The organism is Piscibacillus salipiscarius JCM 13188 (assembly GCF_001311865.1).
GTDB lineage: Bacteria > Bacillota > Bacilli > Bacillales > Alkalibacillaceae > Piscibacillus > Piscibacillus salipiscarius.
The window spans coordinates 1-47,474 of sequence record NZ_BBCD01000023.1; the positions used below are offsets into that span (position 1 = coordinate 1).

49 protein-coding genes, 16 pseudogenes and 1 riboswitch are annotated in these 47,474 nt (G+C 38.2%); of the genes and pseudogenes, 23 read left to right on the forward strand and 42 right to left on the reverse strand.

The features are described 5' to 3' along the window. Nucleotides 1–37 precede the first annotated feature (37 nt). From JCM13188_RS19420 to JCM13188_RS13765, 5 genes are all read right to left on the reverse strand, one after another. Nucleotides 38–154 (reverse strand): DinB family protein, encoded by a 117-nt coding sequence (locus JCM13188_RS19420; protein ID WP_279401879.1) that lies wholly within the window; start codon nt 152–154, stop codon nt 38–40. Beyond that, the gene (locus JCM13188_RS13750) at nt 151–486 is read right to left on the reverse strand and encodes a DinB family protein (RefSeq protein ID WP_279401880.1); all 336 of its coding nucleotides are present in this window, start codon (nt 484–486) and stop codon (nt 151–153) included. The genes JCM13188_RS19420 and JCM13188_RS13750 overlap by 4 nt, the downstream gene beginning before the upstream one ends. Nucleotides 487–501: 15 nt before the next feature. Beyond that, nucleotides 502–1,152: an SDR family oxidoreductase gene (locus JCM13188_RS13755; RefSeq protein ID WP_054754625.1), complete on the reverse strand. Its 651-nt coding sequence runs from the start codon at nt 1,150–1,152 to the stop codon at nt 502–504. Between the two features lie 76 nt (nt 1,153–1,228). Beyond that, nucleotides 1,229–1,903: a DUF1129 family protein gene (locus JCM13188_RS13760; RefSeq protein WP_054754626.1), complete on the reverse strand. Its 675-nt coding sequence runs from the start codon at nt 1,901–1,903 to the stop codon at nt 1,229–1,231. Further along, complete coding sequence (locus tag JCM13188_RS13765; protein ID WP_054754627.1) at nt 1,872–2,228, reverse strand: PadR family transcriptional regulator; 357 nt, start codon at nt 2,226–2,228, stop codon at nt 1,872–1,874. Before JCM13188_RS13765 ends, JCM13188_RS13760 begins: the two co-directional genes overlap by 32 nt. 212 nt (nt 2,229–2,440) lie before the next feature. Between JCM13188_RS13765 and JCM13188_RS13770 the strand changes: the two are divergent. The 4 genes and pseudogenes from JCM13188_RS13770 (at nt 2,441) to JCM13188_RS13785 (ending at nt 5,649) form a co-directional block, all read left to right on the forward strand. After that, nucleotides 2,441–3,654: pseudogene (locus JCM13188_RS13770) on the forward strand (MFS transporter). A 108-nt stretch (nt 3,655–3,762) separates the two neighbouring features. Next, nucleotides 3,763–4,245 carry a PH domain-containing protein gene (locus JCM13188_RS13775; RefSeq protein WP_054754628.1) on the forward strand — a complete coding sequence of 161 codons (483 nt, stop codon included), beginning with the start codon at nt 3,763–3,765 and terminating at the stop codon, nt 4,243–4,245. Continuing rightward, the gene (locus JCM13188_RS13780) at nt 4,238–5,029 is read left to right on the forward strand and encodes a PH domain-containing protein (protein WP_279401881.1); all 792 of its coding nucleotides are present in this window, start codon (nt 4,238–4,240) and stop codon (nt 5,027–5,029) included. Before JCM13188_RS13775 ends, JCM13188_RS13780 begins: the two co-directional genes overlap by 8 nt. Continuing rightward, the gene (locus tag JCM13188_RS13785; protein ID WP_054754630.1) at nt 5,026–5,649 is read left to right on the forward strand and encodes a PH domain-containing protein; all 624 of its coding nucleotides are present in this window, start codon (nt 5,026–5,028) and stop codon (nt 5,647–5,649) included. The genes JCM13188_RS13780 and JCM13188_RS13785 overlap by 4 nt, the downstream gene beginning before the upstream one ends. A gap of 36 nt (nt 5,650–5,685) precedes the next feature. Here the strand turns inward: JCM13188_RS13785 and trhO are convergent, their stop codons facing one another. From trhO to JCM13188_RS13815, 6 genes and pseudogenes are all read right to left on the reverse strand, one after another. Next, nucleotides 5,686–6,663 carry an oxygen-dependent tRNA uridine(34) hydroxylase TrhO gene (gene trhO, locus JCM13188_RS13790; protein WP_054754631.1) on the reverse strand — a complete coding sequence of 326 codons (978 nt, stop codon included), beginning with the start codon at nt 6,661–6,663 and terminating at the stop codon, nt 5,686–5,688. A gap of 148 nt (nt 6,664–6,811) precedes the next feature. After that, a complete protein-coding gene (locus JCM13188_RS13795) occupies nt 6,812–7,318 on the reverse strand; it encodes a hypothetical protein (protein WP_054754632.1) in 507 nt (168 codons plus the stop codon). A gap of 153 nt (nt 7,319–7,471) precedes the next feature. Beyond that, complete coding sequence (locus JCM13188_RS13800) at nt 7,472–8,398, reverse strand: homoserine dehydrogenase (protein ID WP_279401882.1); 927 nt, start codon at nt 8,396–8,398, stop codon at nt 7,472–7,474. Between the two features lie 57 nt (nt 8,399–8,455). After that, a pseudogene (locus JCM13188_RS13805) lies at nt 8,456–9,774 on the reverse strand (O-acetylhomoserine aminocarboxypropyltransferase/cysteine synthase family protein). Nucleotides 9,775–9,865: 91 nt separating this feature from the next. After that, a complete protein-coding gene (locus JCM13188_RS13810; protein ID WP_279401883.1) occupies nt 9,866–10,834 on the reverse strand; it encodes a homoserine O-acetyltransferase family protein in 969 nt (322 codons plus the stop codon). A 95-nt stretch (nt 10,835–10,929) separates the two neighbouring features. Continuing rightward, nucleotides 10,930–11,038: riboswitch (SAM riboswitch) on the reverse strand. Nucleotides 11,039–11,154: 116 nt separating this feature from the next. Continuing rightward, on the reverse strand, nt 11,155–12,006 hold the full coding sequence (locus tag JCM13188_RS13815) for an MBL fold metallo-hydrolase (RefSeq protein WP_054754634.1): 852 nt from the start codon (nt 12,004–12,006) through the stop codon (nt 11,155–11,157). 106 nt (nt 12,007–12,112) lie between these two features. On the opposite strand from JCM13188_RS13815, the gene JCM13188_RS13820 reads away from it, so the two are divergent. Next, entirely contained in the window at nt 12,113–12,439 is a 327-nt protein-coding gene (locus JCM13188_RS13820; RefSeq protein ID WP_279401884.1) for a VOC family protein, read from the forward strand. A gap of 701 nt (nt 12,440–13,140) precedes the next feature. After that, complete coding sequence (locus JCM13188_RS13825; protein WP_054754635.1) at nt 13,141–13,377, forward strand: DUF362 domain-containing protein; 237 nt, start codon at nt 13,141–13,143, stop codon at nt 13,375–13,377. A gap of 153 nt (nt 13,378–13,530) precedes the next feature. On the opposite strand, the gene JCM13188_RS13830 is transcribed toward JCM13188_RS13825, so the two are convergent. The 3 genes and pseudogenes from JCM13188_RS13830 to JCM13188_RS13840 all read right to left on the reverse strand — a co-directional run bounded on the left by JCM13188_RS13830 (nt 13,531) and on the right by JCM13188_RS13840 (nt 16,289). Continuing rightward, entirely contained in the window at nt 13,531–14,262 is a 732-nt protein-coding gene (locus tag JCM13188_RS13830; RefSeq protein ID WP_054754636.1) for a hypothetical protein, read from the reverse strand. 2 nt (nt 14,263–14,264) lie between these two features. Continuing rightward, a complete protein-coding gene (locus JCM13188_RS13835) occupies nt 14,265–15,083 on the reverse strand; it encodes a putative RNA methyltransferase (RefSeq protein ID WP_279401885.1) in 819 nt (272 codons plus the stop codon). A 13-nt stretch (nt 15,084–15,096) separates the two neighbouring features. After that, nucleotides 15,097–16,289, reverse strand: a pseudogene (locus JCM13188_RS13840) (CynX/NimT family MFS transporter). Nucleotides 16,290–16,446: 157 nt separating this feature from the next. Here JCM13188_RS13840 and JCM13188_RS13845 point away from each other — a divergent pair. Together JCM13188_RS13845 and JCM13188_RS13850 are read left to right on the forward strand one after the other, a co-directional pair. Then, nucleotides 16,447–16,889, forward strand: a pseudogene (locus JCM13188_RS13845) (VOC family protein). Next, nucleotides 16,873–17,266, forward strand: a pseudogene (locus JCM13188_RS13850) (secondary thiamine-phosphate synthase enzyme YjbQ). Before JCM13188_RS13845 ends, JCM13188_RS13850 begins: the two co-directional pseudogenes overlap by 17 nt. A gap of 29 nt (nt 17,267–17,295) precedes the next feature. Here JCM13188_RS13850 and JCM13188_RS13855 read toward each other — a convergent pair. Continuing rightward, nucleotides 17,296–18,105, reverse strand: coding sequence for a hypothetical protein (locus tag JCM13188_RS13855; protein WP_054754637.1), 810 nt, complete (start codon nt 18,103–18,105; stop codon nt 17,296–17,298). A gap of 114 nt (nt 18,106–18,219) precedes the next feature. On the opposite strand from JCM13188_RS13855, the gene JCM13188_RS13860 reads away from it, so the two are divergent. Beyond that, nucleotides 18,220–18,426: a DUF2164 domain-containing protein gene (locus JCM13188_RS13860; RefSeq protein WP_054754638.1), complete on the forward strand. Its 207-nt coding sequence runs from the start codon at nt 18,220–18,222 to the stop codon at nt 18,424–18,426. 22 nt (nt 18,427–18,448) lie between these two features. Here the strand turns inward: JCM13188_RS13860 and JCM13188_RS13865 are convergent, their stop codons facing one another. The 3 genes from JCM13188_RS13865 to JCM13188_RS13875 all read right to left on the reverse strand — a co-directional run bounded on the left by JCM13188_RS13865 (nt 18,449) and on the right by JCM13188_RS13875 (nt 19,659). After that, on the reverse strand, nt 18,449–18,781 hold the full coding sequence (locus JCM13188_RS13865) for a YckD family protein (protein WP_054754639.1): 333 nt from the start codon (nt 18,779–18,781) through the stop codon (nt 18,449–18,451). 110 nt (nt 18,782–18,891) lie between these two features. Beyond that, entirely contained in the window at nt 18,892–19,179 is a 288-nt protein-coding gene (locus JCM13188_RS13870) for a hypothetical protein (RefSeq protein ID WP_054754640.1), read from the reverse strand. A 102-nt stretch (nt 19,180–19,281) separates the two neighbouring features. Then, entirely contained in the window at nt 19,282–19,659 is a 378-nt protein-coding gene (locus tag JCM13188_RS13875) for an HI0074 family nucleotidyltransferase substrate-binding subunit (protein WP_054754641.1), read from the reverse strand. A 106-nt stretch (nt 19,660–19,765) separates the two neighbouring features. On the opposite strand from JCM13188_RS13875, the gene JCM13188_RS13880 reads away from it, so the two are divergent. From JCM13188_RS13880 to JCM13188_RS13890, 3 genes and pseudogenes are all read left to right on the forward strand, one after another. Beyond that, nucleotides 19,766–20,080 (forward strand): DinB family protein, encoded by a 315-nt coding sequence (locus JCM13188_RS13880; protein ID WP_369405057.1) that lies wholly within the window; start codon nt 19,766–19,768, stop codon nt 20,078–20,080. Between the two features lie 168 nt (nt 20,081–20,248). After that, nucleotides 20,249–21,474: pseudogene (locus tag JCM13188_RS13885) on the forward strand (MFS transporter). A gap of 101 nt (nt 21,475–21,575) precedes the next feature. Continuing rightward, nucleotides 21,576–21,857, forward strand: a complete 282-nt coding sequence (locus tag JCM13188_RS13890; RefSeq protein WP_500796499.1) for a four-helix bundle copper-binding protein — start codon at nt 21,576–21,578, stop codon at nt 21,855–21,857. A 36-nt stretch (nt 21,858–21,893) separates the two neighbouring features. Here the strand turns inward: JCM13188_RS13890 and JCM13188_RS19425 are convergent. Next, a pseudogene (locus tag JCM13188_RS19425) lies at nt 21,894–22,100 on the reverse strand (YozQ family protein); the annotation flags it as partial. 22 nt (nt 22,101–22,122) lie between these two features. Then, nucleotides 22,123–22,260: a hypothetical protein gene (locus JCM13188_RS19430; RefSeq protein ID WP_279401886.1), complete on the reverse strand. Its 138-nt coding sequence runs from the start codon at nt 22,258–22,260 to the stop codon at nt 22,123–22,125. A gap of 152 nt (nt 22,261–22,412) precedes the next feature. Between JCM13188_RS19430 and JCM13188_RS13895 the strand changes: the two are divergent. After that, nucleotides 22,413–23,467, forward strand: a pseudogene (locus JCM13188_RS13895) (LLM class flavin-dependent oxidoreductase). A gap of 12 nt (nt 23,468–23,479) precedes the next feature. Next, on the forward strand, nt 23,480–24,046 hold the full coding sequence (locus JCM13188_RS13900; RefSeq protein WP_054754643.1) for an NADPH-dependent FMN reductase: 567 nt from the start codon (nt 23,480–23,482) through the stop codon (nt 24,044–24,046). A 161-nt stretch (nt 24,047–24,207) separates the two neighbouring features. On the opposite strand, the pseudogene JCM13188_RS13905 reads toward JCM13188_RS13900, so the two are convergent. After that, nucleotides 24,208–24,408: pseudogene (locus JCM13188_RS13905) on the reverse strand (YczO family protein); the annotation flags it as partial. A 138-nt stretch (nt 24,409–24,546) separates the two neighbouring features. On the opposite strand from JCM13188_RS13905, the gene JCM13188_RS13910 reads away from it, so the two are divergent. Beyond that, on the forward strand, nt 24,547–24,747 hold the full coding sequence (locus JCM13188_RS13910; protein WP_054754645.1) for a hypothetical protein: 201 nt from the start codon (nt 24,547–24,549) through the stop codon (nt 24,745–24,747). Between the two features lies 1 nt (nt 24,748). Here the strand turns inward: JCM13188_RS13910 and JCM13188_RS13915 are convergent, their stop codons facing one another. After that, entirely contained in the window at nt 24,749–25,300 is a 552-nt protein-coding gene (locus tag JCM13188_RS13915) for a hypothetical protein (RefSeq protein WP_054754646.1), read from the reverse strand. A 100-nt stretch (nt 25,301–25,400) separates the two neighbouring features. Here JCM13188_RS13915 and JCM13188_RS13920 point away from each other — a divergent pair. Continuing rightward, nucleotides 25,401–26,313, forward strand: a pseudogene (locus tag JCM13188_RS13920) (phosphatidate cytidylyltransferase). A 20-nt stretch (nt 26,314–26,333) separates the two neighbouring features. Here the strand turns inward: JCM13188_RS13920 and JCM13188_RS13925 are convergent. Next, entirely contained in the window at nt 26,334–26,618 is a 285-nt protein-coding gene (locus JCM13188_RS13925) for a DUF6958 family protein (protein ID WP_054754647.1), read from the reverse strand. 135 nt (nt 26,619–26,753) lie between these two features. On the opposite strand from JCM13188_RS13925, the gene JCM13188_RS19435 reads away from it, so the two are divergent. Together JCM13188_RS19435 and JCM13188_RS19440 are read left to right on the forward strand one after the other, a co-directional pair. Beyond that, nucleotides 26,754–27,545 carry an N-acetylmuramoyl-L-alanine amidase gene (locus JCM13188_RS19435; protein WP_279401887.1) on the forward strand — a complete coding sequence of 264 codons (792 nt, stop codon included), beginning with the start codon at nt 26,754–26,756 and terminating at the stop codon, nt 27,543–27,545. A gap of 83 nt (nt 27,546–27,628) precedes the next feature. Beyond that, on the forward strand, nt 27,629–28,108 hold the full coding sequence (locus JCM13188_RS19440) for a glucosaminidase domain-containing protein (protein ID WP_279401888.1): 480 nt from the start codon (nt 27,629–27,631) through the stop codon (nt 28,106–28,108). Between the two features lie 44 nt (nt 28,109–28,152). Here the strand turns inward: JCM13188_RS19440 and JCM13188_RS13935 are convergent, their stop codons facing one another. The 3 genes from JCM13188_RS13935 to JCM13188_RS13945 are packed head-to-tail and all read right to left on the reverse strand — an operon-like array spanning nt 28,153 to nt 30,987. After that, nucleotides 28,153–29,574 (reverse strand): LysM peptidoglycan-binding domain-containing protein, encoded by a 1,422-nt coding sequence (locus JCM13188_RS13935; RefSeq protein WP_054754648.1) that lies wholly within the window; start codon nt 29,572–29,574, stop codon nt 28,153–28,155. Nucleotides 29,575–29,631: 57 nt separating this feature from the next. After that, the gene (locus JCM13188_RS13940) at nt 29,632–30,228 is read right to left on the reverse strand and encodes a TetR/AcrR family transcriptional regulator (protein ID WP_054754649.1); all 597 of its coding nucleotides are present in this window, start codon (nt 30,226–30,228) and stop codon (nt 29,632–29,634) included. Nucleotides 30,229–30,234: 6 nt separating this feature from the next. Beyond that, on the reverse strand, nt 30,235–30,987 hold the full coding sequence (locus JCM13188_RS13945; protein ID WP_054754650.1) for an alpha/beta fold hydrolase: 753 nt from the start codon (nt 30,985–30,987) through the stop codon (nt 30,235–30,237). 160 nt (nt 30,988–31,147) lie between these two features. Here JCM13188_RS13945 and JCM13188_RS13950 point away from each other — a divergent pair, with 160 nt between their 5' ends. Then, nucleotides 31,148–31,360, forward strand: coding sequence for a helix-turn-helix transcriptional regulator (locus tag JCM13188_RS13950; protein WP_054754651.1), 213 nt, complete (start codon nt 31,148–31,150; stop codon nt 31,358–31,360). Between the two features lies 1 nt (nt 31,361). Continuing rightward, nucleotides 31,362–31,760: a hypothetical protein gene (locus JCM13188_RS13955; protein WP_054754652.1), complete on the forward strand. Its 399-nt coding sequence runs from the start codon at nt 31,362–31,364 to the stop codon at nt 31,758–31,760. A gap of 85 nt (nt 31,761–31,845) precedes the next feature. Here the strand turns inward: JCM13188_RS13955 and JCM13188_RS13960 are convergent, their stop codons facing one another. Genes JCM13188_RS13960 through JCM13188_RS19450 form a run of 3 tightly spaced genes read right to left on the reverse strand, consistent with a single transcriptional unit; the run spans nt 31,846 to nt 33,487 of the window. Continuing rightward, nucleotides 31,846–32,241 carry a VOC family protein gene (locus tag JCM13188_RS13960; RefSeq protein WP_054754653.1) on the reverse strand — a complete coding sequence of 132 codons (396 nt, stop codon included), beginning with the start codon at nt 32,239–32,241 and terminating at the stop codon, nt 31,846–31,848. Between the two features lie 33 nt (nt 32,242–32,274). Beyond that, nucleotides 32,275–33,057, reverse strand: coding sequence for an MFS transporter (locus JCM13188_RS19445; RefSeq protein ID WP_279401889.1), 783 nt, complete (start codon nt 33,055–33,057; stop codon nt 32,275–32,277). A gap of 34 nt (nt 33,058–33,091) precedes the next feature. Further along, nucleotides 33,092–33,487 (reverse strand): MFS transporter, encoded by a 396-nt coding sequence (locus JCM13188_RS19450; protein WP_279401890.1) that lies wholly within the window; start codon nt 33,485–33,487, stop codon nt 33,092–33,094. Nucleotides 33,488–33,839: 352 nt separating this feature from the next. On the opposite strand from JCM13188_RS19450, the pseudogene JCM13188_RS13970 reads away from it, so the two are divergent. Continuing rightward, nucleotides 33,840–35,187: pseudogene (locus tag JCM13188_RS13970) on the forward strand (alkaline phosphatase). Between the two features lie 55 nt (nt 35,188–35,242). Here JCM13188_RS13970 and JCM13188_RS21335 read toward each other — a convergent pair. After that, nucleotides 35,243–36,052: a Na+/H+ antiporter NhaC family protein gene (locus JCM13188_RS21335; protein WP_369405059.1), complete on the reverse strand. Its 810-nt coding sequence runs from the start codon at nt 36,050–36,052 to the stop codon at nt 35,243–35,245. Next, on the reverse strand, nt 36,052–36,642 hold the full coding sequence (locus JCM13188_RS21340; RefSeq protein ID WP_369405060.1) for a hypothetical protein: 591 nt from the start codon (nt 36,640–36,642) through the stop codon (nt 36,052–36,054). The genes JCM13188_RS21335 and JCM13188_RS21340 overlap by 1 nt, the downstream gene beginning before the upstream one ends. A 135-nt stretch (nt 36,643–36,777) precedes the next feature. On the opposite strand from JCM13188_RS21340, the gene JCM13188_RS19455 reads away from it, so the two are divergent. Together JCM13188_RS19455 and JCM13188_RS19460 are read left to right on the forward strand one after the other, a co-directional pair. Beyond that, entirely contained in the window at nt 36,778–37,263 is a 486-nt protein-coding gene (locus JCM13188_RS19455) for a glycine zipper domain-containing protein (protein WP_279401891.1), read from the forward strand. Nucleotides 37,264–37,279: 16 nt separating this feature from the next. Further along, nucleotides 37,280–37,795, forward strand: a pseudogene (locus JCM13188_RS19460) (CueP family metal-binding protein). A gap of 44 nt (nt 37,796–37,839) precedes the next feature. On the opposite strand, the gene JCM13188_RS13995 reads toward JCM13188_RS19460, so the two are convergent. The 11 genes and pseudogenes from JCM13188_RS13995 to rocF form a co-directional block, all read right to left on the reverse strand. After that, complete coding sequence (locus JCM13188_RS13995) at nt 37,840–38,019, reverse strand: hypothetical protein (protein ID WP_054754654.1); 180 nt, start codon at nt 38,017–38,019, stop codon at nt 37,840–37,842. Nucleotides 38,020–38,131: 112 nt separating this feature from the next. Further along, nucleotides 38,132–38,866: pseudogene (locus tag JCM13188_RS14000) on the reverse strand (DUF899 family protein). A gap of 375 nt (nt 38,867–39,241) precedes the next feature. Next, entirely contained in the window at nt 39,242–41,044 is a 1,803-nt protein-coding gene (glmS, locus tag JCM13188_RS14005; RefSeq protein ID WP_054754655.1) for a glutamine--fructose-6-phosphate transaminase (isomerizing), read from the reverse strand. Nucleotides 41,045–41,463: 419 nt separating this feature from the next. Continuing rightward, nucleotides 41,464–42,805: pseudogene (gene glmM, locus JCM13188_RS14010) on the reverse strand (phosphoglucosamine mutase). Between the two features lie 41 nt (nt 42,806–42,846). After that, entirely contained in the window at nt 42,847–43,548 is a 702-nt protein-coding gene (locus tag JCM13188_RS14015) for a CdaR family protein (protein ID WP_054754656.1), read from the reverse strand. Next, a complete protein-coding gene (locus JCM13188_RS14020) occupies nt 43,526–44,086 on the reverse strand; it encodes a CdaR family protein (RefSeq protein WP_054754657.1) in 561 nt (186 codons plus the stop codon). The genes JCM13188_RS14015 and JCM13188_RS14020 overlap by 23 nt, the downstream gene beginning before the upstream one ends. Next, nucleotides 44,079–44,890, reverse strand: a pseudogene (gene cdaA, locus JCM13188_RS14025) (diadenylate cyclase CdaA). The gene JCM13188_RS14020 and the pseudogene cdaA overlap by 8 nt, the downstream one beginning before the upstream one ends. Before the next feature lie 121 nt (nt 44,891–45,011). Next, the gene (locus JCM13188_RS14030; RefSeq protein WP_054754658.1) at nt 45,012–45,455 is read right to left on the reverse strand and encodes a polymer-forming cytoskeletal protein; all 444 of its coding nucleotides are present in this window, start codon (nt 45,453–45,455) and stop codon (nt 45,012–45,014) included. A gap of 59 nt (nt 45,456–45,514) precedes the next feature. Next, nucleotides 45,515–45,655 (reverse strand): anti-sigma factor family protein, encoded by a 141-nt coding sequence (locus JCM13188_RS19465; RefSeq protein WP_279401892.1) that lies wholly within the window; start codon nt 45,653–45,655, stop codon nt 45,515–45,517. A 6-nt stretch (nt 45,656–45,661) separates the two neighbouring features. Further along, on the reverse strand, nt 45,662–46,234 hold the full coding sequence (gene sigW / locus JCM13188_RS14035) for an RNA polymerase sigma factor SigW (RefSeq protein ID WP_054754659.1): 573 nt from the start codon (nt 46,232–46,234) through the stop codon (nt 45,662–45,664). A gap of 206 nt (nt 46,235–46,440) precedes the next feature. Continuing rightward, a pseudogene (gene rocF / locus JCM13188_RS14040) lies at nt 46,441–47,344 on the reverse strand (arginase). Between the last annotated feature and the right edge of the window lie 130 nt (nt 47,345–47,474).

The following is a 47,474-nucleotide window of genomic DNA, read 5'->3' on the forward strand; positions in this document are numbered from 1 at the left end:
TATTGACACCCTTCTTACAGGGTGTGCACATTTTTTTTTAAAAAAATGGAACGTCCTTAACTCCAACCATTCTAGCATAGATGAACAGCTGACCTTTATGATGAATCTCATGTTCGTACATGCCTTGAAGGTAATTAAATTTAGTCCCCTTCATTTGCGGCAGCTCAGCCTCGTTTGTTGATCGAGTTCTTCATCTGTCATTTCTTGAATCTTTTTCTTTGTACTCTCAGTTAACTCTTTAACTTTCTCTCGCACCTCATCCATCGTATCGAACTTAGGCATATCAGGCGCTTCCATCTTTTCCGTTTTTACCATATTGGCAAACATATCACCTGCTAAAGCGACATGAAGTGCTAATGTCCCAAGAGACATCCCTCCATCCCACGGTTTATAGTGAACATGCTCATCATCAATTTTCTCAAGAAGTGCCTCAAGTTTTTCCCGATGATTTAACCAATCGTTTAAAAAACTCTCTACTTTAGACATAATTAAACCTCCCGATTACAGTGTACTTAATGCTTTTTCAACAGAGTATTCCCCTGAAAGTAAATCAAACCCACGATTGAACGTTTTTTTTTCTTCATTTAGAGAAGCTACTAGTACACGAGCAACATCTTCACGTGGGATCGTAGCACGTTCAGGTAGATTTTCAGCAACGCGTACCTTACCTGTCCCCTCTTCGTTAAGCAATCCACCTGGACGAACAATAGTATGATTAAGTGAACTTTCAACTAAAGCTTTGTCAGCATAGTGTTTTGCGACATAGTAGTGGCGAATTTTCTCATTCCAATTTTCACGATTGTGAGCTTGAAGCGCACTGACCATTAAGAAGCGTTCAACACCTGCTTTTTCAGCAGCTTCAACCATTTTAATAGCGCCATCTAAATCAATGAGTAATGTTTTATCGGCACCTGTTTTGCCACCTGAACCTGCTGCAAATATGACAGCGTCACAGCCATCAGCAGCTTGCGCTAACTGATCAACAGGTCCTTCTAAGTCAGCCAGTACTGCTTCGATACCTTTATCTTTAAATTCGTTAAGCTGATCTTCCTTACGTACCATCGCTCTAACATGATGGTCGTTATGTTCTTGTAGCATCTCTGTTGTTTGTTTTCCAATTTGCCCATTTGCTCCGACAACTAATACTTTCATTTAATCAGCTCCTTTTATTAAATTAGAACCTACTTAAAAGTATTTCATAAAACTATTTTCTTATCAAAAGAGATGATTAGCGGCGTTTATTGATTATATATCCAATTATTGCAAATCCTACACCAATTATGATTTTTATATAAGCTGGCACTTGGTAGGTATAGCCAAAATCAGGCATAAAATAATATATTACGAAAAAAGACCCCGAGGTCATAACCCCGATCATCCACGTTACTAAAAATTCAACTACTGAATTAAGATTCTTTATGGAGGACCACTTTAGATATTGCAAAATCAACACTAAAAATAATAGAGAAAAAATAATCGATAAAACAAGGTTGACGCTTTCAGTACCTAAGTAATAGGTCTTATACAAAGAGCCAAAGTTAAATAAATGATAAGCAATCGTATCAAATAACCCTGATGCTCCTAAAGCCGTTGCAAGAAAGAAAAATATTCCCATGAACATAAGTGAGAGTTGATTTTTAGTTAACATCTTGGGTAATTCACAAATTATTTCATCAGCAAAGGCTTTTTTATCATGCCCGAAGATATCCTCAGCCGTTTTTCCTTCTTCTTGTGCAATTAATAAATGGTCTAACATTTCCGATAGTACCTCTTCTGTTTCCTCCTCAGATTTATCGTAAGCAAGTCTTATATAAACCAGCATATCCTCATAATAATCTTTATTCTCTTTTGTTAAGTGTTTTCTTTTTTGATTATTTTCTTCGATTAATTGTTTTGTGTTCATTTCCTCTCCCCTTTCTTAAAATGTGATCAACCGGCTTTTTAATCCACTCCCAATTATGTCTAAACTCTTCAAGTGACTTTTGACCATCTTCTGTTAAATAATAATACTTTCTATTCGGACCACTTGGCGATTTCTCCATTTGACCTCTAATTAATTTTTCCTTTTGAAGCCTTAATAAAATTGGGTATATGGAGCCTTCACTCACCTCTAGGTCAAAGTCCTGTAGTTTAACTGATAACTCATATCCATAAACAGGCTGTTTTTCTATAATCGCCAGAATACACCCCTCTAAAATCCCTTTTAATAATTGACTTCTTATCGCCATCTTTTCACCTACCTTGCATAACCATATAGTTTACCAAGCTAAGTACCTTGTAAAACCAAATAGTAAATCTAAAAATAACTATCTTGTTATACAAAGTAGTTGAGTTTATTTTAAATAAAATTTTTTTTATTTGGCAAGTTTTTTTCGAAATAAATGACTTTTTTTGAAATCATCTTTACAATAGTATTGGATTGTTTAAAAGGAGTTGCACTATGAGTCAAACACACATTGGAATTAAACAGAATATCATTCAATTTACATTATTAGTTTTTATTAATTTATTTGTTGGTTTTATGGTGGGGCTTGAACGAACGGTCCTTCCGATTATTGGTGAAGAGCATTTCGGATTAGCCTCAGCTAGTGCAGCGTTATCATTTATCGTGAGCTTCGGTTTTCCAAAGCAGCGATGAACTTTTTCGCTGGTGGCCTCGCTGATCGTTTGGTCGCCGTGAGGTTTTACTAGTTGGTGGGGAATTGGCCTTTTGGTTCCGATTTTAGTGATCGTTGCTCACGCCTGGTGGGTAATCGTCGTTGCGAATATTTTACTTGGTATTAACCAAGGCCTTACATGGTCTATGACGCTAAATATGAAAATTGACTTAGCACGAGGAAATCAACGGGGAATCGCTGTTGGATTCAACGAGTTTGCAGGCTATATTGGTGTCGGGTTAATGGCCGGAATTTCGGGTTATGTAGCATCACAGACTTCAATTCGCCCAGAACCGTTTTATCTTGGTATTGGAATTGTCGTGATTGGTTTTATCTTATCTTTATTTGCAAAAGATACTGAAAGACATATTGAGGCGCAGTCCGACAGCCATGATGGTGAAGAAAAAGAAGATTTCGATGCCAAAGAAGTTTTTAAGAAAACAACTTGGAAGGATCGCGAACTTTCAACATTAAGCTTTGCTGGGTTATCGACTAACTTAAAGGACGGAATGGCATGGGGACTGTTCCCTGTCTTCTTAACTGCTGGTGGCCTTACAGTTGGGCAAGTTGGAACCGTCGTTGCTGTTTACCCTGCTGCATGGGGTTTCTTTCAGCTGTTCACGGGAATTTGGAGCGACAAAATTGGTCGTAAGGGGTTAATAGTAAGCGGGATGATCAATCAAGCCTTAGCATTATGGATGTTTTATTAGTGGATACGTACGCTCTTTGGCTTACAGCAGCTGTGATTTTAGGAATCGGAACCGCGATGGTTTACCCAACAATTATTGCAGCCGTTGGTGACGCTTCTCACCCTAAATGGCGAGCGACCTCACTTGGGTATTATCGCTTCTGGCGAGATAGTGGGTATGCGTTTGGCGCCCTGTTTGCTGGTTTATTTACGGATTTACTAGATGTTGATTGGGCGATTGGGTTAGTTGCCCTCCTCCCACTTTTAGCTGGCCTTAGGGCTATCCGCATGAAAGAAACGATGAAATAGGCGTTAGCACTTGGAGATTTTCCAAGTGCTTTTTTAATTCAATCATTAATAATTGGTATTTTCTGTTACAATTAAAGAAGTGAATTTTTTACATAAAGGACGATGTTTATGAGACGACCACCTAATCAGCGCATAGCTGATGAAGCAATTAGTGCATGGAGACTCACGGCAATTATTTTTTCACTTATCCCAGTTGCATTGAGTATTGGGGCTTGGTATGTATACTATGAGTTCAGCTTTTTATCATTATGGATTCCTATTCTAATAACGGTACTAACGATTATAGATTTAATTTTATCTCCATTTGTGTTTCCTAAGATTCGCTGGCGCAGGTGGAGATATGAAGTGTTGAATGAGGAAATTTTCATACAGCACGGAGTCCTCATCGTGACGCAGACATTAATCCCGATGGTTCACGTACAGCACGTTGATACCAAGCAAGGCCCAATTCTATCAAAATATAAACTTGCGACTTTAACTATTACCACAGCTGCCACAACTCATGAAATTCCTGCTTTACGAGAAAGCGAGGCTGCTGAATTAAGAGATTTAATTTCAGAGTTAGCAAGGGTTGAACAAGATGATGTCTAATCCAAAGCGCCTAAACCCTCTTGCTATTCTATTCAATGTTTTTAAGCTTTTTAAACAAGCATCATACTTTATTATAACTTTTGCGGTGGTTGTGCTAAGCGATGGATATCTAAATTACGTGTTACTAGGTTTATTAGGTCTAGTCGTTTTATTTATTGTGTTAGGTGCATTATCCTGGTTACGTTTTACATACGAAGTCTCACCTGAGCAAATACATATTAAACATGGGATTTTCATACGGAAAGATCGTTACATATCAAGAAATAGAATCCAGTCGATCGATCTAACTCAAGGCATCTTTCACCGGCCATTTGGATTAACGAAGGTTGATCTAGAAACAGCTGGTAGTGATAAAAATGTCGATGCTAACCTTAGTGCTGTTACATATGACGAAGGCCTTCGCATTCAGGAGATGTTAAAAGGAAATTTTGATGAGGGTAATAATCAAGTTGAAGAGACACATGATTACTTTAAACGAACTGCAAATCAAAAAGATTTATGGATAGCAGGAGCAACATCTGGTAGCATTGGTGTTATTTTAGGGTTGTTTGGGGCAGCATTTAGTCAAATTGAAAACATTATTCCTGATACATTCTATGACGCAACAACTCGCTGGTTACTCGCTCAGGCTATCGAGTCATTAATTGTGATTGCACTAGTTATTGTGATTTTTCTATGGCTCATCGGAATATTAGGTTCGCTGATTAAGTATGGCGACTTCCAGATCACCCGTTATGAACATGAACTATTCATCACTCGCGGTTTACTTGAGAAAAACAGATGACAATCCCGCTTAAACGAATACAAGCTATTGGGATTGAAGAAAGCATCATCCGGCAGCCTTTTGGTTTTGCAACCATTTATGTCGTCATTGCAGGTGGTGAAATCGGTAAAACAGCGGAAGCTCATACTTTATTATTTCCGATTATAAGGAAAAAGAAAATTGACAGTTTTCTAGAAAATATTTTGCCTGAATATAATGCTCTTCCTAAACAGTTTAATTCGATTCCGAAACGTGCGATTGGTTATTATTTAATCCGAGCCGTGGCAATCCCGATTTTGCTATTAGTGGTTACATTGATCTTTTTCCAAAACTGGTGGATGATTGCAGCTATTTTGGTTGCCATAAGTTTATGGATGGGATGGATGAGATATCGAGATGCAGGCTATCAAATCAATGATCAGTACTTGTCGGTTCGTTTTAGGATATTAAGTAAAGAGACGGTGTTAATTCCCAAAAGGCGCATTCAATCAGTAGAATGGATCCACCATTTTCTGCATCGCAAACAAGGATTAGCTCAACTCAAAGTGTCTATTTTAAGCAAACAATCTGGTCGTCATTTATGGGTTAAAGAATTGGATGAGAAAGAACACAATAAGATTATTAAATGGCTTGAAAATTAAAAATCCACACGTTTTAGCGTGTGGATTTTCCTATATTTAAGCTTCTTGTTTTTGTTCAGAATAATATTCTTCTATTTTGTCTAAACGCTCTTGAACTTCTTCTTCTGATAAGTCGTGTTCTTCAATATATAGATTGCGATCAGCTGTGCGGCATTCATGTGTACAACCGCGCATGAAGAAGTGTTCATTCTCTTCAGAGCATAGAATTTGTTTGTTACACACTGGGTTCGCGCAGTTCACATAACGCTCACAAGGTTCACCTGTGAAGTAGTCACGACCAACCACAACGTGTTCTTTCTGGTTAACCGGAACGCTGATACGCTCATCGAACACGTACATCTGACCGTCCCAAAGCTCACCTTGAACTTCTGGGTCTTTACCGTAAGTGGCAATACCGCCATGAAGTTGGTTAACATTCTCAAAGCCTTCTTTTTTCAACCAGCCAGAGAATTTCTCGCAGCGAATACCACCTGTACAGTAAGTTAAAATTTGTTTACCTTCCAGCATGTCTTTATTTTCTTTAACCCAATCAGGAAGTTCTTTGAACGTCTTAATGTCCGGGCGAATCGCACCACGGAAATGACCTAAGTCATACTCGTAGTCATTACGCGCATCTAACACAATCGTGTTCTCATCTTCTAGTAATTTCTTGAACTCTTTAGGCTCAAGATAGTTGCCCGTCAGTTCATTCGGATCAATATCATCTTCCAAACGAAGGCTCACAATCTCCGAACGATGACGCACATGCATCTTCTTAAACGCATGTCCATCCGCTTCATCGATTTTAAACTCAATATCCTTGAAGCGCGGATCGCTACGAAGCTCTTCCATATAATTGTCTGTTTGTTCGACGGTACCAGACACCGTACCATTAATACCTTCTTCCGCGATTAAGATACGTCCTTTAAGACCTAAATCCTTGCAGAATTTCAGATGATCTTTCGTCAACTCTTCTGGATTGTCAATGTGAACGTACTTATAATACAGTAATACGCGATAAGTTTTATCTCCCATAAATAAAACCACCTCATAATTAATTTTCTTACGTATAAGTACGTAGAATGGATTTTTCCAACCATAAATTTTACAACAGAATGGGTGATTTTGCAATTGGGAAATGCTGTTTAAGGTGGGTAAAACCCGTCTGAGGACAGGAATTGGTCTAATAACCTTCTGAAGAGTCGGATCCTTTTATCAATTTTTTGCCCCAAGTTGAACCGTACTTTATCATTGTATAAATCATTAAACCAGCTATTAAAATCGCGCCACCATCTGTGATAGCACTTGGTAAAATTCCCCATAAACCATATTCATTTAAAGCGGCCACCCACATGGATGATGGAATCATAATAAACCCCAAACCTTGTGTGAAATTAACTACAAGTATAATCCACCATAATAATGTCGATTGACTTTTAAAAGCTAATATTCCTAGAGCATTCCCGACTATATATACACACCCTACTATTCTAAAACCACTTGTAAAGCTAGCAGCCTCCTCTTCTGAATTTGAAGCCCCTGCCATTTGCATCATAGTTTCAATTAAAGGTGTATTAATTATTACAAAATTATGTAGAGCGGTTCCGATTGTAAAAATTATAGAACATATCGCAATTGTAACCTGCAGCCTTTTAGTTGTCCGTGTATTTACATATCTATTATTCTTCATCATATCCCTCCTATAAATGAGACGTGATATATCAAGAATTGTTACAACAGAAAATTCTTAAAAAGCTCTTTCTAACCACCATCATACTTCTCCCCCTTCTAGGTTAATTGAAATATAGAAATACAAAATAAAAAAGCGTCCGCGGACGCTTTTTCACCGACTTACTGCAGCCTTTTTAATGGACTGAAAAATTGAGACAAGATCCTCAATCATGATGCTTGCTGTTGGGTACTTACCTGCTCCTGGCCCTTGAAAAACTAAGTCTCCTGTTAAATCACCTGTCACCACAATCGCGTTATCGACTCCTTCTATGGCATACAACTTGTGTGATTCACCTACAGAAACTGGCCGGACTTCAGCCTCGACCTGCCCTTGATCATCAACTACAAGACTGCCAACATGCTTGATGCGCTCACCACGAACCGATGCTTGACTGATGTCAGCAGGAGTTATGTCACTAATCCCAGAGCATCGCACTAGATCCCAGTCAATTTTCCTTCCAGTTAATAACTCTAATAAAATCACAACCTTAAACAGCACATCAAATCCCTCAACATCATTTGCCGGGTCAGCTTCTGCATATCCTAAACGTTGAGCCTGCAGCAATGCCTCTTCTAATGACACCTGATCTTCTCGCATTTTCGTCAAAATATAATTCATCGTTCCGTTCAAAATCGCTTCAACCTTCACAACTTGATTGAATCTAAGTAATTGCTTAAGAGCTCCAATAATCGGTACGCCGCCCGCAACAGTCGCTTCAAAGCACACCTTTACTCCCCTCTTTTCAGCTAGCTGCCTCAATTCAAAGCCTTTATTTGCAAAAAGCTCCTTGTTCGCCGTCACGACATAAAGTCCAGCTTCAATCGCCCTTCTCAAATACGTATAACCAGGCTCTACATTAACTATGGCTTCGATCACTACATCCAATTCAGGCAATCTTAAAATCTCACTGAAGTCATCAGTAACTAGAACGTCATCATGAATTGTTCGGCTTTTCCCAACATCTTTAACCAAAACTGCATCCACGCGAACTGGTCCCCCAAGAAGTTGCTCAAGCAGATCTTGCTTGGTCTCTATCAACTCATAAACGCACTACCCACCGTTCCAAACCCAAAATAGCGACTTTAATCGGACGCATCACGCCTTCACGAATTCCTTATTAGATGTTTCACCAGTCGCAATCTCAATCGCCTGTTCGAGGTCACCCAACAAATCATCGATATGCTCAATTCCAACAGATAAACGGATAAGATCTTCAGTTACACCAGTTGATTTAATTTCTTCTTCACTTAATTGTTGGTGAGTTGTGCTCGCAGGATGGATAATTAAGCTTTTCGCATCGCCGACATTTGCTAAGTGTGACCATAACTCTACGTTATTGATGACCTCTGCTCCTGCTTCGCGGCCTCCTTTAATGCCAAACACCACGACTGAACCTGCACCTTTAGGGAGATATTTATTCACGAGTTCAGAAGAATGGTGGCTTTCTTGCTCAGGATATAACACCCAGTCAACACCAGGGTGTGCTTCTAAATACTCGACTACCATACGTGTATTGGCGACATGCTCCTTTAAACGAACATGCAATGTCTCAATCCCAAGTGCAATTTGAAAAGCATTATAAGGACTTAGTGCTGCACCAGTATCACGCAGTAACTGAACACGTGCTTTTGTAATAAAAGCCGCTTCAGGTAAGGCCTCAGCATACACAATTCCGTTATAGCTCGGGTCTGGCTGAGTAAATCCTGGGAATTTATCTGTGTTCCAGTCAAATTTACCGCCATCAACTATAATTCCACCTAGGGTCGTGCCATTACCTCCAAGCCATTTCGTCGCTGAGTGAACGACAATGTCTGCTCCAAAATCAAACGGGCGACATAAATATGGCGTCGCAAATGTATTATCGACAATTAACGGCACTCCAGCTTCATGTGCAATCTCAGCCACTCTTTCAATATCCAAAACCGTAAGTCCTGGATTTCCGATTGTTTCTGCAAAATAGCCTTCGTCTTAGGTGTGATCGCTTCTTTAAAATTCTCAGGGTCTTTCGGGTCCACAAAATGCGTTTTAATCCCATGCTTCGGTAACGTCGTTGAAAACAAATTATAAGTACCACCATATAATGTTGACGCCGAAACAATTTCGTCGCCCACTTCTGCGATGTTAAAAATAGCTGTTGAGATCGCTGCCATCCCGCTTGATAGTGCCAATGCACCCACACCGCCTTCAAGCTGAGCTACACGTTCCTCCAAAGCTCCTACCGTCGGATTTCCAATACGCGTGTAAATAAAACCTTGCTCTTTTAACGCAAACAAATCAGCCGCATGGTCGGTATTATTAAATTGATAAGAGTTCGTTTGATAAATAGGCAGCGCTCTTGAACCCGTCGCTGGGTCTGCCTCTAACCCTCCGTGAATGCTCACTGTTTCTAATCGATATTTTTTCTCCTCAGTCATTTACAATCGCTCCTTTTTTGTATTTAAACGGCTTTTGCCATCAATGATGATAATTTGTCTTGAACAAATGGTCCCCACTTTTCAAATTCAACTAAAACCCATCGTGACCAAACATCGTATCTACTTCACAGAATTCAGCATAACCCCCAGCATCTTCAATATCCATGACAAACCTTTTTAACTCATCTGGCGGGTAAAGTAAGTCATTTGAAAAGCCTAACGCAAAGACTGGAACGTCATAGCGTTGTATCGCATTTTGATAACTACCTCGGCCTCTTGTAATATCATGACTGTTCATGACGTCGAGTAATCTCAAATAACTATAAGGGTTAAATTTCTTTGCTAATTTTTCCCCTTGATGGTCTAAGTAAGATTCAACATCAAACTCACCTTCTACCTGACTTCTCGCAAACCTTTTACTAAATAATTCATTTGATCGATATGTCACCATTCCGACCATTCTCGCCAAGCTCAAACCATTTTCAGGTTGGCTGCTATTCTTAAGGTCATATTTGATAGCTTGCTTAGCAATGTGATTAAACGCAATCGCATAGTCGCTAAACGTTGGGGTGACCGCAATTGGAAATATCGCATCCATAAAATCTGGGTACATAAGTCCCCATTCTAATACTTGCATACCACCAAGCGAGCCGCCGATTACAGCCTTTAAGTGATCAATGCCTAACATGTTAAGCGCAACAAATTGAACTTCTACTAAATTTCTTACCGTTAATGATGGAAAATTATTTTGGTATGGTTCACCATCTGCTCCTACGGAACCTGGCCCAGTAGAACCATCGCATCCGCCTAACACATTAAATGCTATGACCTGATAATAACGAGTATCAATATATCCGCCTTCATGAATTAACCCTCTCCACCATCCAGGCTTCGAATCTGTACCCACCGCAAATTGATTACCGGTTAATGCGTGGCAAACTAGAATAGTTGGTGCATTTTCAGGACCACTTCTTTCATAAGCAAGCTCAACCTCACGAAACTGCTCACCATTTTCTAAACTAAAGTTCGGAATAGTTACCGTTCCTGTTTGATACCTCATAACCATCCCTCCTTCCAAACCTTTTTAAGAAACTAAAAAAGCCTCCCTGCTTTGAGCAGAGAGGCCAGAATATACGACATCTAATATAATGGTCCCTCTCATCTATCAAAGCACACTGCTTTGCAGGAATTAGCACCTTTCAAACCGCTGTTTGAAGGTTGCCGGGCGTCATCGGGCCAGTCCCTCAGCCACTCTGGATAAGAGTTTTAAAAATTATTAAATTTTGAATTAATTGATATCTTAGCACGGTCCTATCAAGCTGTCAATATAAATTATTATGTTAAAAGAATATTCCGTTAAGTTATTTTTATTCCTATATTTTAATGAAAATCAGGATCAATATATTTCCCATAATCGGGAACGGCGATTTGATCAAAGTTACGCACGAGTTGATTAAGTTTGTCTGTCAATTCTTGACCGTATACCGGAACACCATGCCCCGTGACTGCAATGGTTGGGTGCAGCTTAGATAATTTAATGATAGATTCTTTAGCGGCCTTCCAGTCTGTTGTTAAATAACGCGGCGGACCACTAAACTCTTGCTCTTGCATCATAACATCGAATAAATTTTCCTGTTTCACCGTCACGAACGCATCACCCACAATTAAAGCACCATCTTCATCCCTAAAAAAGGACACATGACCTGGTGAATGGCCTGGCGTATGAATCCAACTGAACCCGTCCATATAAGGGACTGTGCCATTCTTCGGAAGTGGCTCAACATGTTTACCCAGATTGACAGGTTCATTCGGGAAAAAAGGTGACATTTTCGCTACTAACCCGCCTTCAACTGAAGCATCTGGTTCAGGGTAACTCTTCTGCCCAGTTAGGTATGGTATCTCAAGTGGATGAGCATAGACTGGAACCTCCCACTTTTCAATCAGCTCAATAATAGCTCCTACATGGTCAAAATGTCCGTGAGTAAGAATGATCGCATTTGGCTTAGCGCCTTCTCCGTATCTCTTTTCAACAATTTGAATAATATCATCTGAAGAATTCGGCATCCCCGCATCGACTAATACAAATGAATCTTTACTACCCACAATAGCGATATTCACGATTTGAATTGTATGGCAGTATAAATCCGGAAGTAACTCCACTCCCTTTCCGCTACCAATTGATGTTGCAGGAATAAACTTATAATCAGAACCATAATTCATCTCACGATCCATCACATCAACCTCCTTAAATATTAGTATGAACGATATTTAATGAACTATGAAAAGAGGAAAAATTGACTAATGGTCGAATACTATTCTATGAAAGGAGAGATTAGGCATGATTAAAACCCCGATCAAAAATAAAGTGAATGTTGTGTTTATCCCTGTTGAAGATGTCGTAAAAGCCCAAGAGTGGTATTCTAAGTACCTTGGTTTAAGTGAGGGTGAATTTCATCAAGGTCACCTATTTGTTGCAGAAATGGAGGGAACTGGTGTGATCCTTGACTCTATGCCAGCGTGGCGTGAAGAGGGTGAAGCCTTACCAATTCTAAAAGCACCTGTTATTCAATTCGCAACAGATGATATTCATGAATCGTATGAATTTATGAAAGAGAATGGTATTGAACTAGTCACAGATGTTCAATTTGACCATTTTTGTTTTTAAAGATTTAGACGGCAACTTGTTGATGGTTTGTCAGGATTAATTAGAGAGGCAGCATTTTCACTCGAAAATGCTGTTTTTTAATTTTCTAGGACACTGTTATAAACGTAAGTTTTCTTTCTATGAACGGTTTTTCCCTTTCCATAAACGTAACTTTCTTTCCTATGAACGGTTCTCTGCTTACTATGAACGTAACTTGGGATTCTATAAACGTAGCTCCTAGATCTATGAACGGATTTCTTCCTTCTATGAACGTAACTTCCCTTTTTATAAATAAATTACAAGAGGACTTAGATTCCTAAGCCCTCTTGCATAGCAGTGAATGTTAAATCAGTTGAAGGAATCTTTTTCTCTTTTTACAACCGACTAAATGTTTAGAGGGACCATTTTAATTTACGAAAATGAGAGGGATTCACGTACTTGCCGTCTTGGAGGAGGACGACTGCAGAACCAGGGAAGTGATAGCTCATTTGAATTCACCCGTTACCTCACATCATAGTGCCCATATAGGGTGATTGGTGAGGATTAGCTGTATCTAACAATTCTATTTACTGCTTGTTTTATCATATTAATTTTTATAGAAACGAACAGTGCACTTGTCAGGTAGTTAATAAAAATGTACGAATTACCATAGTTCAATCTTTTGACAACCCCCAATCGTAATGATTATCGTTATAATTGAAGGTATAAAAGGAGGAACTATTATGGCATTCGTCATTACAAGTCCTTGCCAAACAGAAAAAGCAGCAGAGTGCGTGGAAGTATGTCCCGTAGACTGCATTGAAGAAGGTAAGGATCAATTTTACATAGACCCTGATGTATGTATTAACTGCGGCGCGTGCGTGTCTGCATGCCCAGTCGCAGCCATCGTCGAAGACTTTGACCTTATGCCAGGGGAAGAAAAATATTTAAAAGAAGCTGAAGAATTTTTCAAAAGCTAAAGAGGCTGGGATAAAACATGTCTTAACCTAGAAGAAGACGAATATTTGGGTAAAGTACTCCTAATATTCGTCTTTATTTTTTTAGCTAACTCAAAATAACACTAATACTCATTTGTTTTCTGTCCCACCTATTTGTTAAAGAGTTTTAAACAATTAAATTGAAAAAAACTTTGTTAACGATATTTTTCGCCCATTCAGGTGCCATTCATTGTATTGATCTAATACTAACCTTGCATCTCCATTGTGCCTATCTACCAATTGTTTTACAGCTAAAAAACTTCGCCAATAATCATACATTATACTCGTTAAACTGCCCTCATATGATTTAGCACCAAAATCATCTAATGAGTGCCCTCCATATTGATCTGAGAAAACTTCTACTAACTTGCCTTCAATATTTACAAACTGATCAAATTCTTCTTCTGAAAACAAAAATTTACGAGGTAAGTACTCACACATACCCTCCTCAAACCAAATACTATCATCACGTTCATCATCAAATTCATCAGGAAATAAATCAATATGGTGAGTTAATTCATGTGCTAGTATGGCTAAAACATGCTTTTCAGATATTGTTTTATAATAACGACGAACCTCTGGTAAATTCTTATCTTTTAATTGATCTAGGAATAGACGTTTCCATTCCTCCAAATCAGGAGCAAAGTAAATTATATCCCTATTGGTATATGCAGGAATCGGAATTTGTGAAAATGTTTCTGTCGCAAGTTCAGTTGTTGTCCAGACAATTGCTTTCGGTAACTCTTTTAAATGATATTCTGCTTCTAATTTAAATTGATAAGGCTTAAGTAAATCCTTCATTCTCTGAGTCATTTTCTCATACTTCTCATAATCACTAACACGTTCATAGGCATAAACTTGTTTCACATTTACCCTCCTCTACCAACTAAAATATCTACATCCACTGTCACTTCTTTTAATTCAAGGTCTACTCGTTCATTTAAATTCCAAGTTAAAGGTGTCATCTTTAATAAAAACGGAACTAATTCAGCAGAAATAGGTGCTTGATAAGTAAGTCTCTCTTCTTGGATATCACATAAGCTCTCTTTGAACCGCTTCTTTGTCTCTTCATTGCTATATTCCTCATTGTTGTAAAAAGCTTCGCGTAACTCTTTTAAATATCCACTGTTCGGAAAAACTTTTATTACGAACCCATCATCTGATAACAAGCGTTTAAACTCACCATAATTAGCTGGAGATAAAATATTAAGCACGACATCAAAACTAGAATCTTTAAATGGCACTTGAGCTAAATCTCCGACACACCAGATCGCATCAAGATGATATTTCGAAGCCGTCATCACACCCTCTTTGGCAATATCAAGCCCTGCTCGAATCATATCGTGGTTAACTAGCTCCGTGATCTTTGCCAAATGTGAGCCCTCTCCGCAGCCTAAATCGATTACCGATTGACGCTGCCCAATCAATTCAGAGATCTTATCATGCAATGGCTTGTACACACCGTGCTGAATGAATTGATAACGAGCTTCGAACAGATCCTTATCATACTTCGTGTGAACAGGCTGCGTCATCATGTTGATGTAGCCTTTCTTTGCAATATCGAAAGAATGATTTTGTTTACACACAATATGGTTGTCATCAACTACCATTGAAGCAGCGCAAATCGGACAGCTAAATAACTGCTCACTATTTTTCATGTAAGATTTAAAACGATCGACTTTCTTCACTTAAAACACTCCATTATGTCTCTTCTGCGGTTACATAGCGGTCTCTTCCTGCTCCAAGTCCAGCTAAGAACATTGCTGTCGCTATTAAAATAAACAGGATTAAAGATGGTGTCCATGAACTAAACACGTCAAAAATGACCCCCACCGTAAATGGGCCAACTGCCGCTAACAAATAACCAATTGATTGCGCCATACCGGATAAATTGGCTGCCTGCTTAGCATCTCTCGCTCGCAGGCTCAATAAGGCTAGAGATAATGCGATACTTGCACCTTGAGACGCTCCTGCAAACAGAATGCTTACGGATAGAACAGCAATATGATTTCCAAATAATAATAACGTAAGACCTAAAATATATGATAGACTTAAGACAATGATTATGCCCCTTTGATTTGGGTACCGATCGGCTAGATATGGCGCCAAAAATGCAGTCGGTAATCCTGCAATTTGCATAATCGACACCATCCAGCCCGCAATCGATATATCTATTCCACGACTAACGAGAATCTCTGGAAGCCATGCAATTAGGCAATAAAATAAGAACGACTGTAGCCCCATAAACAGTGTTACTTGCCAAGCAACCTTTGATTTTAATAACGAATCTTTCGCAGGGTTCGGTTTAACCACTTCATCTGCCTGACCCTTTTTACGTAGTTGGGGGATCCATGCTAGAAGAGCGATAATAGTAAATATACCCCAAAACAATAGCCCGTTCTTCCAGCCTAAATCTAATCCATGGGCTAATGGCACACTAATACCAGAACCTAAGCTAGCCATAAAGTTCATCGACAATGTGTATGCCCCCGTAATGAGCCCTACCCTCACAAATGTATTTTTGACAATACCAGGCAAAAGAACATTACAAATCGCAATACCAGCACCGACTAATAACGTTCCGAAAAATAAAAACCAATGACAGTAGTGGGTCTAATCGTAATTCCAATTCCTAATAATATGAGTCCCATAAAAACGGTCCATTCATTTCCAAAACGCTGAGCAATTTTTGGAGCTAGAGGTGATAATAACGCGAAAGCAAGCAGAGGAACCGTTGTAAGCAGCCCTGCTGCTCCGTTAGACATACCTGTATCCATACGTATATCACTAATCACAGGGCCGACTGCGGTAATAGATGGCCTTAAATTAAATGCTACCAATACAATTCCTGCAATTAAGATCACATACCTTAACTTATTGTGGTTTAGTCCCATAGATTTCTCCTCGTTCTTATTTCTCTTTTAATAAGTTTATCATAACTACTTCATATTGATTTTATTGAAAATGCTTGTTAATTATTCGATGCTAATTCTTGAGTTCACATCAAAACTATTGTTACATTAAATTAAATCCTTATTAGGAGTGTGCTTTATGGAAAAAACATTGGATCATATAGGCGTTGCTGTTAGACATTTAGATGATTCGATTGAGTTTTATACCAAAGTCCTTGGTGCTGAACTAATCGACCGTTACCGAAGTGAGAAAGTCGGAGTTGAAAGTGAAATTGCTGTGATGAATGTTAACGGGACAACAACTGAACTTTTATCTCCGACCAATAATACAACGTCACCTATTGCTCGGTTCATTAAACAAAAGGGAAAGGTGTTCACCACATCGCTTATCGTGTAAACCACTTAGACCAAGCCATTGAAGAACTAAACAAACAAGGAATTAGAGTGATGGAAGAAACGCGGCGCATAAACAAGCACGGAAGACGACTTATTTATTTAAACCCTGCTGATACAGGCGGGACAATTATCGAATATTGTGATTATCCAAATCTAAGAGGTGAAAATGATGCTAAAGAAAATTAATCTAAAAACCGACAAGCATGACCAAATGATTGACGTGACACACGAGGTTGAGCAGTTTGTTAAAGAACAAGGTGTCAAAGATGGTGCTGTTATCGTGTATTGTGCTCACACCACTGGAGGTATCACGATTAACGAAAACGCTGATCCCGATGTAAAAACGGACATGTTAAGACGTTTGATGAAGTTTATCCTTGGAATCACAAGCTAGACCTTCATATGGAAGGCAATACAGCTGCGCATATGAAAGCTAGCACAGTTGGCGCTTCTCAGCATGTTATTGTTGAAAATGGCGAGCTCATTCTCGGAACCTGGCAAGGCATTTATTTTGTGAGTTTGACGGACCGCGCAACAGACATTTCTATGTAAAAATAATATAAAACGCTTGGGGGGAACTTCCCCCAAGCGCTTATTTTAACTCGTAGTTTGTTAGTTCTCTGGCGAGTTTCAATGCTCCCTCGCGGTTTTGAGCAGGAGCTGCAATGACCTGGCCATCGTCACTTGTCCAGGATTCATCAGGAGAATACGTAATGACGATCTCCTCAAAATTATCTTTTACAAAAATCTCCCCTACAAGTCCGATATCTGACCCATAATAGAATAAGGTTCCGGACTCTTCTCCGCTGTTTCGGTAATCAATTAGAGCCTCAGCTTCTTTCTCAGGAATTTTAGTTTCAGTGCCCTGTATATTAAAATAGCCTTCATATACAGCGCCACCAAACAATGTTTGTTTTAATTCCCCATCGAGTTCAATTCGTACGTCTTCTGACTGATCATTGCCTAACTGTAAATGAATACCTTCTAATGTTTGATTAAAATCTTTTGGTTGTGTATACCAAATTGTAAACGCAGTAAACCCGATCAGTAAGACGGCACCGCCAATTAAAGCACCTCTTGCCACCACTTTACCTTCTCGAAAGTCAATCTCCTTTTCCTTTTCCTGCAGTTTACTTTCAACCGCCATATTGAAAAGGTAATTTAAAATAACAGCCATGATTGTTAAAATAAGAAACTTGCGCCACAACGTGCTAAATGTATAAGGATCGAAATGACTGAGAAGTAGAAATGTCGCCGTTGTCATCACGAGCAACATTAAACTTGTTCTGTCAAACTGCTTCCATTTCGATATGTATTTAATGCCCGTCATGATTAAAACAAGCACGACAGCTAATAAAAATACACTTGATAAATCTGAAACTGATAGCCTTAAAAAGCTCACACAAACACCTACTTCGTTAAAGTTTCATTCTCATCATAGCATATCATGATATACTACAAAAAGGAAGAAGTAGGAGGGTATCAATGTTTAATATAAACCCGAAATAAACGGCGTATGATTGAACAAATTCAAACTTATTTTTATGAAGAACGTGGAGATGAAATTGGTGAAATCGCGGCAGAAAGTTTTCTCGAATTTATGACGGAGGAGTTAGGGCCACACTTTTATAATAAAGGCATTGAAGATGCAAAAAACTTAGTTGAACAAAAAGTGATGAATATAGATGAAGACCTACTAGCATTAGAACGCCCAATTAAATAAAAGCCAACAGGGTAGTTGGCTTTTATTCTTCATTATGGCCTTCACGATCATCTTTTTTCTCATGCTTTTGATCCCAATTCGGTACAAAACCATTCGCTTCTAGTTTTTCATAATGCTTCACTAAGTAACTGATGACATGATCTCCTTTTTCTTTTGAAATTACACCAAAGTCAACGTATTTTTGTATAATCTCCTTCTCTTTTTCTAATACTTCATTTTGTAGAGACGCCATCTCTTCCTGCTGCTCTTCCGTTAACTCAGACTTTTCAACTGGATCGGGTTCAGCTGATACAACACCAAATACTCCAATAGCTATTACCGCAACAGTCAAAACACTAAACCAAAGTTTCTTCATGTTAACAACTTCCTTTCATGTAAGGTATCATTCGTTAACATGTTCAATATTGTCTTATTTATCCATTACAATTACATGACAAAAGCAGGGAACGAGTCCCTGCCTTTATATTAATGAATTTGTGGTTGTTGGTTTTGCTTTTGCTGTTGCCCCTGTTGTGCTTGCTGCGCTAATGCTCCCATAGGGTTTTGCTGATTTTGCGTTTGTTTTTGTTGCTGAGCTGCTCCGCCCTGTTGTTTTTGACCCATTTGACCTTGTTGATTCATCATATTCGTTAGCATTGGTAAAAAGCTCTGCAATTGACCACCGCGACCGGTCATCATGCTATAAGCTGCAGCTCCAATTCCAATTGATGCAATCATCGGAAGCCATTCTATATTCTTCATGCGCATTTGCATTGACTTACACCCCTTTTCATATACATGATCATTATTAGTTTGGTTCTAAAAGGGATGAGTATGTTTAACAATTGCTTCCACTATACTAAAGCCTTCAGGTTTTCATAAAACGTTTAAGTCAGGTAAATAAATATGATCAATATCATTAACTAATTCATTTGCCAATTCATCATTATGAATAAAAATAGTTAAATTCCTACGGTTCTGCGCCTTAAACCATACCCGTTCATTTTCAATTAAGCCAAGTTTAGCCATCTCTTTGATCGACTCCCTCGGTGTTTCTACGGCAACTTCTTTAGCTTCTAAATACGAATAGATCACTTTATTCGCATGCTCCATAGCCATTTCAAAAAAATGTATGTACCCCGCGATCTCAAGTTCACTATCTAACATCTCTTGACTATGCTCGTTCAGACGGTTAAACACTTTTTCATAGTTCTCAAAAAATTGCTTCCACCGTATTTCTTTACTGTCTTCCATAGGAAAAGCTCCTTATTATAAGTCTTCTATCTATATTAAAACAAAGATTAAAGGATTCGTCATATATTTGTCGAAATATATAACAAATATAATTCGGAGGTTTACCATGCTAAAACGACATAAAGTATTGTTTAATCAGCTTAAATCTTATAGAGAAGAGTTGTTGTCACTCGTGAGTGATGTCTCAGAAAAAGAGGCTGACATCACCCCAAAAGGTTTTAACAACAGCATTCGCTGGAATTTAGGGCATGTTTACTTAGACCAATACATGTGGATTAAAGTGTTGACGAAAGACAATCTATATCCTGATCATTACAACGGTTGGTTTGGATTCGGGACAAGCCCGAATGATTTTAGCGCTGAGACCCCATCTTTTTCACATTTAAAACAACTATTAAGCGAGCAAACTCAAAAATTATAGACCTCTATGGTAACCGTCTAGAAGAAAAAATTTCCACCAACCGAAATGGGAATGTTTACAATTGAACAGGCCTTGATCAGAACTATTTTTCATGAAGGCATGCACATTCAAGCTATTAATGATTTGAAAAAATTTATTCGTTATTAACAATATTGGGAAGTGCTAGAAATGAAGCCACTATTAAAAAACCGTTCTTTCACATCTATTTGGTTTGGCAATGGTATATCAGAACTTGGTGGACAATTCGGGACGTTCTGCATGTCCATCTTGGTGTATCGCCTTACAGAATCCACATTGGCTTTAGGTAGCATATGGATTTTATATTATTTATCATCCTTAACGTTACAGCTTATCATTGGGCCTTACATTGATAGGTGGAGTCGGAAATGGATTATGGTCCTCACCCAGTGGTCAAGGGGACTTATTTTCATCTTTCCGCTAATTGTTTTATCTACGGGGCACCTAGAAGTGTGGCACTTATATCTGGTTCAATTCATCATTGGAATCATTACCCCTCTATATATACCTGCGAATCAAGCAATCACTCCAACGATTGTATCTAGAGAACAACTACAAACTGCAAATGGCTATTTAGAAAGTACCATTAGAGTCATGACGGTTGTGGCACCCATAACTGCCGGGTTAGTTGTTCAATACTTGAGTGCTGAAATCACATTGGCAATGGTTAGTACTTTGTTATTTTTAAGCGGATTTCTTATTTTGCGCGTTCAAGAAAAAAGAGGTCCTCGAGATATTCGCAAACCATGGATTCAAGAGTTTATAGAAGGTACTTCATACTTTTTCAGACAAAAATCATTTTATGGCTAAATATTTTCTTAGCATTTGTTCAATTTGGTGTTGGCGTCACCATTGTTATTACGATCCCTTATATTACAGATGTTCTCGCTGGTAATGAGCTTCATTACGGGTTATTTTTAGCCGGATTTCCACTAGGATATGTAATTGGGGCATTATTAATTAACTATTTCAAAATAAATAGCAGAAGACTCATGATGCTTGGTGCCTTATTTGTCGGAGGCTTAACGTTTATTGCACTTGGGTTCAACCATAGTATTTGGTTTGCGATTTTCACTGAAAGTATTGGCGGAATAATGATTGCTATTTTTAGCATACATAACATCACCTTATTACAACTAGCCGTCCCGGACCGACTTATGGGAAAGGTGGGATCTGTGCGTATGTTAATTGTCCGAGGAGCTGTATTGTTAGGGCTGTTTATAGGTGGAATTTTGAGCGAATTATATGGCATCAGACCAATGTACTTTATGATTGGTGGGATTATTTGTGCTACCTCTTTCTTTGGTATTTCACTTCCGTACTTTAAGTTTATAGATGAAAAAATAACGGAAGACCAATCGCCTCTTAATGTTTAATTAAAATTAAGAGTGGCAATATATCTATAAAACCTTTTAAGGAGGATTTTAGATGAGCCACGAAAAATATGCTGATGTCATTAACGTTTTTACATGAATGTATGGAGGCATGTAACCATTGTTACACAGCCTGCCTACAGGAACCTGACTTAGAACATATGATTGAATGTGTAAGATTAGACCGAGAATGTGCTGATATTTGTTCAAACTTTGAACAAGCCTTAACATTAGATACGAAATTCGTTAAGGAATACGCACAATTATGTGCAGCTGTATGCCGTGCGTGTGGTGATGAATGTGCTAAACATGATCATGACCACTGCCAGAAGTGTGCAGACGCATGTCATAGATGTGCTCAAGAATGTGAGAAACTAGCATCATAACAGTAAAGCTCCAGTGGGTTCCCACTGGAGCTTAATTTAATCTTCTCTACCTTGTGCTCGATCAATCGTACCTTCATGATACCCATCCGAGACTTGTTCATGTGTTTCTGCTAACCCTTGTTCTATTTGGGTTTCACCTTCATAGTCCGAAGGCTCATAATTCTTCTCAGCAACTTTATTCTCTTCCTGCTTCTTTTTCTTATGTGACATGCTTAACCTCCATTCACCTTTTCCCTTAGTATGAACAGAAATTAAGAATTAACACTTAAGCGGACTTTTTCGTGTCATATTCTAAATGGGTTTCCCAATAATAAATTTGAGGCAATCTATAATAAATCCAGTATTCTTTAAGGACCATACCACCAACAAATGTGACCATTTGCCAATCAATATTCCTGAGCATCGCACCCTCTCCTTTGTAAGAATTTATGTTGGAAAGAGGTTGTACTATTCGCTTTTAAGTCGTTCAGATTAACTTAAACAACAGATTGAGTTATCATAAATTATGATACAAAGAAAGTTAAAACAAAAACTTGAAAGGTTTGGTTTTTACATATGAAACAATATCGCATAGACCCTAGTAATGGTCTTGAGTTTGGATTGTATACATTGGGCGATCACTTACCTAATCCACAAACGGGTGAACGAATTTCTGCACAACAGCGAATTCACGAAATCATTGAGTTAGCTCAACTGGCTGAACAAGCCGGGCTCGACTTTTTTAGTGTCGGTGAGAGCCACCAGGATTTCTTCACGACCCAGGCGCACACAGTCGTGTTATCGGCAATTGCTCAGGCTACTGAAAAATCAAAATCTCTAGTTCGTCAACTATCATTAGTACTCTTGATCCTGTCCGCGCGTATGAAGACTTTGCAACGCTTGACCTTATTTCAAAAGGCCGTGCTGAGATTGTGGCTGGGCGAGCGTCACGTGTAGGGAACTTTGAGCTTTTAGGGTACAGCTTAAGAGACTATGAAGATTTGTTTGAGGAAAAATTTGACCTACTAGTAAACATAAATGAAAACGAAGTCGTTAATTGGGAAGGAAAGTATCGTGCTCCGCTTCGTAATGCACGCGTGCTTCCTCGACCACAAGACGGCTCGATGCCAATTTGGCGTGCAGTAGGGGGTACACCTGCAAGCGCAAGGAAAGCAGGTTATGCGGGCGTACCGATGTACTTAGCTCATTTAGGAGGTCCAGCAACAATTTTTAAACGTTCAATTGACGCATATCGAGACGCATTAGAATCAAGTGGTTATAACCCTGCTGAGTTTCCAGTATCGACGGCTGGTTTTTTCTATACTGCTGAAACAACGCAGCAAGCTCAACGCGAGACGTACCCTCACATTAATGAAGGCATGAAACGTACAAACGGCCAAGGCTTCCCTAAACAGCATTTCGCTCAAGGCGCAGACCCACGCGATGTCATGAATATTGGTAGCCCACAAGAAGTCATTGAAAAAATTCTTTACCAACATGAACTCTTCGGCCATCAACGCTATATCGCACAGATGGATTTTGGTGGGGTGACGTTCGATAAACTAAAGCGTAACATTGATACGATCGGATCTGAGGTACTACCAGCCATTCGTAAGTACACGAAGAAGTAAGGAGGATTATAGATGAAGATTGTAGCTCTATCAGGCTCTATTGTCGGGTCAAAAACCCGAACAGCCATGGATTATACGGTTAAATTGTTAAGTGAAAAGTATCCTAGTCATAAGGTGACGTTGATTGACCTGGCTGATTATGACATTCAGTTTAGTGACGGACGTAACTATCTCGAGTATGAAGGTGATACAGGTTACGTCACAAAAACGATCATGGAAGCAGATGCGATTATCATAGGAACGCCCATTTTCCAAGCATCAATACCTGCAACTCTGAAAAATATCTTTGACCTACTACCCGTTAATGCGTTCCGTGACAAAGTCGTCAGCATGCTCGCAACGGCCGGATCTTCTAAGCATTTTTTGATATTAGAAAATCAACTAAAGCCGATTCTTGGTTATATGAAAGCTCAAATCGTTCAGTCCTACGTTTTTATTGAGCAGGAAGATTTTCAGCGAAAAGAAATTGTGAATCATGATGTCCTATTCCGCATCGAGCGTCTAGTTGATGACACAGTAGTGTTAACCGAAACCTACCAACGCATCCGAGAAGAAGAAGATGCTAAATACGATTTTTAAAAAGGAAAGGCTTTTGCGCTTAGACGCAAAGCCTTCTTTTATTATATCTAACCTATTTTTGAAATTATCTACCCCAGTTTCAAATATATCTACCGTGAAATTTGTCGACGGGGTAAAAAACTCGTTTTTATCTACCGTTTTTCTGAGTTTATCTAACCCAATTATTTTTCCTTAGGATTGCGGTATTTCTTCTCAGTTTGGGATGTGCTTTGGCTGTTCTTCTTGTCTTTCGTATTCTTCTCTTCTATTTCTAAGTCTTTTAGTGGAATCTCGTCGGTCAGCTGCTGATCTTTGAACTTGTGCAGTTCACTACGTTCTTCTTCATAGGCGCTCTGTCGCTTGTTATCCACTGTGTCTTTCTTTTTTAAGTCCTTTTGTTTTTATCGCTCATAGCATCACCACCTAAATTAAGACTTTTAACTTGTTTACCTGAATTGACTATAATTAAACATACTAAAATATGATATAATAGCTTAAATACCATTATTGGGAGGTCTGAAATGAAAGAAAATGTGACTCTGGCTTGGATTGCTATTTGGTTTGCGACTGTTGGGCAGTTATTATTCTTTGTTGGGCTATCCATTTACACTGGTGAGTGGGGTTATGCTATTTGGAGTTTCTGGGTAGCGGTTGTAATTGGGATCCCTACATCCATCAACACCTGGAAGGCACATATAAGGACGAAAAAGGAGCAAGGTTAATTTAACCATTGCTCCTTTTCACAGGTTCAAATTCAAACAACTTCCCTTCATAGATCAGATCTAGACGGTCGCTTTTGCGAAAATCCTCTGGTGTTACCATGGCCGGAAGCTTATCCCAAAGGTTTATACTTGACCGCTTTAATACTTCCGCTACAAACTGCGAACAAAAATACGAATTGCTAAATTCAATCGGTTCCTTAATTGACACGCCAACCACACCTAGGAAGTTATATAAAAACTTATCGTTCTTCCTGATAAACACATTTAAAATCCGTTTCATCTTTTCAATTTCGCGATCAGTCACACTTAATTTATAAATCACACAGGTCGTCTCAGGGTAATAACTATACGTCCCCGTTAACACATCTTCTTTGACAAAACCGCCATGAAGTGGGTTTCTAGGATTCTTGCGCCCAAAGCTATACATTTCTTTAAGCTCCGAATCAAACGCGATGGATGCGTGATTGTAAGGGGCTCTGGTATAGGATTTTATTAGATTCGTGAATAACGTCCCCGTATCTGATAGCACAATATACACCTGTTGCTCACTCATCGTATCCCTCTTTCAAAATATTATAAAAAATTCTTACTTTTCATTATATACGATATACTGTAAGATGAATGCAGCTTTTAAGAATAGAGGTGAACCTCTTATGACTGAAACCGTATGGACCTTATCAATTTTGTTAATCGCCCTACTCTCAGCGTCCACAGCTTTATATTTTGTCAAAAAGAAGCAAGCGCACAAAGATTTCACAGCGATTCAAGCACGAGTCAAAACTTGGTGGGGAATGCTTGTGGTTTTTAGTTTTGCAACATTATTCAATCCAATCGTTTCTCTAATCTCAATTATGATTTTATGTTTATTTGCCTTAAGAGAGTACTTTTCGATGATGAAAACTAGAAAATCTGATCGCCGTTTGTTCTTATGGACTTACCTTGTTATCCCGCTTCAATTTTATTGGATTTATATCGGTTGGTATGGCATGTTTATCGTCTTTATTCCTGTTTATGTATTCTTATTTCTACCATTACCACGGATTCTCGGTAAAGGGACATTGGGATTCTTACAATCAGTGAGCTTCACTCAATGGGGTCTGATGTTAATGGTGTTCGGCCTTAGCCATTTAGCTTATTACCCAATTGCTTCACCTGAACTTGGACCCAATCTTGTTTTATTCCTCATTATTCTTACCCAGATTAATGATGTGGTTCAGTATATCGTTTCCATTTACTTAGGTAAACGCAAGGTCGTCCCTACGGCTCATCCCTACATTACGTGGGAAGGATTCTTGGCATCAATAACCATTACGACCATTGTGTCCTATTATTTATACCCTTACTTAACCACGTTTGATTTGACCTCGGGATTTTATCTGGCGTCATCATTGGGATTGCTGGATTTTTAGGTGGCGTGACAATCTCATTTTTAAAACGTGATTTACTCATAGCAGATCACGAAAACAAGAGTCCCTCAAGGACAAATATCTTAGCCGTGTTGATAGTCTAACCTATACGTCCCCTGTCTTTTTCCATGTTGTCAGATACTTTTTTGACTTTATGTAGAATCAGGTAGCAGCCACATGCTACCTGTTTATTTTTAACCTCTGCGGGCTTTTTGAATCGATTCTCTTAATGAGACCTCTAGCTTCTAAATCCAATTTGACAGCCGTGCAGTACCAAGAAGGTGACCCATCAAAACTATCTTTTACAGCAGTCAATACTTCTTTTGATAACTCTTTAAACGTAATTCCTTCATGTTTTTCTATAACTGACAAAATGACATCTTTAATTTGATTGTACTTCTCTTTGTCGATGGATTGCATATGTTTGTCTGAATTCGGGTGTTGTAACTTAATTCTATTACCCATATCATCACCTCTAGGTTTATTTTACCAGATTCTATTCTATTTATTTCACTAAAAATACTATAAAGGTCCACTTCAAAAATAAGAGATTTCATATAATATTATGGTAACAAAACTTAATTAATAAGGAGGGATGATATGAAATTGTATTTAGATCCTGGTCATGGTGGCACCGATTCTGGGGCAACAGGTTACGGTTTACTTGAGAAAAATGTGAACCTTGATATCGCAAGACGAATTCAAAATCTGTTAACTCATAACTTTGAAAATGTAGATATTTTGATGAGCCGAAACAGTGATGAAACTAAATCACTTAATGCGCGCTCGAATGAGGCCAATGCTTGGGGAGCTGATTTCTATCTATCCATTCACTGTAATGCCTATAACGGAAACGCCCAAGGTTATGAAGATTACATTCACAGCAGTCTTTCCGATTCATCCCAAACTGCTCAGTATCGTGATATCATTCATGAAGAGATTATTCAATTGAATAGATTAGTTAACCGAGGTAAAAAGAAAGCAAATTTCCACGTTCTTAGGGAAACTACCATGCATGCCATGCTGACGGAAAATGGGTTCATTGACCACCCAGAAGACAACAAACTTATAGCGGACGAGAATTGGCGTCAAGATGTTGCCCAAGGACACGTCAACGGACTAGCAAAAGCCTTTAACTTAAAACGAAAAGAACAAGACTCAGGTGAAACAATATACAAAGTCATTGCAGGTGCTTTTCAGACACGCGACAATGCCGAAAACCGCGTGGAATACCTTCAAAACCAAGGGATTGACTCTTTTATCACAACAGTTACAATATCAGGAACAACTTGGTATCGCGTTCAAGCAGGCGCCTTTTCTATTAGGGAAAATGCCGAAGCTCGCTTAGAAGAAGTAAAAAAAATGCTGGTATTCAAGATGCTTACATCTTAACAGAAGGTGAAGTCGATCAAACTCCAAAAGAAAAACCATCCGGTTACTCCATTCAAGGAAATACCTTTCTATCTCCTGAACTAATGCAACGTTTCGTAAAGGAAATCAATCAAGATGCTCCAAACCTTGCTAACTACTATCTCAACTTAGGTAAAAAATATAATATCCGCGGGGACATTGCTTTTGCCCAGGCTATTCATGAAACAGATTACTTTAGGTTTACCGGCGTCGTGAAGCCTGATCAAAATAACTACGCTGGAATTGGTGCAACTGGACCAGATAATCCTGGAGCAAGCTTTGACTCCCCTGAACAAGGCGTCAGAGCTCACATTCAGCACTTGTATGCCTATGCTTCTACCAAACCTTTACCAAAAGGCGAAAAACTAGTCGATCCACGATTCGATTTAGTCACAAGAGGAAGCGCTCCAACTTGGATTGGTCTGAACGGTAAATGGGCAGTTCCTGGTGACAATTATGGCCAGATGATTTTAACGATTTATCAGAAAATGATAGACTTCTCGGTCAATGAGCTTAATCAGATTAGAAATAAGTTATCGAAATAGATATGTAAAAGCTGAGAATTAAAAAAAGTTCTCAGCTTTTTCTATTAAGTGCTAGACCAATTTAAAGAAGTTATACTACCTCTAACATTAAATAACTGAATCGGATTCATTGTATTCAGGTCTACATACCACATCGAATTAGCGAAACTTTCTTCTGTACAACCTGCTAAGTAGATTAGACTTTGAGCATTCGGTGACCATCTTATAGGGGTAGAAAAACAATTAGAAGTAGATTTTATTAAATCATTTCCTCCTCTGCTCCCCACGGTTTTAATTTGTGAATAATAACCTTGTTCGTCATCGAAAGCAGTAGCACTATAAGCAAGTTGCGATGAATCTGGCGACCACACAGGATTATAATCTTTTGCCAGTGGTCCACCTGAAATACCAAATATATTGCCTGTGTCTAATTCGAGCGTATGAATAATGGATATACTTGCACCTGGTGAAGTAAATAAAGCCAATGTTCCATTCGGAGATAATCTTAAAAAGTTTACTGGGGCCTGTTGATTTGTAAACTGAACTTCATTACTGCCATCTATATTAATTTTATACATTTGTCTCATTCCGCCTGCATCCAATGCTGAGAATAAAAGCTCTTCACCATTCGGATACCATTGAACGTCTCTAGGTAGCTGATTATTAATCATTTTTGCCTGATGACTTAACGTGTTATATAAAACAATTTGATTACCTTTTGTATAAGCAATTGTATGATGATCATTAGACCAATCTATTGTTAAAACATCATCTTGACTTAATTGATCAATCTGCGATAATTGTCCATTTAATAGATTTAGCACGAACACAACATAATTGAGTCCAATAAATGCTATTTTCATGCCGTCTGGAGACCAAGAAGGGACTGTGAAGGTATCTGCCAATTGATTGGTTAATCCTTGATGCGTTCCATTAGCTGGATGGTATAGCCACAAATCATAGGAACCTCCATGGTTAGAATTATATGCAATTAACCCTCCCCCTCCAGGAGGTGCATAGGGAACGACTAATTGCATCCCTGGAAAAATTGTTGTATTTGCTAATTGATTGACTACTTGTAATAAAGGGAAATTAATCGACTGATTTGTCCTAACATTATATCTTCTAGCAATCTGATACAATGTATCTCCAGGTTGAACAGTGTAATACGGGAGTCCTGGCGGGATTATTAAGCGTTGTTCTGGAAAAATGGTATAAGGTGGCCGTAGTTGATTAAGGTTGATAACAGATTGCGGATCCACCCCATACATTTGAGATATACTATAAATGGTGTTTCCACTTCTGACACGATGTGAAAGAAATGGCTTTGGAATCGAAAGCTGCTGACCAATTATTAAATTATTTATGTTTGCGATATTATTCGCAGATGATAACTGACCAATTGTAAGGCCAAAACGTCTCGCTAACCGGGATAAGGTATCTCCTCTTTTGACCGTATAAAAATGTTGAACAGGGGCATTAATCATATTCACTCCTCCCTGCCAACACTATATTCTCTTGACCTACCAGGTATTCGTTAAAACTTATTTAAGATGAGTATCACAAAACTCACTCACGACCTGTTCTTTTATTTCTTCAATGGGAAATTGATTCGGGTAAGTTGAAATCATTAACATAACCCCTTGAAGTGTTGATGAAAAGTATAAGGATCGTTTCTTAGGTTCATCAACACCTAACTCTTCAAAAATTTGACATTGAATCTCAAATTGTCTTGCATTCTCTTCAATAAGTATCTGACTATATTTAATTAATACTTCATCTTCTATGGGTTGTGTTTGTAGATGCAAATAAAATCGAAAAACTTGCGGTTCTTTATAGACATTGTGAATAGCATGCTCAATAATATATTTTAGTTGTTTATCCGGATTTTTAAGTGTTCTAGCACCTTCTATAACCTCAGCTACATTTTGAATTCGCATGTTTACCATGGTCGCAATTAGTTCTTCTTTGCCTTTGTAATAATTGTATAACAAGCCCTTAGAAATTCCTGCTTCATTAGCAACCGCACTAATTGAAGTTGCATGATACCCTTGCCTAATAAATAACTCCATTGCAGTTTGAATTATTTTCTCTTTTGTTTTATTACGTATACGCTCATTTTCTTCTTGGTTTCTGGGCATTAACAATCATTCCTTAATAAAGTTAGTGATTTGTTCATAAAGTTCTGAAGGATGAGTAAGAGTTACCATATGATCTGCATTTATTATCTCATAATTACAAACATCTGAGGCTACATCGAAGCAATTTAAAACACGATGATTATCTTTAAAATCGACACCTCCTATTAAAAGTAAGGTCTTTACGGTTAAGTTGGTTAACCTTTTATTAGCAGGAGGCGCAGGCCAAATCATCTCAAAAGCGGGCCATTGTAATACTCGTTCAAAGTATTTCCGGTGCATTTCAACCATAAAATCACGATGTTCACCAGCCATGACCACCTTATACAGGGATCCCTTTAATGATAAATCAACCATTTTGTTAATATCTGGCGCAGCTTGATTAATGTTATCTAGATATTTCTTAAATTCATGAGAATACTCAAACCCTGACAGCGAAGGCGCAATTAATATTAGATTCTCAACACGTTCAGGGTACATTAACGCAAACTCTGTCGCAATTTGTCCACCAATTGAATGACCAACTAGTGATACTTGAGGTTCTTCTAAATAATCAAGAAGCTTTAGCAAATCATCTACATAATCGACCTGACTTGTAGTGGGCGATGGCGAATTTCCAACTCCTCGCGCATCAAATGTAATAACTTTAAAGTGTTTGACTAATAAAGGCACTAAATACGACCATTCCCGCATATCAACTCCTCCACTATGAAGCAGAACAATTACAGGACCTTTTCCCCTAGTCTCATAATGCAAATCCATGGGCAACCCTCCAAAAAGAATTTATAACTTCATTTTACATTGAATGACCGTTTAGTCAATAGAAAAACAAAAAATAAAATGTAAAACATATTTGACATTTTTCTATTTTAAAATACAATGAAAATGTCAAATATATTTTACAAAGAGTAGGCGGTATTTAATGAAAAATAATATTAGAGGATTACGTAAAGCCATGAAAATATCTCAAGAAGAATTAGCTAAACGATCAAATGTTTCACGTCAAACCATTAATGCTATAGAGAATAATAAATACGATCCAACTTTAAACCTCGCTTTTACGATTGCTTATCTATTAAATACCAATGTCGATGATCTTTTTCAATTTGAAATTAAAGAAAATAAAAGGAGGTAAGGTGTATGAAAAATTAAAATTGGTTGGAGCCATACTCTTAGGTATAATTGTAATAGTATTCTTAGGGTTGTACATTACAGATTTCATTAATGATGAAGAAGGACAAATGGCAGATATTATTATGTGGGTCTTAATTGTTCTAGTGTTCTTCCAATTCGCAACTTGGGGTAGTGATCGTCAAACAGAAAAAGATGAAATGGGTAAACAAATTAAGGATAAGAGTGGGAGAATTAGTTACTATATTTTAACGGTTCTTTTACTAGCATTCTGGTTTATTGAAAACATCGTAAACGGAAGTCTCAGTAGTTTAGGCAATGTCTTAATACTTACTGCTTTATGTTTAGCAGTTATTATATATCCAATAGTTCAATATATATTCGCTAGAAAAATTTTTAAATAACAAAACAGAGTGCATTTCCTATGTGAAATGCACTCGACTAAGTTCATTAACAGTCTTTGGATTATCGATTCACGACTCTATGTGGTTATTGCAGATTCAACTGCCAAGATACACCATAGCGGTCATTTACCCAACCAAACTTTCTGCTAATTTCATATTTGTCTAAGGGCATTAAAACTTTCCCGCCATCACTTAATTTTTGAAACAGTTCTTCAATTTCATCTTCTGAATCACACTCTAAAAAGATAGAAAACGATGGAGTGAAATCAAATTCATGTTTAATCGAGCTATCCATACATCTAAACTCCTGATCTTTAAGCACGAATGTTCCTTGTACGATTTCTCCTTCTTCACCAGGACCTTCTTTTCCAGCACGTTTAATCTCACTGATCTGCGAATCGTCAACAATTGACGTATAAAAATTCATCGCCTCTTCAGCCTTACCGTCTTGAAACATTAAGAATGGGGATACTTGTTTCATTTAATCACTCCCTTTTACTTTATGTATACCACCTTAAGCAGTATCTTTATACAAATAATTGTATTTCGTTTCATTTACAAAATAAACAAAAATGAAAGACAATATTAACATTGATAGTGATAAACCTATAATCGTAATTCTTAACGACAGAATGTCACCTAGAAAACCAACAACTAAAACAAGTAAAACCTGTGCAGCACTTTGAACTAACTGAATGATACTCGTAACTCTTCCCATTAAATCTAACTGCACATTATTTTGATAGAATGTAGTGATTCCTGCATTTAAAAACACTAAGAAAAAACCAAGTACCACAAAGCCAACTGTAATCGAGATAAACGACCATGAAAGGGCATAGATGACGTATCCAATAGATGACAGTAAAATCCCAATACTAATCATGAATCTTAATGAAAAATTATTCGATAGGAAAGATAAGATCACACCACCAGCCACCGATCCAATTCCTGTGATACTAATGAGTAAACTGTACTCCGTCTCACTTAGCCCTATGACTTGCTGTGTAAAAACAATCTCTTGGGCATCCATTGCAAATGTTGCTACCATGACAAATATAAAGCCTAAATAAATGGCCGATACATAGAGATTTTGCTTCATAAAATGCTTGACCACTCCAAAATCATCTATGACCTGTTTTAATGTTAATTTAGGAGCTGACTTCAAATCCAGATTCTCTTTATCAGCTATTTTCATAAGTAATAGTGCCGCTAGAATAAAGAACCCTCCATTTATCCAGAGTGTTGTTTGAAGGTCCAATAGTAAAATTAACGAACCCCCTATAGCTGGTCCAATCATAAACGCTGTTGATGAAGTAAAGCTTTTAATGGAATTAAAAACGTTTTCTCATATCTTTTGGAATAATTACTGTTATATAAGTCATCGATGAAGGCCCGAAAAAAGCATTAGCAATACTTAGTAAAATTAAAATAATATAAATAAAAACGATATGGGGCATAAGAGGAATCAGTATAATTAAAGATCCTCTAGCTATGTACGTTTGAATCATGATTTTCCGTTTGCTACGAAAATCTATGTAACTTCCAGTCCAAAACTTCGTAATAATGTTAGTTAGAGGTCCGATTAACCATAGTGCAGCAACTGCTGTGGCAGAACCCGTATTGTTATAAACTAAAATATTAATACAAACTAAATAAATAAAGTTTCCTAGATTACCTAAACTCAGTGATGCTAGAAGATAAACGGCATTTCTCCACTCACTCCTCATAACCCACCTCCTAAATTTAGATTACCACAAGATCAAGTTAATAAATGTTAAAAAATTCTGAACTTAATGGCACTCCATATTTTTGACTGCGTTGGTTACCTCATTTATCTTCCTAATAATTCCATGTCGTAATCCAAAAGTTTGTAACACTTTAAATTTTTGTAAAGCTTGTGTTAAGAGTTTGCTAGAGTTGTAGTTTCCCATTTAACTCTATTGTACAATCGGACTTGAAAGGGAGCTTCTTTAAATTGTGCACAATTTAATCAAAAGAATCTTCCTAATTGGCCAATGTTACACATCAACCATTAAGGGAGGAAATATTTTGTTAAACAAGCACCTATTCAAAAAAATAATGAGTGTTGTCATCGCAGGAGTATTGGTAGGTTCAATCTTTACTAGCTTCTCTCTCGCAAATGATACTGTAACAGCGGATCAAAATGTTAAAAGACAGGCAAAAATTAAGAACGTCATCTTTTTAATAGGAGATGGTATGGGGCCAGCTTACAATACAGCTTATCGTTACCTACAAGACGACCCATCTACACCATATATGGAAAACACAGCATTCGATGAACATTTTGTCGGTATGCAAAAACTTATTCATGGGATCATGAAGAAAGTATTACAGACTCGGCTGCAGCAGCTACATCACTTTCTTCAGGAATTAAAACATACAACGGGGCTATTGCAGTAGATATGGAAACACAAGAAGTTCCAACTGCCCTTGAATTAGCCAAGAAACAAGGTAAAGCAACTGGACTTGTTTCCACTTCACAAATCAACCATGCAACACCCGCTTCATTCGGAGCCCATGATGAATCACGTCATGATTATGACCAAATTGCCGGTGATTATTATGACGAACTCATTAATGGAGAACACAAAATTGATGTCATGCTTGGTGGCGGTACCGATTACTTTGTTCGAGATGATCGCAACCTTGCAGAAGAATTCGAACAAGATGGATATAGTTATGTAACGTCTAAAGAAGAGCTGCAAAAAACCAAAATAATCAACTACTTGGTTTATTTGCCCCAGTCGGCTTAGAATACGCTATTGATCGACCAGACTCCCAGCCTTCACTAGAAGAAATGACCAGCGCCGCTCTTGATCGACTAAGCAAAGACAAAGATGGATTCTTTTTAATGGTTGAAGGTAGTGAGATTGATTGGGCAGGACATGACAATGATATTGTAGCAGCTATGAGCGAAATGAAAGATTTTGAAAAAGCTTATAAAGCAGCGATTGAATTTGCGAAGAAAGATAAACACACACTTGTTGTGACCACTGCCGATCATTCAACTGGTGGCCTAACTATGGGAATAGATGGTGAATATAAATTTGACCCAACAGCTATTACAAAAGCTGAACACACCCCTGACTACATGGCTGAGCAAATTGCAGATGGTAAAGAAGTTAAAGACGTTCTAACAGAAAATATAAATTTTGAACTAACGTCTAAAGAATTAACATCTGTACAAGAAGCTGCTAAGTCAGAAGATGGCACTGAAATTGATAACGCTATTGAAGAGATTTTTAATAAACGCACAGGAACAGGATGGACTACCGGCGGGCATGATGGCGTAGACGTTAACGTATACGCATATGGACCTCAATCTGAGTTGTTTAATGGACTTCATGACAACCATGAACTTGGAAAAATTATGATGGAATTGATGTCAGGTAAAAGAGTTAAATAAACCAAAACAGTGCCACCTTAAAGTGCTATATGCCTTTAAGGTGGTTTTTATATTTTTACGCACCTATAAAATACCCAAACGCAAGGTACAAAATAGCAGCAATTCCAACTCCTATCGAGACTATTTTAAGCTTGTAGCGAGCATAATCTATAAGCGGCACATTCATAATAGATGCCGTCGTGATCGTCGTATCTCCAAGTGGGGACGTCATAGCACCAAATGTCCCGCTCGCAAACACGGCTCCAACTGTCATTGGAAGGGAAGCACCAGTTGATGCGGCAAGGGCGACACCAAGTGGCATAAAGATTCCCCACGTTCCGAATGATGACCCGATAAAATAACTCACAACAGAACCAACTAAGAATACAATCGCCGGAATTGTGAAGGCTGGTAAAAATGACCCTAATGTCGCACCTATAAATTTAGAAAAGCCAAGATCCTCTGCAACGAGAGACAGTGCCCATACTAAAATCAGTAGTATTATTGGTTCCATTAACTGATTTCCGCCATCGTAAAAGTGATACAACGTTTCATCCAGCTTTTGTTTTCTGATCATGTAAAAAATAAATGTAAATATTAACGTGATAAACACAGCTAGTAATATAATAAAGGTTGCATCCGCTTCTGCAAAAGCGTCAAATATACTTTCGGCACCTTTCTCCATCCCATCCTGCCATAACAAAAATAACGTTAACCCAAGCAGTAAAAATAACGGGACAATTAAGTTCCAAGGCTGAGCTTTAACAGTAGATAGCTCTTTCTTAATTCCTTTTCTATGGTATTTTTCCTTTTGTTTGGAATGTTGACTTTTGTCTTTTTTCTTAGGCTTCGACCAAAATGTCCAAATCAACCCGATGATTAACATTACAATCGCCAAAAGTTATAAGGAATACTGGATAGAAATACTTCATAAGCATCTGCTTCTAAATTATGTTTCTGGATTCCGCCTTCAATAATCGAAACCATAAATCCTACAAATGCCGTTGCAGCTGGTAATAACACAATGACTGAACTAGTCGAGATATCCATTGTAAAACCGACTTTCCAGCTGGACATATTAACTTTTTTAAGTAGCGATTTAACTACTGGTCCAATCATCATGATTCGAAACATTGGCATCATAAAAGTGAAAGGTAAGGTTAGCCAAATGGCTGATAAAAGCCCCCGTTCAGAACCAATTTTCTCACTTGCCCACTCAGAAAACCCTTTAACCCCACCAGAAATTTGCATCATGCCAATTAAACCACCAAATAAATATAGAAAAGCAATGATATTAATATTCCCAGGGTCAGCAATCGTTTCAACCACATAAGTAACCGATTCTTTAGCACCATTTAAAATACTAAAATCAACTAAATATGCCCCAACCACTAACCCTAACACGAGCCCAGGAAGAATCTTTTTAACGTAATGGATAAAACGATCACAATGACAAACGGAATTAATGAAAGCCACGTCTGTTCCATTAAACTCACTCCTATAAATCCTATTGTTACCACTTCACCGACGTATCATTTATAAAAAAATATATACAATGTAAATATATGATAAAGTTAAGGTGATGTATTTCAAATACAGGGGGAATCGCACATGGATAGTAATTCTGTCGATCAGATTGTGAAAGATATAGAATTCATAAAAAAACAACTCAATGAAAAGATGGTAACCAAACTTGGATTAGATCAATACATAAGAATTGCTAAACGATTAGATGACCATGCTAATGAGTGTGAAGAATGTGTTAATTTCTTAGAGGATTTAGAGCGCCACTTCAGAGATTTACAACATAGAATCAACGATCTAAATAAAGAAGATTATCAACGTCATCACAAACAAACGAATAACATAAAAAATCACTTACAAAAAAAGCACGGGCTAGTACCTGAGAATCATTATATGACGTTATATATGTCAGTCGGGATTAGTCTTGGTGTTGCCTTAGGTATGCTTCTTTTTGACAACTTGGCTTTAGGAATTCCCATAGGAATGACACTTGGCATTGCGATTGGTAGTGGAATGGATTCAGATGCAAAAAGAAAGGAAAATGATATAATCTTATTGCTTACTAGAACATAAAGGAGCGTCATAATAGATGAAATTAAAATTTTTATTAACTACTATATTGGTTTCAGTCATTTTAACTGGATGCGGGCAAAGTGAAGAAGCATCATCAGGAGATGTTGATATAAAGGAACTCGTGAATGATTATAGCACTGATGAAATAACAGAAGGTTCTGCTTCCATCACGTCAGAAAAACTCATTATTCAAGATCAGGATGGACAAGAAAAATTTATGACTTACCAGAAGACGAGTTTTTGTCTCTATTGCCCCATTTGTAAACCAAACACATCCATGTACCAACCATAGCTTAACTGGCTGTCAAGGTGAGATGGTTGAAGAGACATTTGATGTTTATATCGAGAATCAAGATGGTGAAGTCATTGTTGATAAAGAAATGAAGACATTTAAAAATGGCTTCTTTGATTTATGGCTTCCGCGGGAACAAACATATAACGTAACAGTAAAGCACGATGGAAAGATCGCCGAGCAAAAATTTCTACGTATGAGCCAGATGGAACTTGTATTACCACAATGCGATTATCCTAAGATGTTTTAAAAACCCTTCAAATTCATTTTGAAGGGTTTTTTGTTTATCGTTCTTGATCAAAGTCATCTGGATTTAATTCATCTGTTATATCATCTTGTATTCGGCCGTTATTAAGCTTTTCCTCTTTTTGATCAAAATCATCTGGATTAAGTTCGTCTGTTATTTTATTTTTATTCAGGCGGCTATGTTGGTTGTTTTGACTTCGTTGATCTTTACGGTCCATGTTGTTCACTCCTCTAATTTTATATGTTTAGTTTGAGGAGTGGAAAAACAATTATACACCCTTAATTACAACCATTCTCCTTAGTTATATCATTTGACAATTGGATAATCTTTTAGGATCTGAGTTCGTCGGAACGTCCGGCTGCCAAGCGGGGCCACTGAGCAGTTGGACGACCGTTCTGTTGAAACTGACCACCTTTGGAGCCCCAATGCTGCGGCCAACCCTCTGGCGAATCTTCCCAGAACTCTTGCCTACCGTAAACAGTCAAATCCAATAATCCGTACGAAGGTGACATCAGCTCATTGCCACGCCCGGTTGTCCAGTAGGTCTCGTAGACCCTCTCACCGTCACGGAGATAACAGACTAAGATACCGAAATGCCTGTCCACGATTAACCGATCTACTGATTCCTGCGGCACCGAATACCAGGGTATCGTCCAGCCCATAAAGTTGCGATATTTCTAACTCTCCTCGAATGGTCCCTCACAGAAAGTGGCATAGCTTACGTCCCTTGAATGCAGATAGGATAGCTCATTAATGTGAGTCGTGGAAAATGTGCAGCCCTCGCACTGCTCAGATGCGGGTTTGCCTGTGTGCCACATGTGGAAGTAAACAATTAACTGGCTGCGACCTTCAAACGCATCCAGCAAAGTAGCTGGGCTATCTGGTCCGATTAGTGGGGTGGTCGAATCCACCTCCACCATAGGCAACCGTCGACGGGCTGCCGCAATTGCGTCACCTTCACGAGTATGCGCCTTCTCTCGGATTCGCAACTCATTCAGTTCATTTTGCCAAGTGGATCGAGCGACCACTTTAGGCAAAGCAGAATTGCTAAAATAATCATTCATATAACTACCTCCTATTTTAAAGCTTTTTTCTATAGAATCGGCAGTAACTACTTGTTGTAAAGAAATTTACCTCATCAATCTGCTGTTTAAAACCATTAACATAAATCTCAATTGTTGCTCCCTCTTGTAGGAAGATACTTTTCCATTTAATGAAATAATTCAATTCCACAATATCACGTCGAGTTATTTAATAAGTATCTTTACACTCTTTATGTACACAAAATACCTTATAAGGAATATTCTTATCAAGGAATATTTAGAATTTTCAGTATAAATTGTTTCTTAAGGAGATTTTAATCCATTAACTCCTATAAAAAGTATTTTATGTGAATATAAAAAGCTGAGGCTAAATAACCTCAGCTTTAAACTTTATCATTATTCCACTGTTACAGATTTTGCTAGATTCCTCGGCTTATCAACGTCACAGTCACGATGAAGGGCTGCGTAGTAAGAAATTAGTTGTAATGGTAATACGGACACTAATGGTGTAAATAGGTTATGAACTGTTGGAATGACGAATGCGTCACCTTCACGATCTAGTCCTTCTAAACTAATGATACAGTCATTAGCTCCACGCGTTACAACTTCTTGTACGTTGCTTCGGATTGAGCTGTTAACGTGTTCTTGTGTTGCTAGGGCAATTACAGGGGTACCATCTTCGATTAACGCGATTGTACCGTGCTTAAGCTCTCCGCCCGCAAATCCTTCAGCTTGGATATATGAAATTTCTTTTAGTTTTAAAGCACCTTCTAATCCAACGTAGTAATCAAGTCCGCGTCCGATAAAGAAGCAATTACGTGTTGTTGAAAGGTAATCTCGAGCGATTTGATCGAAAACTTCCTTTTGGTCACATAGAGCTTCCATGGCACTTGAAACGATTCCTAATTCTTTCATTGGATCAAAATCTAATGTTAAGCCTTTAGCACGAGCTGTATCTACAGCTAAGATCGCTAATACGGCCATTTGTGCTGTGTAAGCTTTTGTTGATGCAACGGCAATTTCAGGTCCTGCATGTAGATGCATCGTATAATTTGCTTCACGAGAAAGGGTTGATCCCGGCACGTTTGTAATCGTAAGTGCTGGGTGTCCTAATTTATTGGTTTCCACTAATACTGAACGTAAGTCCGCTGTTTCACCACTTTGTGAGATGAACACAAATAACGGCTTTTCAGATAGAAGTGGGAAGTTATATGAGAACTCACTTGCAACGTGTACTTCAGTTGGTACTTCTGCAATTTTCTCTAAAAATTCTTTTCCGATTAAGCCAGCGTGATAACTTGTGCCAGCTGCGATAATATATACACGATCGCACTCGCTCATGGCTTTACGAATATCTTCATCTAGCTTAATATCGTCATTTTCATCCTGATATTCTTGAATGATTTTACGCATGACGAACGGCTGCTCATCGATTTCTTTCAACATGAAGTGAGGGTAAGTGCCCTTTTCAATGTCACTTGCATCAATTTCTGCTGTAAATGGTTCACGTTTAACTGGTGTGCCATCTAATTTCTGAAGTTCTACGCTGTCTTGTTTAACAATGACCACTTCTTCATCCATTAGCTCAACGAATTGATCGGTTACTTGTAACATTGCCATAGAGTCACTAGCGACAACGTTAAAGTTTTCACCTAAGCCAACTAATAATGGGCTTTTGTTTTTCGCAACATACACTTCATCTGGATTTTCTGAATCTAATACCGCTAATGCATATGAGCCATGTAATAGGCTAACTGTTTTACGGAATGCTTCAAGCGTATTACCTAGTTCTTGTGCGAACTTCTCAACTAACTGAACAATAACCTCAGTATCTGTCTCACTAACAAAGTTCACACCTTCAAGATACTCACTTTTAAGTTCTTGGTAGTTTTCAATCACACCATTGTGAACTAAAGTGAATCTGCCAGATGTACTTTGGTGAGGGTGAGCGTTCGTCTCGCTTGGCTCACCATGAGTTGCCCAACGTGTATGACCTATTCCAGTTGTGGCCTTAACATTCTCATCCACAGCATCGCGTAAGGTCGCAATACGTCCTTTTACTTTAAATACGTTCATGTCTTGATCTGAACGTACCGCAATACCTGCTGAGTCATAGCCACGGTATTCTAATTTTTCAAGTCCTTTTAAAAGAATTTCTTTTGCGTCTTTGTTACCAATATATCCTACAATTCCACACATGTCGTGTTACCTCCTATGGAAAGAGGCAAACAAACTCCTGATGTCAGGGGCATTCGTTTGCCCCTTTCTCGTATTCTGTATTTTTAGGTCATCTTATTTTAGTTGGTTGTGCATAGAGTTACCTCTATGTTTTCAACTAAAACACACAGCTGAGATGACGTGCAGCTGGAAGGCACCCGCCGATGATTCGATGAAACCTTCTCCTCGTCAACTATTTCTAGTTAAACCGTCCATAGAAATAGTCCTGGCGCTTTAATATTAAGTTTTCCGACTACGCTCCTTTCCATTCCCGAATAACGTGCATTTTAAACAGCACAACTCATATTTTACTTTAAATTCAAGCGATTGGTCAATTACATTTTATTAACAAAAAGCATAGGGCACTATAACACCCTATGCCTCTTCTATAAGTATGCAATTTACATTCCTAATTGTTCCTCAATGACTTTAACAACTTGTTTCACATATTTATCGCAGTCATCTTTAGTTGGCGCTTCAACCATGACGCGTACAACTGGCTCTGTACCAGAAGGGCGTACAAGTACACGGCCTTTATCGCCTAATTCTTGCTCAACGCGATCAATTTCTTGCTTAACTTTTTCGTTATCAGTAACACCATGTTTGTCAGTTACACGAACGTTCTTTAGTTCTTGAGGGAATTTCGTCATACCCTCAGCTAATTCAGATAAAGGTTTGCCAGTTTCTTGCATAACATTTACGAGTTGTAACGCTGATAACATCCCGTCACCCGTTGTATTGTGATCTAAAAAGATAAGGTGTCCTGATTGTTCGCCACCTAAATTGAAATCATTCTTACGCATCTCTTCCATGACATAACGGTCTCCAACTTTAGTCTTTGCTGTTGAAATACCTAATTCATCAAATGCACGGTATAACCCGATGTTACTCATGACTGTTGTTACGACTGTATCTTGCTTCAGCCGGCCCTGACTTTTATAATAGCTTCCGCAAATGTACATAATTTTATCGCCATCTACAATATTTCCTTTCTCATCTACGGCAATAAGACGGTCTCCATCACCATCAAAAGCTAACCCTAGGTCTGCACCTTGCTCAATCACGGTTTCACGCAGTTTTTCAGGATTAGTTGATCCATATCCATCGTTAATATTAAGACCATCTGGGGATGCTCCAATAGCCATTATGTCCGCTTCAAGGTCCGCAAATAAATGGGATGCGAGTGGTGATGTTGCACCATGAGCACAGTCTAACACAATTTTGACCCCATCAAAGTCAGTATCAACCGTTTGTTTTAAGTGTTGTAAGTATTTCTGGCCACCTTCATAGTAGTCCATCACTTGTCCAATGTCTCCGCCAACTGGACGAGGAAGATTATCTTCACCATCCAATAAGGCTTCAATTTCATCTTCTTGCGCATCTAATAACTTAAACCCATCAGATCCAAAAATTGATTCCATTATCTTCAACTGGATTATGTGAAGCTGAAATCATGACGCCAGCTTGAGCACCTGAGGCCTTTGTTAAATAAGCAACTCCTGGAGTTGAGATGACACCTAATCGCATCACTTCGACCCCAACAGATAGAATACCTGCGATTAATGCGCCTTCTAGCATCTCTCCTGAAATACGAGTGTCTCGACCAACTAGAATTCTTGGCTTTTCTGTTGCATTTTTTGTTAAAACATAACCGCCAAAACGGCCTAGTTTATAAGCTAATTCTGGTGTTAGGTCTTTGTTTGCTATGCCGCGAACACCGTCTGTACCGAAATATTTACCCATATTATTTCGCTCCTTTATTCTCTTCCATATTTCTAATCTATTTATTCTACTCGGACTCTAACCCGTTCTGTTTCTGTTTTGTAGCGTATACCGTCTGGCGCTTCAATGTTTATATCTTTATAGACTTCACCTTCTATGGTTTCCGATACGTCTATCCACACGCGGACATCTTCTTTACTTAACTCTTCTAAATCAGATGCCTTACCAATGAAAGTCACGTCAATTAAAGGCTCTTCAGGTTCCACAAAGGTAATGTCTTTACCTTCTGCTAAGTTTTCGACTTCAATATCTAATTCGGTTAACTCTCGTTCCTCAGCATTTTCTACAACTACCTCAACTTCAATTGTTTCAGGTTCTACTTTTCTAACCCCATTTGGTGTTTCTAATTGATGTTCAATCGTAGTCGTTTCACTAATTTCTGATAAATCTACCATAATTGGATCAATTTGGTCAATTCCATCTAGAGCTTCATTAGACCCATACATTGTCGCTGTAACTGGAGTTACCTTTATATTTTCCAAAACGAGGTTCTCACTTAATTTACCAGTTGTTTCAGTCTCAATTGGTAGACGCTTGTCCGCCATAGATACATCCGCTTCAACGTTAACCGTCGACGGATTAATATAGACATTGAGTTCATTACCTTGAGAGTCATATACTTTAACTGGTATATTATTAGCATTTCCATCCTCTGTTAGGTCTTCAAAATTAACAATCGCTTTAACTATGCCAATTTTTTTCAATCTCTGACTTGGGTCCTGAAACTTCAACTTCTTTAGGGTCAATGGTTGGTTCAGACGCAAAGACTTCAGATAGGTCAGTACCATTTCTTCCTACGAATTCTAACTCTACTTGCTGTTTAATACTAGAACGCTCTTCTATGGTGACCTCAACCGTCTGAGGTTGAATGACAACGTTTAACTGGCTGGATAACCCATTATGTTGAACATCCACTTCATGAGTGCCTGGTTTTAAACCATTTAAATCAATAAACACATCAAAGTTACGCTGCCTTACAGCTTGCGTCACTACGCCGACTGGACCTTCAATGGACACTTCCACTGTATCGGGCACACCACGCACGACATGACGACCTTCATCTAACTCAACTTGTAATGCAACATTCTCCATTGTTTCAGCTTCTGTCGTCCCTTGAGGAAAGAAAAATGATTCTTGTGACTGTGAAGCATTTTCATCTATTGAAACTGTCAAGTACAGTAAGAGGGCTAGAAACAATGACACAATCCGTGTGAACCATGGGCTTTTAATCCATTTATCCATTCGTTCTTCCCCTCCAGTTCCACGATTTGCTACTTTCTTGATTGGCTTGTAATTCTTTAGTTAGCATCTTCCTCAAATCTTCTTCTTCTAATTTTCGATGAAGCTCACCATTTTCGTAGCTGAGATCATACCTGTCTCTTCTGACACCACAAGCGTCAGCGCATCTGTTACCTCACTAACTCCCATTGCTGCACGGTGTCTAGTTCCAAGTTCCTTCGAGATAAAAGGACTTTCACTTAACGGAAGATAACAAGCTGCAGCTACAATCTCATCATCTTTAATAATGACAGCCCCGTCATGCAATGGTGCATTAGGCATAAATATATTCGTTAATAACTCACTCGTTAACTTACCATTTACATTGATACCCGTTTCTACATATTCACTCATACCTGTTTCTCGCTCTATTGTTATTAAAGCACCAATCCGGCGCTTACTCATATACTTACAAGAACTAACGATTGCTTCAATTGTGTCATGAATCGCTTTTTCCTGTGAATGAGAATGACGAGAGAAGATACTGCCACGCCCTAATTGTTCCAAAGCACGACGAATTTCAGGCTGGAAAAGGATAATCACTGCGAGGAAACCCCAGTCAATCGCTTGAACGACTAACCACTGGACAGTTGTTAACCCTAGAATATTACTAATAAACCAAATACCTAAGACAACAAAGATTCCTTTTAGTAATTGGACAGCCTTAGTGCCACGAATTAACGTAAATAATTTATATATAACGAACCATACGACCGCAATGTCGAGTACGATTCCGAGGATATGTAAAAGGTCAAACTCTTCCCACACAGGCCACACACCCTTATGACTTTATTTCTATCTTTACTACATTATATGCCACCTTAATTATAGCATAAATTGTTTTTCCTATAATCGCAAAATAAAACGTCTAGCAACTAAATGCTAAACGTTAAGGACTAACAAATGATAAAAAGCTCTTAAATTCATTTTCCGCTCGATGATACATCCAGGCAAAGTATTGATCAATTTCAACTACTTTACCCTCTACATGATGTGATATATTCGCAACTTGATAATTATGATTGTTACTTGATTCGACAATTTGACTGTTAACAAGGGTTAGGTTGCCTTTAATTTTACCCATCAAAACAACCTCTGCATTCCGAACGATAAAATCACCTTCAATGATTTGATCTTCAGGAATAATCACACGGTCCCCCTCTGTGATCACACCCTCATGCTTAGATAAAGATAATTGCTGGTTTGAGTGAAAACTGCTAACTGTCGACGTAAACACCATGATAAAGAATACAACAGCAGCTGAGATTAGTGGATGCTCTTTAATAGTCTTCGAGAATTTCTTAGTTTTTGTATCTTCAGGTAAACGGCTCATAATATTAGTTTTTAAGTCACCAGGGGCCTCTACTTCTTGTACTTCAGAAAGTTTCTGGTCTACTTTTTAATATCTTGATAATGAACCTGACATTCTTTACATTCCATCAAGTGATGTTTTAAACAATTTTCTTCATCATGACTTAACTCATGATTTAATAATCGATGTAACTCTTCCTCGAAAATGTGGTTACACGCCATCTTCAATCAGCTCCTAATGGTCTTAACAAGACTTTTTCTTAAAGCCTCTCTCCCTCTGTGAAGGTGGGTTTTTACAGTCCCCACGGGTAAATCTAATGTTTCCGCTATCTCTTCTAATGACAATTCCCTTACGTATTTTAGCACAATCACAGCTCTGTACTTAACAGGTAGCTCAAGTATAGCTTCTTGAATCGTATCATTTAGTTCTTGAGCCTCAACACTCTCATCAGGAGTCGGACCCTCATGGTTGATTTGATCTAGATATGTATTACTGTGATCATCATTTATTGGTTGATCCAATATGTGCAAGGGCTTTTTCTTTCTCATCCAATCAATGCTTAAGTTTGTCGCAATTCGGTACAACCAAGGTGCAAACTTGTTCTTTTGTTTAAAAGATTGGATACTTGTATATGCTCGAACAAACGTTTCTTGTGTGATTTCTTGTGCATCATGATGATTCCCTAACATGCGATAACAATGCTGGTAGATTCCATGTTGATACTGATCAATAATATCACCAAACGCTTCGTGATTACCCTTTTTAACTTGTTTGATTAACTGCGCTAACCTAAATTCCATATTTGTCCCCCGCAAAAAAATGCGGTCATGCTTTAATACGTCTTAAAAACAATAAGGTTTCATTTTATATGTAAAAAATTCGCATGACCCTAATCCCTTTCATTACATTATACCTAAAATTTACAAAAATTAAATTTTAATTCAAAATTTGTTAGAAAAAAGAAAACCAAAGCACGCAACTAGGTGCTTTGGCTACTCAAAGATATTTATAAATATTTTTCTCCAAATAAAGTTGTTAGCATGTCCACTGCAACCTCTGCCGTTTTATTCTGATTGTCTAATAGTGGATTAACTTCAACGACTTCAACGGATGTTAATAGATCTGATTCGTGCAATAACTGCATGGCATATCTCGTTTCTCTATAAGAAGGACCACCTTCAACTGGTGTTCCAGTTCCCGGTGTATGGGCTGGGTCAATCCCATCGACATCTAGGCTTAAATGCACACCATCCGTTTGTTCTTCTAAATATTCAATCGAATTCTTCATAACGTAATCCATACCAAGACGATCAATATCGTGCATCGTAAAGACTTTAATACCGTTTTCGCGAATGATTTCTTTCTCACCTTCATCGATTGAGCGGGCGCCAATAATAACGACATTTTTTAGGATCTACTTTTGGCCCCTTACCACCTAGATTGATAAGACGGTCATGACCAATACCGATACTTGCAGCAAGTGACATTCCATGAATATTACCTGATGGAGAAATTTGACCTGTGTTTAAATCTGGGTGAGCATCATACCAAATGACTCCCATGTTTTGATAGTGATGATGAAGGCCAGCAATTGTACCAATAGCAATACTGTGGTCTCCACCTAATATTAATGGAAAATCGCCTTTACTTTTAATTTCTTTTACTTTTTCAGCTATATTTTCATTCCCTTGTGAAACCTCATTTAAGTTTTTTAAACTAGTCTCAGGATCTATTTGATTTGTACCTGTCATAGGTACAGAAACATTGCCATAGTCATTTATAGTTATTTTAAGATTCTTTAGACGTTCCACTAAGTCTGCATGTCTAATAGCATCCGGACCAAGATCTACCCCCATATTTGGTTGTGCTATAGTTATTGGAGCCCCAATAATTCCAAGTTTCTGATTCATACGCATTTACCCCCTCTTATCTGTCAACATTTTATCCATAACTATAGGATGGTTCAACTGGACAAAATCATGAATAAATATGCAGTATTGGCAGCGCTTACAGAGATGGTCTATTTCTCCCTAAATTAAA

Bases quoted from the DNA above. Each gene is read 5' to 3' on its own strand.
- JCM13188_RS14020 (WP_054754657.1), bottom strand. From the start codon at position 44,086: ATGGATAAATGGATTAAAAGCCCATGGTTCACACGGATTGTGTCATTG.
- JCM13188_RS13995 (WP_054754654.1), bottom strand. From the start codon at position 38,019: ATGGACCGTAAAGATCAACGAAGTCAAAACAACCAACATAGCCGCCTG.
- JCM13188_RS19450 (WP_279401890.1), bottom strand. From the start codon at position 33,487: ATGAGGAGTGAGTGGAGAAATGCCGTTTATCTTCTAGCATCACTGAGT.
- JCM13188_RS13890 (WP_500796499.1), top strand. From the start codon at position 21,576: ATGGAGGCATGTAACCATTGTTACACAGCCTGCCTACAGGAACCTGAC.
- JCM13188_RS13950 (WP_054754651.1), top strand. From the start codon at position 31,148: ATGAAAAATAATATTAGAGGATTACGTAAAGCCATGAAAATATCTCAA.
- JCM13188_RS13765 (WP_054754627.1), bottom strand. From the start codon at position 2,228: ATGGCGATAAGAAGTCAATTATTAAAAGGGATTTTAGAGGGGTGTATT.
- JCM13188_RS13945 (WP_054754650.1), bottom strand. From the start codon at position 30,987: ATGGATTTGCATTATGAGACTAGGGGAAAAGGTCCTGTAATTGTTCTG.
- JCM13188_RS19440 (WP_279401888.1), top strand. From the start codon at position 27,629: ATGCAACGTTTCGTAAAGGAAATCAATCAAGATGCTCCAAACCTTGCT.
- JCM13188_RS13750 (WP_279401880.1), bottom strand. From the start codon at position 486: ATGTCTAAAGTAGAGAGTTTTTTAAACGATTGGTTAAATCATCGGGAA.
- JCM13188_RS13760 (WP_054754626.1), bottom strand. From the start codon at position 1,903: ATGAACACAAAACAATTAATCGAAGAAAATAATCAAAAAAGAAAACAC.
- JCM13188_RS13860 (WP_054754638.1), top strand. From the start codon at position 18,220: ATGATTGAACAAATTCAAACTTATTTTTATGAAGAACGTGGAGATGAA.
- JCM13188_RS13785 (WP_054754630.1), top strand. From the start codon at position 5,026: ATGACAATCCCGCTTAAACGAATACAAGCTATTGGGATTGAAGAAAGC.
- JCM13188_RS13935 (WP_054754648.1), bottom strand. From the start codon at position 29,574: ATGATTAATGCCCCTGTTCAACATTTTTATACGGTCAAAAGAGGAGAT.
- JCM13188_RS13780 (WP_279401881.1), top strand. From the start codon at position 4,238: ATGTCTAATCCAAAGCGCCTAAACCCTCTTGCTATTCTATTCAATGTT.
- JCM13188_RS13810 (WP_279401883.1), bottom strand. From the start codon at position 10,834: ATGAGGTATCAAACAGGAACGGTAACTATTCCGAACTTTAGTTTAGAA.
- JCM13188_RS13900 (WP_054754643.1), top strand. From the start codon at position 23,480: ATGAAGATTGTAGCTCTATCAGGCTCTATTGTCGGGTCAAAAACCCGA.
- JCM13188_RS14030 (WP_054754658.1), bottom strand. From the start codon at position 45,455: ATGAGCCGTTTACCTGAAGATACAAAAACTAAGAAATTCTCGAAGACT.
- JCM13188_RS13825 (WP_054754635.1), top strand. From the start codon at position 13,141: ATGGCATTCGTCATTACAAGTCCTTGCCAAACAGAAAAAGCAGCAGAG.
- JCM13188_RS19455 (WP_279401891.1), top strand. From the start codon at position 36,778: ATGGATAGTAATTCTGTCGATCAGATTGTGAAAGATATAGAATTCATA.
- sigW (WP_054754659.1), bottom strand. From the start codon at position 46,234: ATGGAATTTAGGTTAGCGCAGTTAATCAAACAAGTTAAAAAGGGTAAT.
- JCM13188_RS13775 (WP_054754628.1), top strand. From the start codon at position 3,763: ATGAGACGACCACCTAATCAGCGCATAGCTGATGAAGCAATTAGTGCA.
- glmS (WP_054754655.1), bottom strand. From the start codon at position 41,044: ATGTGTGGAATTGTAGGATATATTGGTAACAAAGACGCAAAAGAAATT.
- JCM13188_RS19435 (WP_279401887.1), top strand. From the start codon at position 26,754: ATGAAATTGTATTTAGATCCTGGTCATGGTGGCACCGATTCTGGGGCA.
- JCM13188_RS13815 (WP_054754634.1), bottom strand. From the start codon at position 12,006: ATGGATCGTGAGATGAATTATGGTTCTGATTATAAGTTTATTCCTGCA.
- JCM13188_RS13755 (WP_054754625.1), bottom strand. From the start codon at position 1,152: ATGAAAGTATTAGTTGTCGGAGCAAATGGGCAAATTGGAAAACAAACA.
- JCM13188_RS19420 (WP_279401879.1), bottom strand. From the start codon at position 154: ATGAAGGGGACTAAATTTAATTACCTTCAAGGCATGTACGAACATGAG.
- JCM13188_RS19430 (WP_279401886.1), bottom strand. From the start codon at position 22,260: ATGCTCAGGAATATTGATTGGCAAATGGTCACATTTGTTGGTGGTATG.
- JCM13188_RS13880 (WP_369405057.1), top strand. From the start codon at position 19,766: ATGCTAAAACGACATAAAGTATTGTTTAATCAGCTTAAATCTTATAGA.
- JCM13188_RS13940 (WP_054754649.1), bottom strand. From the start codon at position 30,228: ATGCCCAGAAACCAAGAAGAAAATGAGCGTATACGTAATAAAACAAAA.
- JCM13188_RS13925 (WP_054754647.1), bottom strand. From the start codon at position 26,618: ATGGGTAATAGAATTAAGTTACAACACCCGAATTCAGACAAACATATG.
- JCM13188_RS13820 (WP_279401884.1), top strand. From the start codon at position 12,113: ATGATTAAAACCCCGATCAAAAATAAAGTGAATGTTGTGTTTATCCCT.
- JCM13188_RS13915 (WP_054754646.1), bottom strand. From the start codon at position 25,300: ATGAGTGAGCAACAGGTGTATATTGTGCTATCAGATACGGGGACGTTA.
- JCM13188_RS13865 (WP_054754639.1), bottom strand. From the start codon at position 18,781: ATGAAGAAACTTTGGTTTAGTGTTTTGACTGTTGCGGTAATAGCTATT.
- JCM13188_RS13795 (WP_054754632.1), bottom strand. From the start codon at position 7,318: ATGAAGAATAATAGATATGTAAATACACGGACAACTAAAAGGCTGCAG.
- JCM13188_RS13910 (WP_054754645.1), top strand. From the start codon at position 24,547: ATGAAAGAAAATGTGACTCTGGCTTGGATTGCTATTTGGTTTGCGACT.
- trhO (WP_054754631.1), bottom strand. From the start codon at position 6,663: ATGGGAGATAAAACTTATCGCGTATTACTGTATTATAAGTACGTTCAC.
- JCM13188_RS13960 (WP_054754653.1), bottom strand. From the start codon at position 32,241: ATGAAACAAGTATCCCCATTCTTAATGTTTCAAGACGGTAAGGCTGAA.
- JCM13188_RS21335 (WP_369405059.1), bottom strand. From the start codon at position 36,052: ATGTTAATCATCGGGTTGATTTGGACATTTTGGTCGAAGCCTAAGAAA.
- JCM13188_RS13870 (WP_054754640.1), bottom strand. From the start codon at position 19,179: ATGCAAATGCGCATGAAGAATATAGAATGGCTTCCGATGATTGCATCA.
- JCM13188_RS19465 (WP_279401892.1), bottom strand. From the start codon at position 45,655: ATGGCGTGTAACCACATTTTCGAGGAAGAGTTACATCGATTATTAAAT.
- JCM13188_RS13875 (WP_054754641.1), bottom strand. From the start codon at position 19,659: ATGGAAGACAGTAAAGAAATACGGTGGAAGCAATTTTTTGAGAACTAT.
- JCM13188_RS19445 (WP_279401889.1), bottom strand. From the start codon at position 33,057: ATGATTGGACCAGCTATAGGGGGTTCGTTAATTTTACTATTGGACCTT.